The organism is Isoptericola sp. NPDC060185 (assembly GCF_042728595.1).
Lineage (GTDB): Bacteria > Actinomycetota > Actinomycetes > Actinomycetales > Cellulomonadaceae > Isoptericola.
Genome location: NZ_JBHWYY010000032.1, coordinates 1 through 46,001, shown reverse-complemented (window position 1 = coordinate 46,001; position 46,001 = coordinate 1). Strand labels below are relative to the sequence as shown.

Below are 46,001 nucleotides of genomic sequence, written 5' to 3'. Positions count from 1 at the left end.
CCACGTGCGGTCCGCCCCTCGAACTCTCTCGGCGATCCTCGAACTACCTCGGCGTCACCCCTGCGGCGTCACGACCAGCCCGGCGGCGTCCTCGGCACGGTCGACGACGACGCTGCTGCCGTCGGACACCGCGCCGGAGAGCAGCTCCTTGGCGAGCCGGTCGCCGATCTCGCGCTGCACGAGGCGGCGCAGCGGGCGGGCGCCGTACGCCGGATCGAAGCCCTCGAGCGCCAGCCACTCGCGCGCGGCGGGCGTGACGTCCACGGTGATGCGCCGGTCGGCGAGCCGCTTCGCGAACGCCGCGACCTGCAGGTCGACGATCTCGCCGAGCTCCTCGACGGTCAGCGCGTCGAAGACCACCACGTCGTCGAGCCGGTTGAGGAACTCCGGCTTGAACGACGCACGCACGGCCGCCATCACGGCCTCGCGCCGGGCGGCGTCGTCGAGGGCCGGGTCCACGAGGAACTGCGACCCCAGGTTCGACGTCAGCACCAGGATGACGTTGCGGAAGTCCACCGTGCGGCCCTGGCCGTCGGTGAGCCGTCCGTCGTCGAGCACCTGGAGCAGGATGTCGAAGACCTCGGGGTGCGCCTTCTCCACCTCGTCCAGCAGGACGACGGAGTACGGGCGCCGCCGCACGGCCTCGGTGAGCTGCCCGCCCTCCTCGTAGCCGACGTAGCCGGGAGGGGCGCCGACCAGCCGCGACACCGAGTGCTTCTCGGAGTACTCGGACATGTCGATGCGCACCATGGCGCGCTCGTCGTCGAAGAGGAAGTCCGCGAGCGACTTGGCCAGCTCCGTCTTGCCGACGCCGGTCGGGCCGAGGAACAGGAACGACCCGGTCGGCCGGTCGGGGTCGGCCACGCCCGCCCGCGAGCGCCGCACCGCGTCGGACACGGCGCGTACCGCGGCGGTCTGGCCGATGAGCCGCTCGCCGATGACGTCCTCCATGTGCAGGAGCTTCTCGGACTCACCCTGCAGCAGGCGCCCGGCGGGGATGCCCGTCCACGCGGCGACGACCTCGGCGATCTCGTCGGAGCCCACCTTGTCGGCGATCATCGGCGCCTCGTGCGCGGCGGCCTCGTCGGCCTCCTGCGACGCCTCCGCCCGCTCCGCGTCGGCGAGCTCGCGCTCGACCTGCGGGATCTCCCCGTACAGCAGCCGCGCGGCGGACTCGAGGTCGCCCTCGCGCTGCAGCCGGTCGGACTCGGTGCGCAGCTCGTCGATGCGGGCGCGCAGGTCGCCGACGCGGTTGTGGCCGGCCTTCTCCGACTCCCACCGCGCGGTGAGCGCGGCGAGCCGCTCGCGCGTGTCCGCGAGGTCGGCGCGCAGCCGCTCCAGGCGCTCCGTCGACGCCGCGTCGTCGGACTCCTTGAGCACGACCTCCTCCATCTCGAGGCGCGTGACGGCGCGCTGCAGCTCGTCGATCTCGACGGGCGAGGAGTCCATCTCCATGCGCAGGCGCGACGCCGCCTCGTCGACGAGGTCGATCGCCTTGTCGGGCAGCTGGCGGCCGGTGATGTACCGGTCGGACAGCGCGGCGGCGGCGACGAGCGCAGAGTCCGCGATCGTCACCTTGTGGTGCGCCTCGTACCGCTCCTTGAGCCCGCGCAGGATCGCGACCGTGTCCTCCACGGACGGCTCGCCGACGAACACCTGCTGGAAGCGCCGCTCGAGGGCCGGGTCCTTCTCGATGTGCTCGCGGTACTCGTCGAGGGTCGTGGCGCCGACCAGGCGCAGCTCGCCGCGGGCGAGCATGGGCTTGAGCATGTTGCCCGCGTCCATGGCGCCCTCGCCGCCGGCGCCCGCGCCGACGACGGTGTGCAGCTCGTCGATGAAGGTGACGACCTCGCCGTCCGACGCGGTGATCTCCTCGAGGACGGCCTTGAGCCGCTCCTCGAACTCGCCGCGGTACTTAGCGCCCGCGACCATGCCGGCCAGGTCGAGCGCGACGAGGCGCTTGCCCTGCAGCGACGTGGGGACGTCGCCCGCGACGATGCGCTGGGCCAGGCCCTCGACGACGGCGGTCTTCCCGACGCCGGGCTCGCCGATGAGCACGGGGTTGTTCTTGGTGCGGCGGCTCAGCACCTGCACGACGCGGCGGATCTCCGAGTCCCGACCGATGACCGGGTCGAGCTTGCCGTCGCGGGCGCGCTGCGTGAGGTCGCTGCCGTACTGCTCCAGCGCCTTGTAGGTGCCCTCGGGGTTGGGGCTGGTCACGCGGGACGAGCCGCGGACGGCGGGCAGGGCGGCGCGCAGCGCGTCGGCGGTGGCGCCCGCCTCGGTGAGCGCCTGGGCCGCGGCGGACTGACCGGCGGCGAGAGCGATGAGCAGGTGCTCGGTCGAGACGTACTCGTCGCCGAGCGCCTCGGCCTCCTTGCCCGCGTTCTCGAGCACGGCGCTCATGGCGCGCGACGGCGAGGGCTGGGCGACGGCGCTGCCGCTCACCTGCGGCAGGGCCACCAGGGCGGCACGGGCGCGCTGCCCGATCTGCTGCGCGCCTGCGCCGACGGCGTCGAGCAGGCCGACGGCGACACCGCCCGACTGCTGGAGCAGCGCCTGCAGCAGGTGCACCGGCTCGAGCTGGGGGTTGCCCGCGGCCGACGCCGACTGGACGGCGTCGCCGAGCGCCTGCTGCGACATGGTCGTGAGCTTGATGTCCATGGGACCTCCGGGATGACGAGGGAAAACGTCTTTCTGGGGAACGTCGCCAAAGTTGAGTCTATTCCGCTCAACTTTGCTCGCAAGCCGCTCGGCATGCCCGGTGGCTCACACCCCGGTGCTGCGGGATGCTGGGCCGGTGACCACTCCAGCCCGCGGCCCCGTGCGCCGCCTCCGCACAGCGATCGCGGCCCTGCTCGCCGCCGTCGGCCTCCTCGCCCTCGCCGGCTGCATGAAGGTCGACATGGACATGACGCTCTCGGAGGACGACACCGTCTCCGGCACCATGATCATGGCCGTCTCCAACAGCCTCGCCGAGACGATGGGGATGGAGCCCGGCGAGCTGTGGAAGCAGGCCGGCGGGGAGCTGTCGCAGAACCTGCCCGAGGGCGCGTCCCAGGAGCCGTGGTCCGACGACGACTACACCGGCACCAAGTACACCTTCACGGACGCGCCGATCGACCAGATCTCCGGCGAGGGCGGCGAGGACCTGAGCATCACGCGCGACGGCGACGACTACGTGGTCGACGGCACCCTGGACCTCGCCCAGGGCGCCGACCAGCTCAAGTCGCTGCCGCAGAAGGTGCAGGACGCCTTCGACGTACGCCTCGCGATCACCTTCCCCGGGGCGGTCAGCGACGCCACCGGCGCCATCGACGGCACCACCGTCACCTGGACGCCACAGGTCGGCGAGAAGACCGAGATCCACGCCGTCGGCTCGGCCGAGGCCGACAACGGGTTCCCGTGGTGGATCGTCGGGCTGGTCGTCGGGCTGGTCGTCATCGGGCTCGTCGTGTGGTTCGTCGTGCGGAACAACCGCCGGCCCGCCCCGGTCACCGGGACCGCGACCGGAGACGCCGCGTTCGCCGCGGAGACGACGCCCGGCGCCGTCCCCGCGGCCGGCCCCACGCCGGAGGAGCAGGTCTTCGGCGGCGCGACCACCGAGCCCCCGACCGAGCCCCCGACCGGACCCACGACCGGACCCGTCGCCGAGCCGCTGGAGCCGGAGGCGGCCCCCGAGCCCGCTCCCCCGGCCGGCCCGTCGACCGGACCCGTCGCCGAGCCGCTGGAGCCCGGCCGCCCCGGCGAGGAGGACGCCTACCGCCGGGAGCACGGCGCCGCCGAGCGCGGCACCGCGCCGTCGTCCGGCGAGCCCCGGCCCGACGAGCCCGAGACCGACGAGCCCGGCAGTGACGACCCCGGCACCGACGACCCCGGCACGACTCCGGGGCCGGCGCGCCCGACCGACCCGACGCCGGGTGCCTGACGCACCGTCCGCGCCGGGCCCCGCGGGGGCGTGGCGCGAGGACGTCCTCGGCCCGGAGTTCCAGGAGCGCACCCTCGCGCTGCCCGGCGGTGCGGAGGCGGTCCTGGTCCGCCACGTCCCGTCCACGCCCGACCCGGCCACGCCCGGGGCTCCGCCGGCCCGCACCGCGGTGCTGTACGTGCACGGCTTCGTCGACTACTTCTTCCACCCGCACGTCGCGCGCGCCGTCGCCGCGCGGGGGCACGCGTTCTACGCCGTCGACCTGCGCGGCCACGGGCGGGCGCTCGCCGCGCACGTCGCCGCCGGGCGCGACCCGAACCTCGTGGACGACCTCGCCCTGTACGCCCAGGATCTCGACGCCGCGGCCGCCGCCGTGCGCGCCGCGGGCCACGAGCGGCTGGTGGTGCTCGGGCACTCGACGGGGGGCCTGGTCGCGCCGCTGTGGGCGAACGCCCGCCCCGGCCGGGCGGACGCGCTGGTGCTCAACAGCCCGTGGCTCGAGCTCAACGAGACCTGGCTGATGCGTGGGCCGGCGACCTGGGCGATCGACGTCGTCGGACGGTTCGCGCCGCGGCTGCCGGTGGGCTCCCTCGGCGAGCACTACGGCGCGGCGCTGCACCGCGAGACCGGCGGCGAGTGGGACTACGACCTGGCCTGGAAGCCGCACGCCGGCTTCCCCGTCCGCGCCGGCTGGCTGCGCTCCGTGCGTCGCGCGCACCACCGGGTGGCCCGCGGGCTGGACCTCACGATCCCGGTGCTCGTGCTGGCGTCCGACCGGTCCGGCCCGGCGCGGTCGTGGCACGACGAGCTGGTGACCACGGACTCCGTGCTCGACGTCGTGCACATCCGCGAGCGCGCCGCCGTGTCCGATTCCCGCTAGCCGGACGTCGGGGGCGCGCGTGAGGATGGGGGCATGACGACGACAGCCCGGCCCGAGACCCCGACGCCGGCGGCCCCCACCGCGCAGGACTTCGCGGAGCGGTACCGGGCGATCGCGGCCCGCGACACCCGGTTCGACGGCCAGTTCTTCACGGCCGTGCGGACCACCGGGATCTACTGCCGGCCGTCGTGCCCCGCCCGCACGCCGAAGCCGGAGAACGTCACGTTCTACCTGACGTCGGCGGCGGCGCACGAGGCCGGGTACCGCGCCTGCAAGCGGTGCCTGCCCGAGGCGGCGCCCGGCACGCCGGCATGGGACCTGCGGCACGACCTCGCGGGGCGCGCGATGCGGCTCATCGCCGACGGCGTCGTCGACCGTGAGGGCACGGACGGGCTCGCCGCCCGGCTGGGGTACAGCGCGCGGCACGTGCACCGGATGCTGTCCGCCGAGCTCGGCGCCGGGCCGCTCGCCCTCGCCCGTGCGCAGCGGGCGCAGACCGCGCGCAGCCTGGTGGTCGGGACGGACCTGCCGCTCGCGGACGTCGCGTTCGCCGCCGGCTTCGGCTCGATCCGGCAGTTCAACGACACCGTGGCGGAGGTCTTCGACACGACGCCGAGCGACCTGCGCGCCCGCGCCCGCCGTCGCGCACGTCCCGACCCTGCCTTCCACCAAGCGATCTCCCGCGCCACGGGGCCCGATGCCGCGACAGATCGCTTGCTGGAAGGTGAGCGCGGCTGCGACGTCGCGCGGGTTCGCCTCGACCTCGAGCTGCCCGTCCGCGAGCCGTTCGACGGCCGCGGAGTCGTGGCGTTCCTCGCCGCCCGTGCCGTCGACGGCGTGGAGGTCGCCGACCTGTCCGGCGACGACGTGCGCTACGCCCGCACCCTCGCCCTGCCCCACGGGCCGGGCGCGGCGGAGGTCGTCGCGGGGCCGGGCGTCGGGCCGGGGCGGGTCGCGGTGCGGCTGGAGCTCTCGTCGGCCGCGGACGTCTCCGTGGCGGTGACGCGCCTGCGCCGCCTGCTCGACCTCGACTCGGACCCGGCCGCCGTCGACGCCACGCTCGCCGACGACGCGGCCCTCGCGCCCCTCGTCGCGCGCACCCCCGGGCTGCGCGTGCCGGGCACGGTGGACCCGCACGAGATCGTGGTGCGCGCCATCGTCGGGCAGCAGATCAGCGTCGCCGCCGCGCGCACGCACCTGAGCCGGCTGGCCGCGGGCGCCGGCACGACGTACGACTCGGCCGTGCCCGGCCTCACCCGCCTGTTCCCCACGCCCGCGCAGGTCGCGGCGTCGGCGGCCGACCACCTGCGGCTGCCCGCCCGGTCGCTGGCCACCGTGACGGACTCGGCCCGCGCGCTCGACGACGGCTCCCTGGCCGTGGGTGTGGGCGACGACGGCGACAGCCTGCGCGCCGCGCTCGTCGCCCGCCGCGGCATCGGCCCCTGGACCGCGGCGTACGTCGCGATGCGCGTGCTGCGCGACCCGGACGCCTGGCTCGACGGCGATGTCGCCCTCCTCGCGGGCGCGGCCGCCGCCGGGATCGTCCTGCCCGGCGCGGGTGACGACGCCCCGCGCGCCGCCCGGTCGCGCGCCCTCGCCGTCCGCGCGGAGCGGTGGGCGCCCTGGCGGTCGTACGCCGCCATGCACCTGTGGCGCGCCGCCCTCCCGCCGACCAGGCAGTAGGCACCGTATTCGGCCGCTCTCCGGCCCCTTTCCGACATCAGCTGCCTGTTCGGCACGACCTCACGGAGGAACCATGTCTACGAGCACCACCACGTCCGCCCGCACCACCACGCTGACCACCCCCGACGGGCCGTTCACCGTCGTCGTCGAGCCGGACGGCACGGTGCTGGCGTCCGGCTGGACCACCGACGCCGACGCGCTGATCGGCCTCACCCACCCCGACGTCCGCCCTTCCGAGACGGTCCCCGTGGCCGAGGACGACGCGGCCGTCGCGCCCGCCGTCGCGGCGGTGCGCGCGTACTACGCGGGCGACGTGCACGCGATCGACGACGTCGCCGTGCGCCAGGTTTCCGGGCCCTACCGCGCCCACGCGTGGGACGTGCTGCGCACGGTCGACGCCGGCGACCCGGTCACGTACACCCGCTACGCGGAGCTCTCCGGCCGGCCCGCCGCCGTGCGCGCCGCCGCCGGCGCGTGCGCGATGAACGCGGCCGCCCTGTTCGTGCCGTGCCACCGCGTGCTGCGCACGGACGGCACCCTCGGCGGCTTCCGCTACGGCCTCGACGTCAAGCGGAGCCTGCTGGCCCACGAGGCCCGGCACGCGGGCTGAGCCCGCAGCCCGGGCCCGCGCCGGAGGAGCCGTCACGCCAGCGACGGTTCCTCCGGCGTCGACACGGTGAACACGGCCCCGGCGATGACGGGCACCTGCGTCGCGGCGCGCTCGAGGTCGTCGAGCCGCCGCGCGACGGTCGACTCGGGCTCGTTGCCGGCCAGGTCCACGCTGGCCACGAGGTACAGCGACCGCGGCCCCACGTACTCCATCCGCAGGTACGTCACGCGCTCCACCTGCGGCAGGGTGACGAGGTGCGCCAGCACGGCGGAGCGGGTCTCGGGCCGCGCGGCCTCGCCGACGAGGAACCGGCGGTTGCGGTCCACGAGCACGAGGGACACGACGGCGAGGACGACGCCGACGACGATCGACCCGACGGCGTCCGGCACGGGCGACCCGGTGAGCTGGTGCGCGAGCACCCCCGCGAACGCGACGACCAGGCCGATCAGCGCGGCGGCGTCCTCGGCGAAGACGGCGCGCAGGGTCGGGTCGGACGTGACCAGCACGTGGTGCAGCACGTCGTGCTCCGCCTTCTTCGCCTCGGCGCGCGCCTGCCGGCTGGCCTGCAGGAACGACACGCCCTCGAGCACGAACGCGACGGCGAGGACGACGTAGGCGACGCCGAAGTCGCTCGCGGGCTCCGGGTGCACCAGCTCCTGGATGCCGTGCGTGATGGACACGCCGGCGCCGACGGCGAACAGGCCGATCGCGGCGAACATCGACCAGACGTACGCCTCCCGGCCGAACCCCAGCGGGTGGAGGGGGTCGGCGGGCCGGCGGGACCGCCGGTCGGCCACGAGCAGGAAGATCTCGTTGCCGGTGTCGGCCCAGGAGTGCACGGCCTCTGCCAGCATCGACGCGGACCCGGTGATCACGGCGGCGGCGGTCTTCGCCGCGGCGACGACGGCGTTCGCGAAGAACGCGATGACCACCGTGAGCGTGCTCTCGCCGCCGTGGGCGTCCTGCACGACGCGCGGGCTGACGCCCGGGTGCGGCGGCGCGGCGTCCGGCTCCGGGTCGGCCGGGTGCGAGAGCGCGTCGAACGGGTCGGATGCGCCGGGGTGCGTGAGCGCGTCGGGTGCGGCGGAGGGGTCCGGCTCGGGCGGGGTGTCGGACTCGGCGGGTGCCATGCGCCCGGTCTACCAGCCGAGCGTCAGTCGGGCTCGCCGAACTCGTTGGGCCGCAGGTCCTCCGGGTCGACCTTGCCGGTGCGGAAGCCGGCCCGGCCCACCATGTGTGCCGCGACGGGCGACGTGATGACCTGGAACGCCACGACCAGCACGAGCATCGCGACGGCCGACCAGCTGCGCACCCGCAGCGCGAGCGCCGTGAGCATGAGCATCAGCCCCAGCACCTGCGGCTTGGTCACGGTGTGCATGCGCGCCAGCAGGGACGGGAAGCGGGTCAGGCCCACGCCCGCGGCGAGGGTGAGGAACGCCCCCGCGAGCAGGCACACGACCGCGAGGGAGTCGGCGATCGTCGTCCACAGCCCGGGCTCGACCTGGGTCATCGCGCGCCACCTCCCTCGTCCTCGGCGTCCGGGTCGACGTCGCGCGCGCCGCCCCGCTGCTCGCCGCGGCGCTCACCACGGGGCACGTCGACGTCGCGCGCCTGGGCGGCGACCTCCTCCCGCGAGCGCACGCGGCCCTCGCCCTCCGGCTCTTTCGCGGCGAACCGCGCCATCGTCACCGAGCCGACGAAGCCGACCATGGACAGCGCGACGAGGATGGGGATGGTCTCCGTGCGGCGCGACCAGAACGCCTCGATGGCGATGGCGCCGACGAGCGTGATGGTGAGGGCGTCCAGCGCGACGGCACGGTCGAGCATCGAGGGCCCGCGCTCCACGCGGACCAGCGCGAGCAGCGCGGCGACGGCCACGAGCACGGCCGCCGCGATCACGGCTGCGAGGATCATGCGTCCCCCTCCCCTCGTCCGGGATCGCCGGCCCCCGCGGCCGGGGTCGGGGCGTCGGCATCGGAACCCAGCCCGCACCGGGTCAGGACGGTGCGGCTGGCGAAGGCGCGCAGCACGCGCTCCTCCAGCGCGAGCGTGTCACGACGCACCGTCTCGGGCCCGCCGGCCCCGTCGATGTCGAGCACGTGCAGGTAGACGACGCCCGTGCTGCGCCGCGCCTCGACGACGAGCGACCCCGGCACCAGCGACGACATCACGGCAGTGATCGTGAGGTACGCGTCCTCGGGGTTGCGCAGCCGGACGGCGACGATGGCTCCGTGCGGCGTCGGGCCGGGCTTGATCGCCGTCCACGCGACCTCGAAGGACGCGAGGAACAGGTCGGCCACGAACCGCCCCACGAGGACGGCGGTGGGCCACGGCCGCACGGTGCCCTGCATGGAGATGTTCGGCAGCGGGAACAGCGTGACCACGACGGCCGCGATCAGGGCGCCGGCGATGACGTTGGCCCAGGACAGGTCGCCCCACAGCAGCACCCAGATGAGGGTGAGGAGCGCGAGGGCGTGCCACTGCGAGCCCAGCCGGCGCAGCAGCCCGGGCCGGCGCGGCCGGGGGCTCATCTGCCGCCTCCCTCGCGGCCGCCGTTCCCGGCGACCGACTCGCCCTGGCCGCGGTCGGCGCCGCCGGGGAAGACGGCGTCGACGTACGTGTGGCCGTCCATCGACGCCGTCGCGGCGCGCTCCGCGTACCCGTACAGCGGGCCCGCCGCGACGGTGAGCAGCAGCCCGAACGCGACGAGCGCGCCCGTGGGCAGCACCATCCCGCGCGGCAGCGGCACGTCGGACTCGATCTCCTCCGACGGGGCCTGCCAGAACGCCTTGTTCCACGCCTTGACGACGGCGTAGAGCGTGAGCAGCGACGTCACGACGGACCCCACGACCAGCACCCACGCCAGGCCGGTGTCGACGCGCGCGCCCTCGGTGAGCAGCCCGACCTTGCCGAGGAACCCGGACAGCGGCGGGATGCCGGCCAGGTTGAGCGCGGGCACGAAGAACAGCACGGCCAGCCCGGGCGCGAGCTTGGCGAGGCCGCCGAGCCGGTCGAGCGACGTCGAGCCACCCCGCCACTCCACGAGGCCCACGACGAGGAACAGCGCCGTCTGGACGGAGATGTGGTGCACCACGTAGTAGATGGCCGCGGCCGTGCCCGCCTCGGTGGCGAGCGCGATGCCGAAGATCATGTAGCCGATGTGGCTGACCAGGGTGAACGACAGCAGGCGTTTGACGTCGTTCTGCGCCACGGCGCCCAGGATGCCGATGACCATCGTGAGCAGCGCCAGCACCATGAGCACCTGGTCCACGGTGGGGTTGTCCGGGAACAGCAGCGTCTGCGTGCGCAGGATGGAGTACACGCCCACCTTGGTGAGCAGCCCCGCGAACACGGCGGTGACGGGCGCGGGCGCCGTCGGGTAGGAGTCCGGCAGCCATGCGGACAGCGGGAAGATCGCGGCCTTGATCCCGAAGGCGAGCAGCAGCAGGAGCTGCAGAGCGGTGCGCACGGTCGGGTCGATCTCCGGCAGCCGCTCGGCGAGCTGCGCCATGTTCACCGTGCCGGTAGCGCCGTAGATCAGCGCGATGGCGGTGAGGAACAGCGTGGAGGACACCAGCGTCACGATCATGTAGACCGACCCCGCGCGGATGCGCTCGGCCGTGCCACCGAGGGTGAGCAGCACCGCCGACGACGCGAGCAGGATCTCGAAGCCGACGTACAGGTTGAACAGGTCGCCCGTGAGGAACGCGTTCGCGACGCCCGCCGCCAGGATGAGGAACGTCGGGTGGAAGATCGCGACGGGGATCCGGTCGCCGCGCGTGGTGCCCGGGTCGTCCTCCCCCTCGGGCACGCCCTGCCCCAGGGAGTACAGGAGCACGCACAGCAGCATCACGAACGAGACCGTGAGCATCACGGCCGAGATGCGGTCGGCCACCAGGTCGATCCCGACGGGCACCGCCCAGTTGCCGACCTCGACGACGATGGGGCCGGAGTCGGCCGCGAACAGCAGCCCGAGGGACGCGGCGAGCGCGGCGGACAGGGCCGTGACGCTGATGATGCGCTGCACGCGGGCGTACCGGTGCAGGGCGAGCGTCAGCCCCGCCGCGAAGAGCGGCAGCATGACGGGCAGCGGGACGAGCGTCTCGACGGACCAGGGCATCACGGGCGCTCCTCGTCCTTGTCGTCGACGTCGTCGTGCACGTCCGCCGCTTCCTCGTCGAGGGTCTGGTCGGGCTCGGTGTCGTCGGCGTCCTCGAACGCGGGGGCGTTGAGCGCGGCGTGCCGGGCGACGCGGCGGTCCTCGACGTCGTCCGCGACCTCGTCGTGGCCGTGCAGCTGCCACGACCGGTAGGCCATGGCCAGCACGAACGCGGTGAGGGCCAGCGTGATGACGATCGAGGTGAGCACCATGGCCTGCGCGAGCGGGTCGCTCATGCGCACGCCGTCCGGGGCGTTGCCGATGATCGGCGACGCCCCGGAGCGCCCGCCCATGACCAGCAGCATGAGGTTCACGCCGTTGCCGATGAGCACGAAGCCGAGCAGCACGCGCGTCAGGGGGCGCTCCAGCAGCAGGTAGACGCCGGTGGCGAAGAGGACGCCGATGGCCAGCACCAGGATGGCCGGCGGGGTGTTCTCGAGGACGATCATCGGGCGGCCTCCTCGTGCGGGGCGTCGCCGTTCGCGGGCGGCGCCTCGACCTCGCCGACGACCACCGTGCGCGCGGGCCGCGGGTCCTGCCGGTCGATCTCGGCCCCGAGCGTGCGCAGCAGGTCGAGGACCAGCCCGACGACCACGAGCATCACGCCGATGTCGAAGAACAGCGAGGTCACGAGGTGCACGTCCCCGAGCACCGGGAAATGCATGTTGACGATCGTGCTCTGCAGCACCTCCTGGCCTCCGACGAGCGTCGCGAGGCCCACGCCGGCGGACAGGAACAGGCCGGTGCCCAGCAGCACGCCGGGGTTCACGGGCGCGGCCTCGCCGAGCTCGTACCGGCCGCCCGCGAGGTAGCGCACCGCGAACGCGATGCCCACGACGAGCCCCGCGGCGAAGCCGCCGCCCGGTGCGTTGTGCCCGCTGAACAGCAGGAACAGGGCGAACACGATCATGGCGTGGAAGATGACGCGGGTGATGACCTCGAACATCACGGACCGGCGCTCGGGCTCCAGCGTGGAGCCGGCGGCGAGCCACACGCGGCGCGTGTGCGGGTCGGACTGACTGACCTCGTCCACGCGGGACAGGCGCAGCACCTCCCCGCTGCGCTGGCGCAGGAAGATGAGCGACGCGACGCCGGTGGCTGCGACGAGCAGCACGGAGATCTCGCCCACGGTGTCCCAGGCGCGGATGTCGACCAGGGTCACGTTGACGATGTTCTTGCCGCCGCCCCAGGTGTACGCCTCGTCGGGGAAGTGGGTGCTGATCGGCTCGGCCACCCGCACCAGCGGGGCCGCGACGGTCAGCGCCATCATCACGAGGCCGGTCACGACGCCCAGCACCAGGCGCACCCAGCGGCTGGCGGCGAGCGGCCGGTCGGTGAAGTACGGGGGCAGGCGCCGCAGCACCAGCATCATGACGACCAGGGTGATCGTCTCGGTGAGCACCTGGGTGAGCGCGAGGTCGGGGGCCCCGTGGAGCATGAACAGCGTCGCGTTGGCGTACCCGGCGACGCCCACGAGCACCACGGCCTTGAGCCGTCGGCGGGCGCGAGCCGCGAGCACGCAGGCGATGACGATGATCGCGACGACGGCGGCGTCCCCCGGGCGGTCCCAGAGCACGAGCTGCACCTGCGGCGTGCCGCGCACCAGGCCTGCCGCGATCACGGCGCCGGGGGCCACGGCGAGCACCACGAGGATCATGCCGAGGTAGACCGGCAGGGAGCCGCGCTGGGTGGCGGCGGTGACGTCGGCCGCCACGTCGTCGAGGCGCCGCATGGTGCGCCGGTAGACGACCTCGGCGCTGCGCGGCGACCAGAAGAAGTCCTGGGCGCGCTCCACCCGGGCGCGCTGCCAGAAGAGCACGAACCCGGCCACGAGCACGAGCACGGTCAGCGCGAGGACGGGCGTGAACCCGCTCCACAGCACCAGGTGGCCGGGCTGCCCCGTCGGGTAGAGGTCGGCGTACGGGGCGAGCAGCCGCTCCCCCGTGGCCGGCACGAGCGCGACGGCGAGACCGAGGACGGCGAGGACCAGCGGCGGCGTGACGAGCAGCCACGGCTGGCGCCGCACGGGCGTCGCGGGCGCGGGCTGCGCGGCGGCGTCGTGCGTCGAGGCGGTCGCCGCCCCCGCCCCCGCCGCGCCCGGGCGCCGCTTGGTGCCGAACGCGCCCCACGCGAACCGCAGGCCGTAGGCCACGGTGAGGGCCGAGCCGACGACCAGCGCGACGAGCGCGATCGTCTCGATCGCCCCGGCGCCGTGGGTGACGTCGTGCCACAGCCCCTCGAGCGCGGCCTCCTTGGCGACGTAGCCGGCGAACGGCGGGAAGCCGATCATCGACGCGGTGGCGAGCACGCCCGCCACGGTGGTGAACGGCATCGTGCGCCACAGCCCGGAGAGCTTGCGCAGGTCGCGCGTGCCGGTGGCGACGTCGACGGCGCCGACCACGAGGAACAGCGCGGCCTTGAACATGGCGTGCGCGCCCAGCATCGCGAGGCCGGCGAGCGCGAGGGACCTCGACCCGAGGCCGAGCAGCAGGACGATCAGGCCGAGCTGGGAGACGGTGCCGAACGCGAGCACGAGCTTGAGGTCGTGCTGGCGCAGCGCCTGGTAGCCGCCCAGCAGCAGCGTGCCGCCGCCGAGGACGAGCACCAGCCAGCGCCACACCGGCAGGTCGGAGAACGCCGGGGCGAAGCGGGCCACCAGATAGACGCCCGCCTTGACCATGGCCGCCGCGTGCAGGTAGGCGGACACCGGCGTCGGCGCGGCCATGGCCGCGGGGAGCCAGAAGTGGAACGGGATGAGCGCGGACTTGGTGGCGGCGCCGGCGAGCAGGCAGACGGCCGCGACGGTGACGACGGTGCCCGACGGCGGGTCCGCCACCAGCTCCGAGACCCGCCAGGTGTCGCCGACGACGCCCAGGATGATCAGACCGACCAGCATGGCGAGGCCGCCGGCCGTCGTGATGACGATCGCCTGCATGGCGGCGCGCCGCGACGCCTTGCGGTCGGCGTAGTGGCCGATGAGCAGGTAGGAGAAGACGGTGGTGAGCTCCCAGAACACGAACAGGAGCAGCAGGTCGTCGGCGACGACGAGGCCCACCATCGCGGCGGCGAACGCCGTGAGGACGGCCGCGAACCGGCCGAGGCCGAGGGCGTCGCGGGCGAAGTAGGCCGAGCAGTACAGGAGCACGAGCGCCCCGACGCCGCCCACCACGAGCAGCATGAACCACGCGAGGGTGTCGAGCTGCAGGGTGATCGACAGGTGCAGGCCGGGGACCCACGGGACCTGGGTGGTGGGGAAGTCTCCCGCCGTGACCCGCGGCGTCATGGCCAGCGCGTAGACCGCGGCCGACGCGGGCCCGAGGGCCAGCACCCAGAACGCTCTCCTGCCCAGCCATGCCACCAGAGCCGGCGCCGCGAGGGCCAGCAGGAAGGTGAAGAGCAGCACTGAGAGCACAGCACTCCGTCCGGTCGAGGGGCGGGGCGTCGGGCTTTACCTTACCGGCATCGACCGATGGTCCCGTGGCGATCGAGGTGACACGGGCCTGTGACCTGGGTCGCTCGCCCGCCCCGCACGGTCCGTGCGGGGCAGGCGACCAATCAGTCTCCCCCGGGCGACCCCAGCAGCTCGCGCACGCGGCCCGACACGCGCCCGAACTCAGGATCGCGCACCGTCTCGGCGTAGTCGCGCTCGGCGGGCAGGTCCACCGCGAGCTCCTCGACGATCGTGCCCGGCCGCGGCCCCATGACGACCACCCGGTTGGCGAGGTACACGGCCTCGGCCACCGAGTGCGTCACGAGGAGCACGGAGACGCCGGTCTCGCGCCAGATGCGGTGCAGCTCGACGTTCATCCGCTCGCGGGTGAGGGCGTCGAGGGCGCCGAACGGCTCGTCCATGAGCAGCACGTCCGGCTGGTGCAGCAGCGCCCGGCAGAGCGAGACGCGCTGCTGCATGCCGCCCGACAGCTCGTGCGGCATCGCCTTCTCGAAGCCCGTCAGGCCCGTCATCTCGACGAGCTCGTCGCACCGGCGGCGCGCGGTGGCGCCGTCCATGCCCCGCATCTCGGCCTGCAGCAGGATGTTCGCCCGGACGTCGCGCCACTCCAGCAGCGCCGCGCGCTGGAAGACGAAGCCGATGTCCTGGCGCGGGCCCCGCACCACCTCGCCGCGCAGCCGCACCTGGCCCGTCGTCGGGGCCGTCAGGCCGGCCACGACCTTGAGCAGCGTGGACTTGCCGCAGCCGGACGGGCCCGCGATCGTCACGAACTCGCCGCGGGCGAGCTGCAGGTCGACCGACCCGAGGGCCGGGGTGGACACGCGGCGGCTGCGGAACGTGACCGAGACGTCCTCGATGTCGACGACGGCGTCGGTGGCGACGCCCTGCGCGGGGAGCCCGCCCGTGGTCGTGGTGGTCATGGGGCCCCCGTTCAGTTCGCCGGGGCGAACGAGTCGTCGAAGTAGTCGTCGGCCGTCGTGCCCTCGGCGATGAGGCCGGAGCTCGACAGCACGTCCAGGGTGTTCGCCCAGTCGGCCGGGTCGTTCACGCCGGGCGCCTTGCCCTCGGTCGCGTCGGTGTGCAGCAGCTCGATGGTCTGCTTCCACTGCTCGGTGAGCACGTCGGCCGCGGGCATCTGCGGGTCCTTGCCCTCCATCGAGGCGACGGCGGCGTCCGGGTCCTCGGCGGCGGCGGCGAACGCCTCGGACGTCGCCGCGACCATCTCCTTCACGAGGTCGGGGTCGGAGGAGATCGTGTTCTCGGAGGCGACGAGCCCGTTGCTGTAGAAGCTCAGGCCGACGTCCGAGTAGCGCAGGTAGGTGACGTCGCGGCCGCTCTTGGAGGCGATCGTCGGGCCCTGGTCGTGCGCGAACCCGATGAGGCCGTCCACCTTGTCGGTGAGCATCGCGGAGATCTTGCCGGCCGGGTCGAGGTTCTGCTGGGTCACCGCGTCCTCGGGCACGCCCGCGGCCTCGAGGTAGAGCGGGAACGTCGTCGTCGGAGCGTCGCCCGCCGAGACGGCGATGGTCTTGCCCTTGAGGTCGGCCGGCTCCTTGATGCCCGAGTCGGAGAAGACCTGCACCGACGACGGCGTCGTCTGCAGGAAGACGCCGAGGCTGCGGATCTTGACGCCCTTGTCGATGTTGGCGAGCACGGCGGGGGTGTCGGCCCAGCCGAACTGGACCTGGTCGGCGCCGACGGCCTGCGCCGTCTTGGTGGAGCCCTGCCCGGCCTCGATCTTCAGGTTGATGCCGTGGTCGGCGAAGATCCCCTCCTCGAGCCCGTAGTAGAACGGGGCGTGCTCGCCGTAGGGGTACCAGTTGAGCATCAGCGTGACGTCGGTGGTGTCGGCGCCGGCCGGGGCCTCGGCCTGGGCGCCGCCGTCGTCGGTGGACGGGGCGCACGCGGCGAGCGTCAGGGCGGCGGCGGAGACGGCCGCGGCGGCGGCGAGGGCCTTCGATCGGAGGGTCGGTCGGAGAGACATCGGGGTGCTCCTTTGCACTGGTTCTGCGAGCTCTGGGGGTCCAGGGGGTTGCGCCGGCGGCGCGGTGCGGGCTGCGGTCAGGCGGCGACGGTGGTCGCGGCGGAGTCGATGCGGCGCGAGGCGTGCCAGCCGATGAGGAAGCGCTCGGCGATCTGGATGATCGCGAAGAGCACGATCCCGAGGGCGGACATGATGAACAGGGCGGCGAAGAGCATCGCGGTGTCGATGTTGCCGTTGGCCTGCAGGATCACGTAGCCGAGGCCGTCGTTGCCGCCGACGAACTCGCCGACGACGGCGCCCGTGACGGCGAGCGTCGCGGCCACCTTGAGCCCGGACAGCAGCTGCGGCAGCGACGCCGGGAACATCACCTTGGCGAACGTCTTGATGCGGCTCGCGCCCATGGTCGACGTGAGCTGCAGGATCTCGGGGTCCACCGAGCGCAGGCCGGCGAGGCCGGAGATCACCACGGGGAAGAACGCCATGAGGACCGCGACGGTGATCTTGGGCGCCAGGCCGAAGCCGAGCCACACCACGAAGAGCGGCGCGACGGCGATCTTCGGGATGACCTGCGCCACGAGGATGATCGGGTAGAGCGTCTTCTCGGTGCCGCGGGAGTACGCCATCAGCACCGCCACGAGCTCGCCGACCACGACGGCGATGGCGAAGCCGACCACCGTCTCGTAGGTCGTCACGTACGTGTGGTGGAGCAGGTAGTCGACGTTCTCCGTCGCGGCGGCCCACGTGTCCGCCGGCGAGGGCAGCACGTACGGCGCGACGAGGCCGCGCGCGGTGACGAACCACCACACCGCGAACAGCACCACCACGAACGCGATCGGCCGCCACTGGTCCAGCACCCAGCGCACGGGGGCGGGCAGCGCGCGCGGACGCCGTTCCTCGGCAGGGGCCTCACGGACCGCCCGGCTGCTCTGCCCGACCGCCGACCCCGGTGTCGTCGTCACCATGCTGCTCCTCACCCCAGTGTGATGAACCTCGCGGAATACGCTTTCCGAGGTGAACGCTAAGCGGCGCCCTCGGGGGGTGTCAAACAGGCAGGCCAGGCGTCACCGGGACGCGCGGGAGGGCGCCGTCCACCACCGTCGACGGGTGCCCGGGGCACTTCTCGGGCGACGCCGGTCAGAGATCCTCGGGCGCGAGCAGGAAGTCCGCCTCGTCGGCGATCTCGCCGCCCACGGCGGCATGGATCGCCACCGCCATCTTCCCCACCAGGTCGGCCGCGCGGCGGCGCGCGACGACGTGCGCCGCCTGCGGGAACTCCTGGTTCGCCTCGTACACGTCCGGGGCGTCCCAGCGCACGTGGTAGCAGATCGCGCCGGCCGCCGCCCACGGCAGCTCGCGCACCAGCAGCGGCAGCGTCTCGTCGCCGACCACCTCGACGGTGATCGACCCGTCCAGGCCCAGGTCGCTCGTCAGCCCGTAGCCGTCGAGCACCATCGGCGCCTGCAGGGCGTCGATGTCGACGTCGTCGGCGCGCTCGTGGATCGCCTTGCGCAGCTCGTCGTCCAGCGGCTCGCCCGGGTACAGGGGGCGGTCCGCGAGGCCGCGCGGCGGGCCCTGGTAGGGCCTGCCCTCGGTGGCGAGCACGACGCGCGGGTGCACGGCCTGCAGCACCCGGTGCGCGGCCTGCGGGTCCAGCCAGATGTCGGAGTAGACCGTGAGGTCCACGGCGCGGCCCGGGTCGGGGGTCAGGACGACGCCCGGGCCTGCGGCGCGACGGCCGCCGTCGGACTCGTCCCACGTGCCCGCGACGTCGAGCCGTACCGAGCCGCCCAGGCGGCGGGCCGCCTCGACCAGCCACTGCACGACGCGCTCCTCCTCGCGGTTCGGCAGGGCCGCCGGGAAGGCGCGCCCGATGCCGTCGCGGTCCCCGCCGAAGCGGGTGGCGTCGTCCCAGCGCTCGCGCGGGCACACGACGTCGAAGACCATCTCCGTGCCCGGCGGGAGGCCGGCGTCCACGCCCTTGCCGGCGGGCGCGTAGGGCCCCGAGACGGCGCTGTGCCGCGACAGCCGCAGCACGCCCGGCTCCCCCGGGTTAGCCATCCGGCCCACGGGGACGTCGGCGCCCGGCAGGTCCGCCGGGACGACGTCCCACCGCGTGCCGACGAAGCGCGACATCGCCAGCACCTCGATCTCGTCGACGACGACGTCCGACGGCACCCCGAGCAGGTGGCGGGCCTGGTGGCCCTGCGCCGAGACCGCCGGCAGCGGGGGCAGGGCGGGCGGGTTCTGAGCCATCCGACGACGTTCCTTCCGGGACCGGGGCGCGCCGGTCCCGGCGCGACGGGACCGAGCGTAGCGACGTCGCGCACCGTCGGGGGACGCCTCATCGGGCCCCGGGCCGGCGCCCGGGACGGACCTCGGCCCGAGCCCGGGGCGGCCGCCCCGCGCGCCGGTCAGACCGTGCTCCGGTGGAACGACTGCCAGGACCGGCTCGCCGTCGGCCCGCGCTGCCCCTGGTACCGCGACCCGTACGCATCGGACCCGTACGGGTGCTCCGCCGGGGACGACAGGCGGAAGAAGCACATCTGGCCGATCTTCATGCCCGGCCACAGCGTGATCGGCAACGTCGCGACGTTGCTCAGCTCCAGCGTCACGTGACCCGAGAACCCGGGGTCGATGAACCCGGCCGTGCTGTGCGTGAGCAGGCCGAGCCGCCCCAGCGACGACTTGCCCTCGAGGCGTGCGGCGACGTCGTCGGGCAGTGTCACGGCCTCGAACGTGGAGCCCAGCACGAACTCGCCCGGGTGCAGCACGAACGGCTCGTCCGGCGCCACCTCCACGAGCCGCGTCAGCTCCGGCTGCTCCTGCGACGGGTCGATGAACGGGTACTTGTGGTTGTCGAACAGCCGGAAGTACCGGTCGAGGCGGACGTCGATGCTGGAGGGCTGGAGCATGGACGCCTCGTACGGGTCGAGGACGACCCGCCCGGCGTCGAGCTCGGCCCGGATGTCGCGGTCGGAGAGCAGCACGGGGACACGGTAGTCGCCGACCCCGCCGGGCGCCCACGTACGCTCACGGACCGTGCGTGCCCTCGACATCGACGTCCCCGACGCCCTCGCCGCCCGCTGGTCGGGCTGGTTCGCCCCCGCCCGGCGCCCCCTGGTCGCACCGGCGGACCTCGCCGCCCGGCTCGGCCTGCCCGACGAGCGCGCCGGCCTCCTCGCCGAGGAGCGCGACGCCCTCGGGCTGTACGGCCTGGCCCCCGACGACGCCGTCGTGCGGCTCGACCGCGCGGCGTACCAGGCGCTCGCGCCCGCCCTGCGCGCGGAGCTCACCGCCCGCCAGCCCGAGCGGCCACGGTGGCCGGATGCCGGGACGGATGCTCGCTCCGGGTCGCGCGCCGAGGCCCGGCTCGTGCGCTGGGTCGAGGACGGCTGCCGCCCCAGCCGGCACGACGACGTGCCCGACACGGTGTGGGAGCGGGCCGCCACCGCCGGCCTTCCCCGTGCGAGGGCGCTCGCCGGACGGTTCCCCGAGCGCAGCGGTCCCAATTGCTTCGGCACGGTGATGGGCGCCGCCGGCGTCGCCGGCGCGGAGCACGAGTGGATGCAGCGCGCGCCGTTCGAGCGGTGGCTCGCCGAGCGCGCCCGCCCCCTGCCCCGCGGCCCGCGGCACGACGGCGACGCGGGCGTCGTCCTCGTGTGGCGGACGCCCGGCGGCCAGGTCGAGCACGCGGCCGTCACCCTCGGCGACGGGTGGGCGCTCCACAAGCGCTCGCAGTGCTGGTTCAGCCCCGTGAAGGCGCTCGCCGTCGACGGTGTGAAGGCGGGCGGCCGGGCCCCGGGGAGGCGGCTGGAGCGCTACCGGATCGTCGCGGGCTGACGGGTCCGGCGCCCGCCCGTGTATCCTGGGTGGCGCGCACGCCGGGGATCGACCCCACGGCACCCTTCGGTCCACCGCATCGAAGCATGGTCCCGCGCACGAGACAGCGCCGCTGTCCACCGACAGAAACACCGCCCGTCGAGCCGCACCGGCCGTCGCGCGGAGCGAGAGCAGAGAGCATCACTTCTTCCTTCATCACCACCCTGGACCGGCCCGCGCCCACGTTCGCGTCCGAGCTCACGGCTGAGTCCACCCCCCGATCGACGCCCGTGTGGCGCCGGGCCGACGACGACCTGTGGGTCGCGACGGTCGACGGCGAGTACGGCGGCATGATCACCCGACTCCCCGACGGCTTCCACGTCCACGACCGCTGGTCGCGGCCGGTCGCCGTCGTCCCCACCCTCGCCGAGGCGAAGGCGCTGCGCGCGCCCTCGCACCCCGGCGTCGTGCGTGCTCGCCGAGCCCGCACCCGAACGTCCGCGCCCGCCCGGGCGCGACGATGAGGACCTGTGTTCTCGGGTCCGTCGCATCAACGAGAGAAGACATCATGACCACCGGAACTGTGAAGTGGTTCAACGAGGAGAAGGGCTTCGGCTTCATCGCCCCCTCCGACGGCACCGCCGACGTGTTCGCGCACTACAGCGCGATCTCGGCCAGCGGCTTCCGCACCCTCAACGAGGGCCAGCAGGTCGAGTTCGAGGTCACCCAGGGCCCCAAGGGCCTGCAGGCCTCGGACATCCGTCCGCTCTGACGCCGTCGCCGGCACGCCGTCCCGCGGCGTGCCGGCCACCGGTTCGGAGCACCGTCCCCGGTTGGGTATGATCGGGGCGCGCACACCGTCAGGTGCTGCTGCGCGGGTGTAGTTCAATGGTAGAACTTCAGCTTCCCAAGCTGACAGCGCGGGTTCGATTCCCGTCACCCGCTCCACGGACCGTCCCTGCGAGCCCCTCCCGGCGGGCAGCGCGGGAGTCCCCTCCCCCGGCGGAACCCCTCGCCTGCCCGACCCCCTGGTCCTAGAGTGCTGAGGCATGGGGGATGCCGCCCGTCCGGACCCCGGCCAGGAGCACACGATCTCGGTCGTCGTCCCTGTCTACCGGGGTGAGCGGCACCTGCCCGGGCTCGTCGACGAGCTCGCCCCGCTGACCGCGCCGCAGCGCTCCCCCGCCGGTCACCCGTTCCGCGTGACCGAGGTGATCCTCGTCAACGACTGCGGGCCCGACGACTCCGCCCGGGTGCTGCGCGAGCTCGCCGCGGCGCTCCCGTGGGTCCGGCCGGTGTGGCTCAGCCGCAACTTCGGGCAGCACGCCGCGACCACCGCCGGGATCGCGAGCTCGTCGGGCGACTGGGTCGTGACGATGGACGAGGACGGGCAGCACGACCCGGCCGACATCGGCGACCTCCTCGACACCGCGATGCGCGAACGGTCCACGCTCGTCTACGCGTCGCCGAGGAACGAGGCGCCGCACACCGCGTTCCGCAACACCACCTCGCGGGTCGCCAAGCTGCTCATCAACATGCTGTCGGGCGGCGACGCCGACGCGACGAAGTTCCACAGCTTCCGCCTCATGCTGGGCGAGATCGGGCGCAGCGTGGCGGCCTACGCCGGCCAGGGCGTCTACCTCGACGTGGCGCTGAGCTGGGTCGCGGACCGGGTGACGACCTGCCCGGTGTCGATGCGCTCGGAGGGCGACCGCGTCTCCGGCTACTCCGTGCGCACCCTGATCTCCCACTTCTGGCGCATGGTGATGACGAGCGGCACCCGCGGCCTGCGGGTCGTCAGCCTGATCGGCGCCACCTTCGCCACCTTCGGCGTCGCCCTCGCCGTGGTCCTCGCCATCGAGCGGCTCGCGGGCGGCAACGTGCCCGAGGGGTGGACCTCGACCGTCGTCATCGTCCTGCTGTGCTCGGGCATCATCCTGTACGCCCTCGGGATCGTCGCCGAGTACATCGGCGTCGCGGTCAACATGGCGATGGGCAAGCCGCCGTACCTCATCATGAGCGACCCGCACGCGGGTCCCCTCGGCAGGGACGGCCGTGGCACGTGACGGCCGCGTGACCTGGGTGGTCGGCGGCGGCGGCCTGCTGGGCGGGCACCTCGTGGCCGGCGCGACGGCGGCCGGCCGGGCCGTCCACGTCAGCGCCGTGCCGTGGCACGACCCCGACGCCAGCGTGACGGCCCTCGCCCGCGACGCCGAGCACCTCCTCGGGAGCTTCCGGGACGTCGACCTCCTGTGGGCCGCCGGCGCGGGCGTCGTCGCGACCGGCCAGGACGCCCTCGACCGCGAGGTGACCGTGCTGGACGCCCTCGTCGACGAGCTGCTCGCCGCGGGCCGCCGCCACCCCCGGACCACGCTCCGCGTCTTCCTGTCCTCGTCGGCGGGCGGCGTCTACGCGGGGTCCGCGGACCCGCCCTTCACCGAGGCGACGCCGCCGTCGCCGCTGGCGCCGTACGGCAGGGCGAAGCTCGCCTCCGAGGCCGCGGTCGGCCGCCTGACGGACGCCGGCGTCGCCGTCCTGGTCGGGCGGATCGCCAACCTCTACGGTCCGGGCCAGAACCTGGCCAAGCCGCAGGGCCTGATCACCCAGCTCTGCCGCGCCGAGGTCCAGCGCTCCCCGCTGCTGATCTACGTGTCGCTCGACACCGCCCGGGACTACGTCTTCGTGCGCGACGCCGCGCGGATGATCCTCGCCGGGATGGACCGGCTCGCCGGGGCCGGGCCGGGCGCCGCGGTCGTCAAGATCCTCGCCTCGCAGAGCGCGGTGACCCTCGCGACGATCGTCGGGGAGCTCTCCCGCATCACCAAGCGGCGGGCGCCCATCGTGCTGGGCACGTCCTCGAGCACCCCCTTCCAGACGCGCGACCTCCGCTTCCGGTCGACCCTGTGGCCCGACGTCGACCGGCTCGCGACGACCACCCTGGCCAGCGGCATCGGGGCCACGTTCACGGACGTCGCCCGGACCCTGCGCCGCCCGGGAGCCCGTCGATGACGGCGCGCGAGCGCCCCCTGCGCCGCGCGTGCGCCGTGGCCGCCGTCGTGGCGGGGACCCTCGGCACGGCGGCGTGCGCCGACGTGTCGGCGGGGTACCAGGGCCCCGCGGCGCTGGTCCCCCCGCTCGCCGGCCCGTGCTGGCCGCTGCCCCGCGACGTCACCCTCGACGTCGGCTACCAGGTGATGCGGCAGTACGTCGTCGCCGACCGCTGGGTGCTGGTCGCCCAGTGGGACCGGCTGAGCCCGGAGGACTTCACGGCGAGCCTGCGCGCCAGCCTCGTCGACGGCGGCTTCGCCGCGCGGGGCGCCGAGGCCGGCTGGCACCGCTTCGAGGCGCCCGGGTACGGCGGCGTGGCGTTCGACGTCACGCCGCTGGAGGACGCCACGCCCGAGACCCTCGTGCAGGGCACGTTCCGGCTGGACCTCCCGCGGACCGCCGCCCGCCCTCGCGCGACGGCGGGCTGCACGCCGATCGACATGGTCGACCCGCCGCCCGAGGACGCCACGGTGCTGACCGGGACCTCCTCGTGACGAGCGCCGGACCCGACCCGGTGCCCGTCGCCGCGTCCGCACCGAGGACCACACCGCCCACCGCGCCCGGCCCCGGGGACGCCCCCGCGCCGACGCCCGCGGGGCGCAGGCGCCTGCCCACCCTGCCGCTGGTCGTGGTCGGCGGCCTGGTCCTCCTGAACCTGGTGCTGCGGCTCGTCCTCGCACACAAGGCGCTGCCCGCGCCCCTCGCGGGCGACGAGGTCGCCTACACCACCGGCGCGCGCGACCTCGCGGCCGCGGCCCAGGCCCTGCTGGAGGGCGGCGCGGTCCCGACCGCCGACCTGCAGGCGCACCTCGTCGGCAACGGCTGGTTCATGCCCGGGATGTCCCTGCTGATCGCCCCGCTCTTCCTCGCGGACCCGACGGCCGGCGACGAGGCCGTCCGCGTGTACCTGGGCGTCCTGTCGACGGTCGTCTTCCTCGGCGCGGTCGCCCTCGTCGCCCGGACCGTCGGGCTCCGGACGGCGGCCGTGCTGCTCGTGGTGCCGGGGCTCATCCCGATGTGGGTGCTGTTCGGGTTCAGCGCCTGGGGCGACGCCTGGGCCGGCCTCGTGCTCCTCGCCACGGTCCCCCTGCTCGTCGTCATGTGGCGCCGCCTCGACTCGGACGGCGCGGTCCGCGTCCGCGACGCGGTCCTGCTCGGGCTCGCCCTGGTCGTCGCCCTGTACCTGCGCTCCAGCACGCTCCCGCTGGTGGTGGCGGTCCTCGCGGTGCTGGTCGTCGTGACCCTGCTGCGGACGCGCGGCCGCGCCCTCGCCCGCTCGCTGGCCGCGTGCGCCGCGGCCGCGGCGGTTGTCGTCGTGCTGCTGGCGCCGTGGTCGGCGATCATGACCCGCACCTTCGGCGAGCGGGTCACCACGACCACCACGATGTCCCTGTCCCTCGCGTACGCGTTCGGCGACCGCGACGAGCTCTGCTTCGGCCCCTGCGTCGAAGGGAACATCTGGACGAACATGGCCCGGTACGCGCGGGCGGTGGGCGAGCAGACCGGCGAGAACCCGCTGGAGGTGCGGCGGCAGATGCGGGCCTACGCGATGCGGGACGTCACCCCGTCGGGGTACGCCGCCACCGTGCTCGACGACTTCTCGCGCTACGCCTTCTCCCCCGCCAGCTACGACCACGTCTTCCGGCCACCCGTGGAGGACGGCGACGCACCGCCGCCCCAGCAGGCCTCCGACACCGTGAGCATCGCCGTGACGCACGGGATGTACGACGCGGCCGTCGGTGCCGCGGCGGTCGCGATCCTGGTCGCCAGACGCGTGCGGCCGGACGCCCAGGTCATGGTCGTCGTGGCCTCCGGCATGCTCGCGCTGCTCATGTCCCAGCCGTTCGTCCACGTCTCCAGCGGGAGGTACTGGCCGGTCTTCGCCCCGCTGCTCGGGATCGCGATCGCCGGCCTGCTCGCCCCCGCCGACCCCGCCACGTGGAGCCCCGCGCTCCGCCGCACCCAGCGCGTCCTCGCCGTCGGCTGGGTCGTGGCGGTCGGCGCCCTGTTCCTCGTGGCCGGCTTCGCGGCCGGCTGACACCCGAGAGCCACGACGATGACCGAGCCCGTGACCGGACCCCCGCGGCGGGGATGGATCCTGGCCCTGCTGCGCCGCCGGGAGTCCGCGTACCTCGTCGTCGGCGCGATCAACACCCTCGTCGGCCTGGCGGCGTTCGCCGTCCTCGAGCGGACCCTCGGCGACGTGATCGGATACCTCGGCGCGCTGGTGCTGGCCTACGCCGTGGGGATCGTGGTCGGCTTCACGCTGCACCGCCGCTTCGTGTTCAAGGTGCGCGGCGGCGTCTGGCTCGACCTGGCCCGGTTCGTGAGCGTGCAGCTCGGCGCGCTCGCGCTGAACGCCGCTCTCCTGCCGGCGTTCGTCGAGCTCGCGCACCTCCCCGTGCTCCCGGCCCAGGTGCTGGCGCTGGCCCTGACGGTGGTCGCGAGCTACTTCGCGCACCTGTACTTCTCGTTCCGGCGCCCGGCCGGGACGGCGCGCCCGCCGGAGCAGGGGCCGGGTTCAGGCCACGGGCCGGCGGGCGGCGACGACGACCGATGACCCGAACGGCAGGTCGCGGCGCGCGAGCACCCGGTCGTCGACGGTCCCGAGCGCCGTGAGCACACGGTCGACGGCCGGGGACGTCCGCGGGAGCCGGACCACGTCGGCGGGCCGCCCGTCGCCGCGGCGCACCAGGCCGCGGGCGCGCCGCGCGAGCCGCTCGACGACGAAGGCCGGGAACGTCGAGGCGAACGCGTACGTCGCCCGGAGCACCTCGAACCCGCTGTCCTCGAGCGCCGCCACCGCCCGCCCCCGCGTGTAGCGCCGGACGTGCCCGTTCTGGACGTCGAAGTCGCTCCAGAGCCACTGGTAGGCGGGCACGGTCATGAGGAAGTGGCCGCCCGGCCGCAGGACCCGCCGGACCTCGGCGAGCACGACGTCCTCGGCCGCGCAGTGCTCGAGGACGTCGAACGCTCCGACCAGGTCGAAGACGGCGTCCGCGAACGGGAGCGTCGTCGCCGACCCGCACACCCCCGAGCCGGGCGTGAGGCCCCGCGGGTCGATGTCGAGGGTGACGTGGTGGCGCCGTCCCCGCAGCCACGCCACGCTGGGGCCGTCCGCGCTCCCCACGTCCAGGACGTCGTCCGAGCCGTCGGCGTACCCGCCCAGCACCGTCCGCAGCAGGCGGCCGCGCGTGCGGTACCACCAGTAGTCGGAGCGGTCGAGGGACGCCGACCCTCCGTTCGCCGACGGACTCACAGGCACGAACGTACCCGCGTGCCGCGCGACCGGCCGGGCGACCCCCCGTTCCCGGTGCTCCGACCCGCGGGCGTCCCCGGGGGCCCGTGGGTACCGTCCAGGGCATGAGCCTCGCCTCCCGCGCCCTGCACACCCGCTGGTTCGTCCGCGCCCCGATCGGGATGTTCCGGGCGGGGCTCGGCGTCCTCTTCGGCGGGCGGCTGCTCATGATGCAGCACCGCGGCCGCAGCAGCGGCGAGCGACGGTACGTGGTGCTCGAGGTGGTCGCGCGCCCCGCGCCGGACCGCGCGGTCGTCGTCGCGGGCCTGGGGCCGCGGTCCCAGTGGTTCCGCAACGTGCAGGCCGACCCCCGGGTGCTCGTGTCGATCGGCGCCCGGAGGGACGTGCGGGCCCGCGCGGTGGTCCTGTCGCCCGACGACGGCGCCGCGATCCTGCGCGCGTACACCGGCGCCCACCCCGGGCCGTGGGCACAGCTGAGCCCGGTGCTCGCGGAGTGGGCGGAGCCGCTGGCCCGCGAGCGCGGCGAGGACGACTGGTTGCGCGTGGTGCCGGTGGTCGAGCTCCGGCTGCTCTGACGCCGGGCGGCCGACGGCCCCGGCCGCGCCCCGGGCGACGATTTCACCCCCCGCGAGAGGCACGTCACCCCGGGCAGGGCGGGCGACGGCCGCGGGCCCGTGCCTACGCTTCTGGGACCGCCCGCGCCGCCCGGCCGCGGCACGCCGGAGCCCCAGGGGGAATCATGCAGGCTCGCGCGGTCACCGTCGCCGCTCTCGTCACCGCGGCACTGCTCGCGGAGCCGCTCGCCGCCGCGGGCACGCCGCCCGCCGCGGCCGCCGTCGCACCGTCGAGCGTCCAGGCCGCCGCCGCGGCCCGCGGCGTCGACCCCGTCGTCACCCCCGGAGCGGTCGACGACGCCGCCGTCGACGACACCGTGCGCTGGCAGTCCGCCGCGACGGGCGCCTCCCCGGACCTCGCGCGCTCGACCGTGCGCGCCCAGACGGACCGCCGCGTGCACCGGGTGGACGTCGCCGTCGCCACGCCGCGCTGGATGACGAAGGACCGGGCGGCGCAGCTGATCCGCGACCAGGACGTGGACGCGCTGCTGGCGAAGGTCTCGACGTACTGGTCGACGCAGTCCGGCGACCGGATCCGGTTCGTGCGGAGCTCGGCGATCGAGCGGGTCGAGACCGGCGACGGCTCCTGCTCGACGACCGGCCGCATCATCAAGCAGGTGCAGGCGGGCGGCCGCGCGCACTACGGCTCCGGGTGGTGGGACTCGAGCACGCGGGGACCGGGGCGGCGCGAGCACCTCGTGGTGCTGTTCCCGTACGTCCGCGGCGACTTCCCCGGCGGTGCGCGCGAGGGCGACACGTGCCTCGGCACGCTGGGCCTCGGCTCCCTGCCGCGCACCGCGGGCCGCGACAACCCGGGCGGCTGGTCGTTCTCGCTGTTCGGCGGGGCCGACGGCGAGGCGCGCTCCGCCCGCTTCGGTCACGCCCAGTACGCGACGGCGGTCTCGACCCTCGCGCACGAGCTGGGCCACAACATGGGCCTCGAGCACTCCGGCGTCGGCTGGTGCCGGGGCGCCGCCGACGGCGGCTTCACCTCGGCGCGCTGCGGCGCGGTCGAGGGGCTCGACCCGATGGACCTCATGGGCGCCGACTTCGCCGCCGTCGGCACGGCGCCCCTGTCACGGGCGCAGGCCAAGCGGCTGGGCGTGCTGTCGGCGTCCGACGTCGTCACGGTCACGAAGAAGGGCGGCGCGCGCACCGTGACCATCGACGCACGGCACCTGAGCACCAAGCGGCCCACGCTGCTGCGCGCCGTCGACCCGAAGACCGGGCAGTACTACTCCGTCGAGCTCCGCCGGAAGTCCGGGGCGCGCTACCCGTACCTCGGCGGGATGCCGTGGCGGGCGGCGAGCAACTACACGGTGTCCTACGGCGTGACCGTGAGCCGGTTCGGCAAGAAGGGGTCGACGTGGGCGATCCCCGGCGAGCACCTCATCGTGCCGATGGGCAAGGAGTCGGCGCGGAAGTCGTACCTGCTCCGGGGGTCGTCGTTCACCACCCGCTCCGGCGCGCTGCGCCTCACCGTGCGGTCCACGACGACCGGGACCGCGACGCTGCGGGTGACGTTCCCCCGCACCTGAGGCCGGTCGGGAGGGCGGTCAGGAGGCCGGTCAGGAGGCCGGTCAGGAGGAGGGGCGGGTGCGCGGGCGCAGCCGCACGTCGGGCAGCGCGGGCGCGCGCAGCGGCCCGCTCGCGTACCCGTGCACCTGCCCGAAGCGTCGCCCGGCGGCGCCGTCTGCGTACCGGGTGGGCGTGCCCGCGCCGTCGTCGGCGATCTGCGCCATCCAGTCGGCGCGCGCCCGCGCGACGTCGTCGTGGGTGCGGCCCACGAAGTTCCACCACATGACGACGTCCTCGGTGAACGGCTCGCCCCCGATGAGGACGGCGCGCACGGGCGTGGCGCCCGCCGTCACGACGAGCCGGTCGCGCCCCGGGGCGACGTAGCCCAGCTCGGCCGGCGGCACGGTCTGGCCCTCGAGGGCGGCGTCGCCGGCGTCCACCAGCAGGGCGTGCTCGAACGACGGGTCCGTCCCGAGCGTGAGCGTGGCGCCCGCCGGCAGGTCCAGCTGCGCGCCGACGAGCGGCGTGTACGTGCGGGCAGGCGAGGCCAGCCGCTCCCCCGCGACGCCGAGCGCGCCCATGAACACCTGCACGCGCGCGCCGCCGACGGTCGCGACGGGCAGGTCGCCGTGGTGCTCGAAGTGGGGCTCTCCGCCGCGGTCCGCCTCCGGCAGCACCGTCCACAGCTGGACGCCGTGCAGCGTGGGCGGACGACCCTCGGCGGGGGACTCCTCGGAGTGCGAGATGCCGACTCCCGCCGTCATGAGGTTGAGCTCCCCCGGCCGCACCGCCTGCAGCGAGCCCACCGAGTCGCGGTGCAGGATCTCGCCGGCGAACAGCCACGACACCGTCTGCAGCCCGATGTGCGGGTGCGGCGGCACCTGCATGCCCGCCGAGGCCGACACGTCGTCCGGGCCGTAGTGGTCGCAGAAGCACCAGGCGCCCACCAGCGAGCGCTGCCGCTGCGGGATGGTGCGGCGCACGGTCATCGCGCGCGGCCCACCGAGCGGCACCTCCCGCGCGGTGAGGAGCTCGACGCCGGCGGGCTGGTCGCCGGCGGTGCAGGTCCGTTCCGCGGGGCGGGTCTCGAGGTTGCTCATGGGCCGAGCCTAGGACGCGGGCGGCGGCCGAGAGGGCTGGGAGATGCCCGGAGATGCCGAGGCCCCCCGGGGCGGCCGGGGGGCCTCGGAGATGACCGCGGACCCCTGATCGACGGTCCCGGGGACCAGGGGTGCCGTGGCGACGGCACGACCCCGACCGCTCGTCGCGTCCCGTCGAGGCCTGGTGCGTCGTCGCCTCTCAGGAACCCGTTCTCCACGAACAGCCGGGCGCGGGTGGTCTTCCGGCCCCGTACGGACACCTGTGTCGTCACCCACAACCCGCACCGCGGTACGGGACGGCCCGTCGTTCTCCGGTCGACCGAGTCCCGTGGAGAGGGCAGGCGACCGCCCTGAGGGGGAGGTGCGTCGACCCGATCTCCGCAAGACCGGTACGCACGTTTCTAGACCTGCTGGGGGTGCGGTGCAAGGGGTCCGGGAGGGTTTTCTGGGCCGGTTCTTCGACCACAGGCTTGTCCACAAGCTGACCGGCGGAATCCCCACACCGCCCACAGCCCTGTGGAAGAAATTTGTGGACGACGCGCCGGGCGCGACACGCGCTGCCGACTTCGCGGCTCGCCGGCGGCGTGGTAAGCGCCGATTCGCGGCGGGCGCCGGACGGGCCGGAAACCGCGGGATCTCGCGGCTCCTGGCCGGAAGCCGGAGGCCCTCCCCCGCCCTCCCGCGCCGCCGGCGGGCAGCCGGCGCACCGTTCCGGCGTGGAACTCCGCAGGTGAGGGGCACGGTGCGGGTCGACGGCCCGCCAGCGGGGTTGTGGACAGGTGCCTGTGGACAGCGCCTGTGGACGACGCCTCAGGCCCGCACGTCGTGCAGGTGGTGCACCACGTCATGCAGGAAGTACTGGCCCAGCGTGCGCACCGTGAACACCGACCCGTTCGACCGGCGCCCGGTGCGCCCCTCCTGGCCCGGCTCGACGGCGTCGAACGCCGCCGCGACGACATGCCCGGCGACGTCGATCTCGTCGGCCACGGCCGCCGGGACCTGGTGGGCGTAGTCGCTCTCGACGGCGGTGACGTCCTGGTCCCAGTTCTCGAACGCGGGGTCGTCCTGCGTCAGCATGAGCGCGAGGCGCTCGTCGAAGATGCGGAACACGTCGCGCACGTGCGCGGCGTACTCGAGCGGCGACCACACGTCCGGGCGGGGCCGGGTCGCCGCGTCGGTCCGCTCGAGGGCGGCGCGCCACCGCGGCAGGGAGTCGCGGACGGCCGGGCCGACGTCGGCCGGCGAGACCTCGGCGGCCTCGAACCCGCACTCGGGGCACGGGCGCGCCAGCACCCAGGTCCAGTCCTTGGTGTCGGGCACGATGGCGTCCCGGCGGGCGGCGCGGGCGGGCTCGGACGACGCGGTGGGCTCGGTCACACCGGCACCCTAGCGTCCCGAGGTGCTGACAACGGCTGCCTATGATGTCAGCATGCCCAAGATCATCGGGAAGAGCCTGCACGAGCACCGCCAGATGACCCGGCACAAGCTGTTCACCGCGCTGTCGACGCTGATGTCGGAGCGCGGGTTCGACTCCGTGACGCTCGCCGACATCGCGACGGCCGCCGGCGTCGGACGGACCGCGGTGTACAACCACTTCCCCGACAAGGAAGCGCTGCTGCTGGGCTTCATCACCCACGAGACCGAGCAGTACGCGCAGACCCTGGAGCGGGCGCTGGCCGAGGTGGACGACCCCGTCGAGCAGCTCCGGACGTACATCCGCCAGCAGGCCCAGCTCACCCGCGTCTTCCACCTCGCCCCCGGCCCGGACCTCCGCACCGTGCTCTCCCGCACCACGCAGGCGCGCCTGCGCGAGCACGCGGAGATCGTGGAGTCCATCCTCAAGCGCATCCTGCGCGCGGGGATCGCGGAGGGCGAGTTCCCCGAGCAGGACATCGAGCCCACGGTGCAGCTCGTCAACGCCTGCCTCTCCGGCCGGCTCGTTCCGGACGAGCCCGAGGCCCGCGAGCGCGCCGTGCGCGCCACCGAGGCGTTCGTGCTGCGGGCCGTCGGCGCCCCCGTCCCCGTCGCCTGAGTCGCGCCGCCTACCAGGCGTCGGCGGGCAGGTGGTGGTGCTCGGCCGGGGGCGGCTGGTACGGCTCGGGGACGGGCGCGAGGTGCGCCCGCGCGAACTTCAGCGCCGCCTGGAGGTCGGCGTGCCGCTCGCTCGCGGTGCGCGCCTTGCGCGTGGAGATCTCGACGACGACGTCGCCGCCGTAGTCGCGCCGCACCAGCTCCTCGAGGACCTTGTCGCAGGCCATGTCGCCGCGGCCGGGCACCATGTGCTCGTCGCGGCCGGACGCCGTCCCGTCGGCGAGGTGCACGTGCCGCAGCTTGTCGCCGAACCCGTGCACCAGCGACAGCCCGTCCTGGTGGGCGATGGCGGCGTGCGAGAGGTCGAGGGTGACGGCGTCGTAGTCGTGGTCGGCCGGGTCCCAGCCGGGCAGGTAGGCCTTCAGCTCGCGGTCGCCGCGGGAGCGCGGCTTCCACGGGTACATGTTCTCGACGGCGACGGTGACGCCGCCGGCCCGGTCCGCGCCGGCCTCGTTCAGCTCGTGCACCAGCTCCTGGAACTGCTTCGCGTACTTGTACTGCCAGCGGAACGGCGGGTGCACGACGACCGTCGGCGCGCCCAGCTCGCCCGCCATGTCGACCGCTCGCCGCAGCTTGTCCGCCGGGGACCGGCCCCACACGCGCTGGCTGACCAGCAGCGTGGGCGCGTGCACCGACCGGATCGGCACGCCGTGCTCGTCGGAGAGCCGGTGCAGCGCCGCCGGGTCCTGCGTGGCCGGGTCCGACCAGACCATGACCTCGACGCCGTCGTAGCCGAGCTCGGCCGCGACCTCGAACGCGAACGCCGCGCGGCGCGGATAGACCGACGCGGTCGACAGCGTCACGGGAACGGTCACGTCGTGGGCGGCACCAGCCATGCTCCGCACGATAGCCGCCGCGCCTGGACGGACGCTGACAACGGGCTGTCCTCCGGCAGCGCGCCGGGTGCCGGGGACGCGCCCGATAGGGTCGCGGGCATGGTGCGCGCGGTGGTGTTCGACGTCGGCGAGACCCTGATCGACGAGACCCGGATCTGGACCCGGTGGGCCGACCGGCTGGGCGTCCCGGCCCTGACGTTCCTCGGGATCCTGGGCGGCTGCGCCGCCCTCGACCTGTCGCACCGCCGGGCGTTCGAGATGGTGCGGCCCGACGTCGACGTCCCCGCCGAGATCGCGCGCTGGGCGCTCGACGACCCGGACGGGCTGCGGGAGAACTTCGACGCCGACGACCTCTACCCGGACGTCCGCGAGGCGCTCGCCGCGCTGCGCGCCGCCGGCCTCGCCGTCGTCGTCGCCGGGAACCAGCCGCCCCAGGCCCGCGCCGCGCTGGAGGCGATGGACCTGCCTGTCGACGCGATCCGCACCTCCGACGAGTGGGGCGTGCAGAAGCCGGACCCGGAGTTCTTCGCCAGGGTCGCGAAGCTCAGCGGGCTGCCGGCCGGCGAGATCGCGTACGTCGGCGACCGCCTCGACAACGACGTCCTGCCCGCGGCCGACGCCGGGATGATGCCGGTGCTGATCCGCCGCGGCCCGTGGGGGTACCTGCACGCGGAGCGGCCCGAGGCCGCGCGCGCGACCGTCGTCGACTCGCTGCTCGAGCTGCCCGCCCTCCTCGCGGGCTGACGGGCCGCTACGCTCGCGCGCGTGCTCACCAAGACCGCTGTCACCGACGACCAGGTCGTCGCCCTCGTCGCGCCGGTCGGCGAGGTGCGGTCCGTCGCCCCGCTGAGCGGCGGCATGTTCGCGAGCGTGCTCCGCGCCGACCTCGCCGACGGCCGCACGGTGGTGGTCAAGGTGACCGGCGCGGACACGTCCCGCCTGCTGCGCTACGAGCACGGCGTGCTCGGCACGGAGGCGCAGGTGGACCGCCTCGGGCACGCGGCGGGGCTGCCGGTGCCGCGCGCGCTGCACGTGGACACGACCCGCGCGCACGTGGACGGCGACGCCCTCGTCACGACGTTCCTCGACGGCGACCTGTGGGGCGCGACCGACCTCGGCGCGGCCGACGCCGCCCGGGCGCGCCGCTCGCTCGGCGGGTTCATGGCGCGGCTGCACGGCCTCACGGGCGACCGGTTCGGCTACCCCGCCCCGGAGTCCGGCCTCGCCGCCCCGACGTGGCCCGAGGCGTTCGACGCCATGGTCCGCGCGGTGCTCGACGACGCCGAGCGGTGGGGCGTCGACCTGCCCGTCGAGCGGATCGTCGGCGCCGTCGCGCGGCACCGCGACCTGCTCGCGACGGTCGTCACGCCTCGCCTGGTGCACGCGGACCTGTGGGCGGGCAACGTGCTGCTCGACCCGGCCGAGCGCACGGTCGTGGGCGTCCTCGACGGCGAGCGCGCGCTGTGGGGCGACCCGGTGTTCGAGCTCGTCGGGGCGGACCAGCTCGGCGTCGGCGCCGTGGACCCGGACCTCCTCGCCGGCTACCGCGACGCGGGCGGCGACCTGGGTGTCGGCGACGGCACGCCCGGCGCGGGCGACCCCGACGCCTGGACCCGGCTGCGCCTGTACCGGGCGTACTTCGCCTGCCTGCTGGTGGTGGAGCTGCTGCCGCGCGCGTACACCGGCGACTGGGTGGCCGGGCACGAGCGCACCGCGCGCGCCAACCTGCGCACGGTGCTCGACGAGCTCGGCGGCTGAGTCACTGGATCTGAGTCACTGGATCTGAGTCACTGGATCCGCACGCCGGTCCAGCCGAGCGACCCGATGGCGTTGAGCGCGAGCAGCACGCCGAGGACGCCCAGCACCCAGCCGGTCATCTCCGCGGCGTTCTTGGACAGCCACTTCTCCAGCCGGGCCAGGAGGGGATCGACGACGCGCCGCGCCAGCAGGCGGCCGCCGAGCAGCAGCAGCGCCGGGAGCACCATGACCACGCAGTAGGCGGCCAGGACGCCGACGCTCGCCGTCGTCGTCAGGCCCGACGTCGTGATGAGGCCGATCGCCGCCAGGTACGGCAGCATCGTGCCGACCTCGAGCGCCACGGCCCCGAGGGCGAGGCCCAGCAGGGGCAGCAACGACGCCTGCGGGCGCGCGACGGTCGCCGTCGGGAGCATGCCCGGGACGACGTCCGCCTCGGCGCCCGCCTCGATGCCCATCGCGCGGGCGCGCCAGCGCGCGAGCCGGCCCGGCTTCGCGCCCTCGCGCTCGGCGCGGGCGGCGGCCTTCTTGCCGTCGAAGCGGAAGCTCAGCACGAACAGGGCGATGCCGAGGAGGAGCTGCAGGATCATCGCCGGCCGGGACTCGAGCGCGGCGCCGTACCGGTCGAGCACGGCGCCCGCGCCGAGCATCACCGCGATCCCCACGGCGAGGTAGAAGGCCGCCACCGTGCCGAGGTACGCGAGCAGGCGCGCCGGTTGCGGGCGGCCGGGCGACATCAGCAGCCACACGGGGATGAGCAGGGTGCCGAAGCTGGTCGAGTCGATCAGCGCCAGGACGACGAGCACGCCGGCCATCGCGGCGAGCCCGGCGCCCGCGCCGCCGAGATCGAGGCCGCCGAGGTCGAGGGGAAGGTCCATACCTGGATCCTGGCGAGCGGGGCGGGCCGCGGTCGTCGGCCGAACGAGTGATCCTGTGGCCGCCACGCGGGGCGCCGGCGGCGCGTCCGGCGCGGCGGATACACCGTTCGGGCGATTCCTCGTGCGGCTCCCTGTGCTGGGATGGGGCCGTGACGTCCGACCGCCCCGCACCGACCCTCGTGGGCAGGGTCGTGCGGGTGTGGGGCGGCGACGACCGGCGTGGCGACGTCGCCACCGCGCTGACGCTGTTCGCCGTGGGCTGGCTCCTGCTCGAGGTGGGGCTCGTCGACCTGTTCCGGGGCGGCCCCCTCGGCGCGACGACGGCGGAGCCGTGGTGGCGGGTCGCGCTCCTCGCCGCCGGGTGCGCCCTCACGCTCGCCAAGCGTCACCACCCGATGCTGGCGCTCGCCGGCGGCCTCGTCGTCACGGCGGTCGACCTGGCGTGGGGCGGCAGCCTCGCGATCCTGCTCGTGCTGTGGGACCTGCTGTTCGCGGCAGCGATGTGGTCGGGCCCGACGGCGCGCCGCTGGCTGTGGGGAACGGCTGCCGTCGTGACCGTCGCGGGGGCGGTCGCCGCGGGCGAGGCGACCCGTGACGCGCGCGCCTTCGTCGGCATAGGCCTGAACCTGAGCGCGATCCTGCTGGTGCCCATGTGGTGGGCGGACAACGTGCGGCAGAAGTCCGAGCTGGCCGCCGTGGAACGGTCCCGCGCGGACGAGGCGCGGCGGACCGCGGAGCTGGAGCGCGTGCGCGCGGCCGACCTCGCGCGCATCGGCGAGCTCGACCGGCACGAGGCCGTCCGCGCGGAGCGCGCCGCCATGGCGCGCGACCTGCACGACGTCATCGCGTCGCACCTGTCGACCATCGCGATCCACTCGGGCGCGGCGCTCAGCGCCCCGCCGGACACCGACCGGGACCGCGGCGCCCTCGAGCAGGTGCGGGCCAGCGCGGTGGAGTCGCTCACCGAGATGCGGTCGATGATCGAGCTGCTGCGCGCCGACGCCCCCCGCGACCCGCTCGCCGCCCCCGGCCGGCTCGACCGGCTGGACGAGCTGCTCGCCGCCGCCCGCGCGGACGGCACCGTCGTGACCGTGGACGACCCGGACGGGCTCGCGGACGCGGACCGCCCCGCCGCCGTCGGGCACGCGCTCTACCGGATCGCGCAGGAGGCGCTGACCAACGCCCGCAAGCACGCGCCCGGGGCCGCCGTCGCCGTGCGCCTGTCCTGCGAGCCGCCCGGCGACGCCGTCACGCTCGAGGTCTCGAACGCCGCGCCGCCCGCCGGCCGCCCCGGCGGTGTGGGGGGTGTGGGCGGCGCAGCCGCGGTGGCGGCCCCCCTCAGCGCGGGCACGGGGATGCTCACGATGCGCGAGCGCGCCGAGGCCCTGGGCGGCTCCTTCGAGGCGGCGCCGACCGCCGGCGGCGGCTGGGTGGTGCGGGCCCGCGTCCCGTCCGGCGCGGGGGACGGGGGCGGGGCCCGATGACGACGCCACCGGCCCCGGGCGCGATCCGCGTGCTGCTCGCCGACGACCATGCCGCCATCCGCGCGGGCCTGCGCCTGCTGCTGGACGCCGCCGACGGCCTGGAGGTGGTGGGCGAGGCTGCCGACGGCACGGCTGCCGTGACGAACGCCCGCGCGCTGCGCCCCGACGTCGTGCTCATGGACCTGCGCATGCCGGGGACGGACGGCATCGCCGCCACCCGGGCGATCGTCGCCGAGGGTCTGTCCGACGTCCTCGTGCTCACCACCTTCGACCTGGACGAGTACGTGGACGGCGCCCTGCGGGCGGGTGCCGCCGGGTTCCTCCTCAAGACGGCGGAGCCCGCCGCCCTCGTGGACGCCGTGCGGCGCGTCGCCGCCGGGGACGGCGTGCTCGCGCCCGAGGTGACGCGGCGGGTGCTTGCGCAGCTCACCGGCGCGCCGTCCCCCGCGCCCGCGGCGGAGGAACCCGGCCGCCCCGACCCGCGGCTGGCGGACCTCACGCCGCGAGAGGTGGACGTGCTCGGCGCGCTGGGGCGCGGGCTGTCCAACCAGGGCATCGCCGACGAGCTCGTCATCACCGAGGCCACCGCCAAGACGCACGTGTCGCGGGTGCTGGCCAAGCTGGGCGTCGTCTCGCGGATGCAGGCGGCGATCGTCGCGCGGGACGCCGGGCTCGCCTGAGCCTCGTCAGCCGACGGGCGCGAGGTCCGGGCTGCGCACCACCCGCGCGGCGTGCGCGGCGGCCGCGGCCAGCGCCTCGGCGACGTCCGCGCCGCGCAGGTGCGCGTCGAGGAACCCCGCGAAGAACCCGTCGCCCGCGCCGTTGGTGTCCACGACGTCGTCCACCCGCTCGGCGGGGACGTCGAGGAAGCCGTCCGCCGTGAGCGCCGTGGCGCCGCGCGCGCCGTGCGTGCACACGACGAGCCGCGCCCCGGCGGCGAGGCGCCCGGCCATGAAGGCCCGGTGGTCGGGCAGGCGGTCGGAGCTGAGGAACACGTGCGTGCCCGCGTCCGCCCACGGGCGGTGGAACGCGGCGTTGCCGTCGTAGTCGTGCAGGTCGACCCACACGTCGCGGCCGCGCTCGGTCGCCGCGGCGAGCACGGGCAGCGAGTGTGCGGCGAGGTCCACGACGACGGCGGCCGCGCCGTCCACGGCCGCGAGCGCCTCGTCCCAGGCGGGCCCGCCGGGCGGGACGTCGCCGGGCGCGCGCAGGTACACCGACAGGCGGCCGCCGGCGGGGTCCATGAGGTTGAGGTGGCTCTCCGTGCGCCCGTCCGGGGCGGGCTCGACCAGGAGGCGGACACCCGCGTCCTCGAGCACGGCGCGCACGCGGGCGCCCTCGTCGTCGTCGCCGAGGACGGTGCGCAGCGCGACGTCCCGCCCCAGGCTCGCGAGGTTGAGGGCCTTGCCGGCGGACGTGCCGCCCACCGTGTCGTAGGCGCCGCGCGCGAAGACGGTGTGCGGCGTGGGGTCGGGCAGCGCGTCCAGGTGGACGATGCGGTTCCAGGACGCGGGGCCGGCGACGAGGACGTGGGGAGTGGTCACGCCGGAACCCTACGGCCGAGGTCGCGGCACCGCGTGCGCGGCGCCGCGACCCTGGCCGTGCCGGTGCGAGTCTCAGTCGTCGACGCCGTACCGGGCCTCCCACCGGTCCTCGTCGCGGTCGGAGGCGCTGCCCTGGCGCACCATGTCGGTGCTCGGGCCGCCGCTGAGGCGGTCGCTCCCGCGCTCGCCCTCGAGGAGGTCGTGCCCGGACCCGCCCCAGAGACGGTCGTTGCCGCTGCCGCCCTCGAGGTGGTCGTTGCCGGTGGACCCGGCGATCCGGTCGGCGCCGCTGTCGCCGTCGACCTCGTCGTGACCCGAGCCGGCGTAGATGCGGTCGGCGCCGCGCCCGCCCTCGACCTCGTCGTTGCCGCTGCCCGCGCAGATGACGTCGTCGCCGCCGCGGCCGTCGATCTCGTCGGCGCCGCCGCGCGCGACGATGACGTCACGTCCCGCGGTGCCCTCGATGTCGTCGGCCCGGTCGGTGCCCACGATCGTGGCGCGCAGGCCCGCGCAGGTGGGCGTCGCCGCCTGCGCGGAGGACGCGAGGGCCGCGGTGGACAGTCCCGCCGCGGTCAGGGTGGCGAGCGACAGCGCCGCCAGACGTCGCGCGGGGGTGGGGTGTGCCGTGTGCGTGCTCATCGGAGAACCTCCATGTCGTTCCGGTGCGGACACGACGACGGTCCCCCGCGGCCATGAGTCGTTCATGGGCTCCGGATGAGGCCCTTCTCATCCAGGGTCCGGTGTCAGGGAGGGCCCGGTGTCACGGAAGACCCGCCGTCAGAGCCCGACGTGCTCTCCCGCGCCGACCGCGTACGCCTCGCGCAACCACCCGTCGAAGACGTCGTCGAGCTGGTCGAGGTCTGTGAGGTGGAAGTAGTGCACGAACAGGCGCTTGGTGTAGGGCGTGGAGCTGGTGATGCGCGGGTCCTCGACCACGCGCTGCAGGTCCAGGTACCCGCGCAGCATGTCGGGGCGCGGCACGAGGCCTGCGAACCCGCGGCGGGTGCCCTTGAGCGTGATCGCCGACTTCGAGACCGAGAGCGTGAACGGGCCGATCGCCTCGGCCCGCTCCATGACCGCCTGGTAGAGCTCCAGCGTCGACTCGGGCCTGCCCTCCAGGTGCCGCTCGACGGTCCACGGGGCCTGCGCGTCGTCCTCGGTGATGGGTGTCATGCCTGGCGACGCTACGGCGAGCCCCCGACAGGCGCCGCTCCGGCAGGTCAGCCCCGCAGCGGCAGGAGGAGCGTCGCGTCGCCGTCGGCGGTGACGCGCACCGGCACGCCCCAGTCCTGCTGCGCCAGGTGGCAGGCCGGGAAGACGTCCGGGTCGGGCTCGCCGTCCGGGCCGAGCGGCACGACGTCGCACGACGCCGCCTTCGCCGTCACGTGCAGCACACCCTCGGGCACGTCGGGGTTCACCACGAGCACGCGGTCGAGGTCGGTGCCGTCGCCCGCGCCGTCGAGCAGCAGCTCCGGCGGCGTGGCGCTGACCCGCAGCTCCGTGGACGGGCCCCACCGGTCGTCGAGCTTCTGCCCGGGCGCGGGCACGAACGGCACCTCCAGGCGCAGCTCGCCGGCCGTGACCTCGGTCGCCGGGCGCGCCATGCGCTGCGCCCCGCCGTCGAGCACCTCCCCCGCGACGTCCGCCGGCAGCGCCACCCGCGTGAGGCGGTGCGCCGCGGACTCCACGACCAGCAGGCGTACGCCGTCGTCGGCGACCTCGACCAGCACGTCGCTGGGCTCCGCCAGGCCCGTGGCGAGCGTCGTCACCACGTCCGAGGCCGCGTCGTACCGCCGCAGCGCGCCGTTGTACGTGTCCGCGACGACGACGCTGCCGTCCGGCAGGGCCGCCACGCCCAGCGGGTGCTGCAGCAGCGCCTCGGCCGCCTCGCCGTCCCGGTGGCCGAAGTCGAACAGTCCCTGCCCGACTGCGGTCGTGACCGTCACCGACCCGTCGTCGGCCGGCACGACCCGCCGCAACGCGGACGTCTCGGCGTCGGCCAGCCACAGGGCGTCGCCGGCGTGCGGGCCGGTCGCCGCCGCCAGCCCGGAGGGCTGCGCGAACCACGCCAGGTCGCCCGGGCCGTCCTCGAGCCCCTCGTTCATCGTCCCCGCGAGCAGCCGGACGGTGCCCTCCAGCGGCTCGAACGCCCACAGCGTGTGGTGGCCGGCCATCGCGACCACGAACACCCCGAGCCGGGGCGACCACGCGACGTCCCACGGCGAGCTGAGGTTGACCGCCTTCGCCGGATGGGGCGCGGCCGCGTCGAACGGCCCCGCCGGCCCGACGACGTTCTCCTGCCCGCCCACCATGAACTGCTCACCGGTGCCCGCGACGGTGATCACGCGGCCGGTCGTCAGGTCCACCCCGCGCAGCGCGTGGTTGACGGTGTCCGCGACGAGGACGTCGTACCCGAGCGCGGGCCGCAGCTCGTCCGGCACCAGGCAGAGACCGTTCGGCCCGCTGAACCGCGCCTCGTCGGACCCGCCGTCGACCAGCCCGCGCTCGCCGGAGCCGACGCGCCGCACCAGGGTCTCGCCGTCGGGCGCGAGCTCCGCCAGCGCGTGGTGGCCGGCGTCCGCCACGAGCAGATTCCCGGACGGCAGGGCGACCGCCTTCGCGGGGAAGCGCAGCGTGCCCGACGCCGGCACCGGCGACACGTACGGCCCGTCGCCGCGGTACAGGGTGCCCTTCGCGTCGTGCTCGGCGACCAGCTCCTCGACGATCGCCTCGATCGCCGACGCGTGACCCTCCCCCGCCATCTGCGCCACGACGTACCCCTCGGGGTCGACGACGACCAGCGTGGGCCACGCGCGCGCCGTGTACGCGCCCCACGTGACCAGCTCCGGGTCGTCGAGCACCGGGTGGTGCACCTCGTACCGCTCGACCGCGGCAGCCAGCGCCACCGGGTCCGCCTCGTGCGCGAACTTGGGCGAGTGCACGCCCACGATCACCAGCTCGTCGCGGTGCCGCTCCTCCAGCTCGCGCAGCTCGTCCAGCACGTGCAGGCAGTTGATGCAGCAGAAGGTCCAGAAGTCGAGGATCACGACCTTGCCGCGCAGGTCCGCGAGGGCGACGTCGCGGCCGCCGGTGTTGAGCCAGCCGCGGCCGACCAGCTCGGAGGCGCGGACGCGGGGCAGGCGGGAGGAGGAGCTCACCCGAGCATTCTCCACCGGCCCCGGCCGGCCCTCGTCAGCGCACCAGCTCGGGCAGCGCGACGGCGTGGGCCGCCTTGTGGATGGGCGCCGTCATCGCGGCGAGCATGCGCTCCTTGCCGGGCAGCTTGTCCATCACGCGCAGCATGGTGAGGGAGGCACGGACCTGGCCCTTCGTGCCGACGACCATCCGCTTGATGTTGGCCGGCCCGAGGGCCTGGTTCGCGTCCACGAACGGGCGCATGGTGGCCTCGTAGTCGGCGAAGGCGGCGGCATGGTCGTCGTGCGCGGCGAGCGACGCGGCCAGCACGTACGCCCCCACGAGCGCCATGCTCGTGCCCTGCCCGGACGCCGGGGACGCGCAGTGCGCGGCGTCGCCCAGCAGCACGACGCGCCCCGTGGACCAGCGGTCCATGCGCACCTGGCTGAGGGAGTCGAACAGCAGGTCGGGCGAGGCAGGGACGTCGGCGAGCATCGCCGGCACCTCCCACCCCTCGGCGGCATAGGCCTCGGCGAGGAGGCGCTCGCGGTCGGCGCGGTCGAGGCCCTGCTCCCCCAGCGGCCCGGAGGACCACAGGAACATCGCGCGGGCACCCTCCTCGCGCGCCGTGGCGTACATCAGCGCGGTGCGGCCGGGGCCCACGTAGGTGACCTCCTCGCGGTCGAGGCCGAGGCGGTTGGGGACGGTCGCGACGGCGACGTAGTACCCGAGGTCGACGAGGTACCGCTCGTCCGGGCCGAAGGCGAGGTTGCGGGTGGCGGACCGGAGCCCGTCCGCGCCGACGACGAGGTCGTAGCGGCCCGTGCGCCCGGAGGTGAAGACGACGTCCACGCCGTCGCCCGTGTCCTCGAGCGTCGCGATCGCGTCGCCGTAGACGTGCTCGGCGCCGGCGGCGCCCTCGCGCAGCAGGCGGTGCAGGTCGCCGCGCAGCAGCTCGACGTCCTCGTGCACCCGGCCACCGAAGGTGTCGCCGTCCATGCTCGCGGCCCGGCGCCCGCGGGCGTCGACGACGGTGCCGGCGCGGACCTCGGTGCGCAGGGTGCGGGCCTCCTCCAGGAGGCCCATGCGGTCCAGGACCTCGAGCGCGGCGCCGCGCACGTCCACCTTGTAGCCGCCGGCGCGGGGCTCGGGCGCCCGCTCGACGACGGTGACCGTGTCGCCGCCCGCGGCCAGACGGTGGGCGAGCGCGAGACCGGCGACGCCGCCGCCGGAGACGAGGATCGTGCGGTTCATGGGAGGACCTCCTGCCGAGGGAACGTGACGCGCACCACCCTAGCCACGGTTTGGACGTTTGTGCAAGACGTTCGTATCAGACGTTTGAGTTAGCATCGAGGCATGACGTCTTCGAGCACGCGCCGCACCACCCCGCCGGCCGGCACACCGAAGCCCACCCAGGCCACCCGCACCAAGGCAGCCGGGAACCGGGCGGCACTCCTCGCCTCCGCGCGCGACTGCCTCCGCGACCGCGGGTACGCGCGCACCACCGCGCGCGACATCGCCACCGGGGCGGGCGTCAGCCTGGCCGCGATCGGCTACCACTTCGGGAGCAAGGAGGCGCTGCTCGACGCGGCGCTCGTCGAGGCGCTGCGCGACTGGGGCGACGCGCTGGAGGCCATCGGCACCGAGGACCTGGGGACGTCCCCGGCCGAGCGGTTCCGGGCAGTGTGGGGGCGCGTCATCGCGTCGGCGGCGCAGGACCGGTCGTTGTGGGCGGTGCAGCTCGAGCTCCTCGCGGACGCGTCGCGCGACCCGGAGCGGGCGGCCTCCCTGGCCGACGCCAACGCGCAGGCGCGCGCGGAGCTCGCCGACCTCTTCGGACTCCCCGCCGAGCACGGCACGCTGCTGCAGATGCTGCTCCTCGGCGCCGTCTCGCACCTGCTGCTCGACCCGGCCGACGCCCTCGCCGCGGACGACCTGCTGGCGCAGGCCGCGGCGCTCGTCTCGCTGACCTCCTGAACGAAGGCCCGGGGGCGGCCCGTCAGAGCGCGGTGACCGCGCCCACGACCGTGACCTGGACGGGGACGCCGTCCACCTGGGGCGGCACGTCCTTGCGCGCGCTGAGGGAGACGACGTTCACCTGGAGCACCCAGTCCGCCTCGTCACCGCGTCGGGCGAGCCCGACGCCGCACACCCCCTCGACACTCTCGAGCGCCTCGCGCAGGGCGGGCTTGGCGGCGCGCGCCTCGTCGATCGTGACCATGGAACACCTCCGACCCCTCCATTGTGCGCCACCCGCCGACGGGACCACAGCCCGGAGGCCGTGACCTGCGCCCCCGCGGGCCGCGGCTACCGCACGGTCGGGCCCGCGACGTCCACGGGCCCCTGCGGCGACCGGTGCTGGACGCGCAGGTCGAGGGTGCTCCGCGACGTCGGGGACACCGAGATCTGCGCCTCGCCCTCGCCGTCGTCGATGGCGCGCACATGCAGGTGGCCGTCCTTGAGGCGGATGGCGAACTGGGTCGAGCCCGCGACGAACCGCACGTCGCGGTCGTCGTCGATCACCGTGGGGCCCAGGGGAAGACTCTTCATGGGTCCAGCATGCCCGCCCCGCGAACCATCCACGCCCCTGGCCGACGGTACAGGGTTCCGTGTACCGTCGAGCGCGTGACAACCGTGCCGCTCCGCCCGCTCCCTCCCGAGCGCCGCGCCCGGCTCGAGCTGCGGGTGCGCTGGATCGTCGCCGCGACGATCGCGTACAACGTCGTCGAGGCAGCGGTGGCGATCGCCGCCGGGCGGGCCGCATCGTCGGCCGCCCTCGTCGGGTTCGGCCTCGACTCCGTGGTCGAGGTGCTGTCCGCCGCCGCGGTGGCGTGGCAGTTCGCCGCCCCCGACCCGCACCGCCGCGAGCGCGCCGCCCTGCGCCTCATCGCGGTGTCCTTCTTCGGGCTGGCGCTGTTCGTCACGGTCGACGCCGCCCACACCCTGCTCGGCGCTGCCGAGCCCGACCACTCCCCTGTTGGCGTCGTCCTCGCGGCGGTCAGCGTCGCCGTGATGCCCTTCCTCTCCTGGTTCGAGCGCCGCACCGGCCGCGAGCTGGGCTCGGCGTCGGCGGTCGCGGACTCGAAGCAGACCCTGATCTGCACCTACCTGTCCGCCGTGCTGCTGCTGGGACTCGTCCTCAACGCCGCCCTCGGCTGGTCGTGGGCCGACCCCCTCGCCGCCCTGGTCATCGCCGGGTTCGCCGTGAAGGAGGGCGTCGAGGCCTGGCGCGGCGACGGCTGCTGCACACCGCAGGGCGACGGCGCGCCCTGACCTGCGCGGACGCCGCCTCGGTGCGACACCGTCCGGGGCGCGACAGGATGGGTGACATGAGCATCGAGATCCCGTCCCTGCCCCTGAACAACGGCACGTCGATCCCGCAGCTCGGCTACGGCGTCTTCAAGGTCCCGCCGGCGCAGACGCGCGAGCTGGTGCTGACCGCCCTCGAGGCGGGCTACCGGCACATCGACACCGCGCAGATGTACCGCAACGAGCGCGGCGTCGGCGAGGCCGTCGCCGCGGCCGGCCTGCCGCGCGACGAGCTCTTCATCACCACGAAGCTGAACAACGCGTTCCACGAGCACGACGCCGCCCTGGAGGCTTTCGACCGCTCCCTGGAGGAGCTCGGCCTCGACCACGTGGACCTGTTCCTCATCCACTGGCCGCTGCCCGCCGTCGGCCGGTTCGTCGAGGCGTGGGGGGCGCTCGAGGAGCTCTACCGCTCGGGCCGCGCGCGCGCCATCGGCACGTCGAACTTCCAGCCGCACCACCTGCGCCGCGTCCTCGAGGAGGGCACCGTGGTGCCCGCCGTGAACCAGGTGGAGATCCACCCGTGGTTCGGCAACGAGGACGTGCGCGCCTTCGACGCCGAGCACGGCATCGTCACCGAGGCGTGGTCCCCGCTGGGCCGCGGCCGCGTGCTGGACGACCCGACCCTCGCCCGCATCGCCGCCGAGCACGAGCGCACGCCGGCCCAGGTGGTGCTGCGTTGGCACGTGCAGCGCGGCGACGTCGTGTTCCCCAAGTCGGCCACGCCGTCGCGCATCCGCGAGAACCTGGAGATCTTCGACTTCGAGCTGTCCGGCGAGGACATGGCCGCCATCACCGGGCTCGACCGCGACGAGCGCATCGGCTCCCACCCGGACCAGATGAACGACACCGGCCGCTGAGGAAAGCGTTGTGGGTGCGATCGTGGCCCCGTTTCTCAGCGAAACGGGGCCACGAT

47 protein-coding genes and 1 tRNA gene are annotated in these 46,001 nt (G+C 74.8%); 23 read left to right on the top strand and 25 right to left on the bottom strand.

The window, feature by feature from the left end; all coding sequences use genetic code 11:
• Positions 1 to 54 precede the first annotated feature (54 nt).
• A complete protein-coding gene (gene clpB, locus ACFWDO_RS12265) occupies positions 55 to 2,664 on the bottom strand; it encodes an ATP-dependent chaperone ClpB (RefSeq protein WP_380326662.1) in 2,610 nt (869 codons plus the stop codon).
• 136 nt (positions 2,665 to 2,800) lie between these two features.
• Between clpB and ACFWDO_RS12260 the strand changes: the two genes are divergently transcribed.
• From ACFWDO_RS12260 to ACFWDO_RS12245, 4 genes are all read left to right on the top strand, one after another.
• Entirely contained in the window at positions 2,801 to 3,928 is a 1,128-nt protein-coding gene (locus ACFWDO_RS12260; RefSeq protein WP_380326659.1) for an LppM family (lipo)protein, read from the top strand.
• Positions 3,921 to 4,808 carry an alpha/beta hydrolase gene (locus ACFWDO_RS12255; protein ID WP_380346964.1) on the top strand — a complete coding sequence of 296 codons (888 nt, stop codon included), beginning with the start codon at positions 3,921 to 3,923 and terminating at the stop codon, positions 4,806 to 4,808. Before ACFWDO_RS12260 ends, ACFWDO_RS12255 begins: the two co-directional genes overlap by 8 nt.
• Before the next feature lie 33 nt (positions 4,809 to 4,841).
• Positions 4,842 to 6,491, top strand: coding sequence for an AlkA N-terminal domain-containing protein (locus ACFWDO_RS12250; RefSeq protein ID WP_380323107.1), 1,650 nt, complete (start codon positions 4,842 to 4,844; stop codon positions 6,489 to 6,491).
• 73 nt (positions 6,492 to 6,564) lie between these two features.
• Complete coding sequence (locus ACFWDO_RS12245; RefSeq protein ID WP_380323110.1) at positions 6,565 to 7,101, top strand: methylated-DNA--[protein]-cysteine S-methyltransferase; 537 nt, start codon at positions 6,565 to 6,567, stop codon at positions 7,099 to 7,101.
• A 32-nt stretch (positions 7,102 to 7,133) separates the two neighbouring features.
• Here ACFWDO_RS12245 and ACFWDO_RS12240 read toward each other — a convergent pair whose 3' ends face one another.
• The 12 genes from ACFWDO_RS12240 to dcd all read right to left on the bottom strand — a co-directional run bounded on the left by ACFWDO_RS12240 (position 7,134) and on the right by dcd (position 19,682).
• Entirely contained in the window at positions 7,134 to 8,231 is a 1,098-nt protein-coding gene (locus ACFWDO_RS12240) for a cation diffusion facilitator family transporter (protein WP_380323113.1), read from the bottom strand.
• 23 nt (positions 8,232 to 8,254) lie between these two features.
• Complete coding sequence (gene mnhG, locus ACFWDO_RS12235; RefSeq protein WP_380323116.1) at positions 8,255 to 8,611, bottom strand: monovalent cation/H(+) antiporter subunit G; 357 nt, start codon at positions 8,609 to 8,611, stop codon at positions 8,255 to 8,257.
• Entirely contained in the window at positions 8,608 to 9,015 is a 408-nt protein-coding gene (locus ACFWDO_RS12230; RefSeq protein ID WP_380323118.1) for a monovalent cation/H+ antiporter complex subunit F, read from the bottom strand. The genes mnhG and ACFWDO_RS12230 overlap by 4 nt, the downstream gene beginning before the upstream one ends.
• Positions 9,012 to 9,632, bottom strand: a complete 621-nt coding sequence (locus ACFWDO_RS12225) for a Na+/H+ antiporter subunit E (protein WP_380323120.1) — start codon at positions 9,630 to 9,632, stop codon at positions 9,012 to 9,014. The genes ACFWDO_RS12230 and ACFWDO_RS12225 overlap by 4 nt, the downstream gene beginning before the upstream one ends.
• Positions 9,629 to 11,221: a Na+/H+ antiporter subunit D gene (locus ACFWDO_RS12220; protein WP_380323122.1), complete on the bottom strand. Its 1,593-nt coding sequence runs from the start codon at positions 11,219 to 11,221 to the stop codon at positions 9,629 to 9,631. The genes ACFWDO_RS12225 and ACFWDO_RS12220 overlap by 4 nt, the downstream gene beginning before the upstream one ends.
• Positions 11,221 to 11,709, bottom strand: coding sequence for a Na(+)/H(+) antiporter subunit C (locus tag ACFWDO_RS12215; RefSeq protein ID WP_380323125.1), 489 nt, complete (start codon positions 11,707 to 11,709; stop codon positions 11,221 to 11,223). Before ACFWDO_RS12215 ends, ACFWDO_RS12220 begins: the two co-directional genes overlap by 1 nt.
• On the bottom strand, positions 11,706 to 14,672 hold the full coding sequence (locus ACFWDO_RS12210) for a Na+/H+ antiporter subunit A (RefSeq protein WP_380323128.1): 2,967 nt from the start codon (positions 14,670 to 14,672) through the stop codon (positions 11,706 to 11,708). Before ACFWDO_RS12210 ends, ACFWDO_RS12215 begins: the two co-directional genes overlap by 4 nt.
• 143 nt (positions 14,673 to 14,815) lie before the next feature.
• Positions 14,816 to 15,631: an ABC transporter ATP-binding protein gene (locus ACFWDO_RS12205; protein WP_380323131.1), complete on the bottom strand. Its 816-nt coding sequence runs from the start codon at positions 15,629 to 15,631 to the stop codon at positions 14,816 to 14,818.
• Between the two features lie 11 nt (positions 15,632 to 15,642).
• Entirely contained in the window at positions 15,643 to 16,695 is a 1,053-nt protein-coding gene (locus tag ACFWDO_RS12200) for an ABC transporter substrate-binding protein (RefSeq protein WP_380323134.1), read from the bottom strand.
• Positions 16,696 to 16,772: 77 nt separating this feature from the next.
• Complete coding sequence (locus ACFWDO_RS12195) at positions 16,773 to 17,657, bottom strand: ABC transporter permease (RefSeq protein ID WP_380323137.1); 885 nt, start codon at positions 17,655 to 17,657, stop codon at positions 16,773 to 16,775.
• A 172-nt stretch (positions 17,658 to 17,829) separates the two neighbouring features.
• Positions 17,830 to 18,948 carry a hypothetical protein gene (locus ACFWDO_RS12190; RefSeq protein ID WP_380323140.1) on the bottom strand — a complete coding sequence of 373 codons (1,119 nt, stop codon included), beginning with the start codon at positions 18,946 to 18,948 and terminating at the stop codon, positions 17,830 to 17,832.
• 158 nt (positions 18,949 to 19,106) lie between these two features.
• Positions 19,107 to 19,682, bottom strand: coding sequence for a dCTP deaminase (gene dcd / locus ACFWDO_RS12185; RefSeq protein ID WP_380323143.1), 576 nt, complete (start codon positions 19,680 to 19,682; stop codon positions 19,107 to 19,109).
• 52 nt (positions 19,683 to 19,734) lie between these two features.
• Here dcd and ACFWDO_RS12180 point away from each other — a divergent pair, with 52 nt between their 5' ends.
• The 9 genes from ACFWDO_RS12180 (at position 19,735) to ACFWDO_RS12140 (ending at position 26,122) form a co-directional block, all read left to right on the top strand.
• The gene (locus ACFWDO_RS12180) at positions 19,735 to 20,535 is read left to right on the top strand and encodes a hypothetical protein (protein WP_380323146.1); all 801 of its coding nucleotides are present in this window, start codon (positions 19,735 to 19,737) and stop codon (positions 20,533 to 20,535) included.
• A 269-nt stretch (positions 20,536 to 20,804) separates the two neighbouring features.
• Entirely contained in the window at positions 20,805 to 21,038 is a 234-nt protein-coding gene (locus ACFWDO_RS12175; protein WP_380323149.1) for a hypothetical protein, read from the top strand.
• Positions 21,039 to 21,082: 44 nt separating this feature from the next.
• Positions 21,083 to 21,286: a cold-shock protein gene (locus tag ACFWDO_RS12170; protein WP_380244697.1), complete on the top strand. Its 204-nt coding sequence runs from the start codon at positions 21,083 to 21,085 to the stop codon at positions 21,284 to 21,286.
• Positions 21,287 to 21,388: 102 nt separating this feature from the next.
• A tRNA-Gly gene (locus tag ACFWDO_RS12165) sits at positions 21,389 to 21,462 on the top strand.
• 101 nt (positions 21,463 to 21,563) lie between these two features.
• Entirely contained in the window at positions 21,564 to 22,580 is a 1,017-nt protein-coding gene (locus tag ACFWDO_RS12160; protein WP_380320286.1) for a glycosyltransferase family 2 protein, read from the top strand.
• The gene (locus ACFWDO_RS12155; RefSeq protein ID WP_380320283.1) at positions 22,570 to 23,523 is read left to right on the top strand and encodes an NAD-dependent epimerase/dehydratase family protein; all 954 of its coding nucleotides are present in this window, start codon (positions 22,570 to 22,572) and stop codon (positions 23,521 to 23,523) included. Before ACFWDO_RS12160 ends, ACFWDO_RS12155 begins: the two co-directional genes overlap by 11 nt.
• The gene (locus tag ACFWDO_RS12150) at positions 23,520 to 24,056 is read left to right on the top strand and encodes a hypothetical protein (protein WP_380320280.1); all 537 of its coding nucleotides are present in this window, start codon (positions 23,520 to 23,522) and stop codon (positions 24,054 to 24,056) included. Before ACFWDO_RS12155 ends, ACFWDO_RS12150 begins: the two co-directional genes overlap by 4 nt.
• Positions 24,053 to 25,600, top strand: coding sequence for a hypothetical protein (locus ACFWDO_RS12145; RefSeq protein ID WP_380320277.1), 1,548 nt, complete (start codon positions 24,053 to 24,055; stop codon positions 25,598 to 25,600). Before ACFWDO_RS12150 ends, ACFWDO_RS12145 begins: the two co-directional genes overlap by 4 nt.
• Before the next feature lie 18 nt (positions 25,601 to 25,618).
• Positions 25,619 to 26,122 (top strand): GtrA family protein, encoded by a 504-nt coding sequence (locus tag ACFWDO_RS12140; protein ID WP_380320274.1) that lies wholly within the window; start codon positions 25,619 to 25,621, stop codon positions 26,120 to 26,122.
• On the opposite strand, the gene ACFWDO_RS12135 is transcribed toward ACFWDO_RS12140, so the two are convergent.
• Entirely contained in the window at positions 26,084 to 26,821 is a 738-nt protein-coding gene (locus ACFWDO_RS12135; RefSeq protein ID WP_380320271.1) for a class I SAM-dependent methyltransferase, read from the bottom strand. The two genes, ACFWDO_RS12140 and ACFWDO_RS12135, sit on opposite strands and share 39 nt — an antisense overlap.
• Before the next feature lie 104 nt (positions 26,822 to 26,925).
• Here ACFWDO_RS12135 and ACFWDO_RS12130 point away from each other — a divergent pair, with 104 nt between their 5' ends.
• Together ACFWDO_RS12130 and ACFWDO_RS12125 are read left to right on the top strand one after the other, a co-directional pair.
• The gene (locus ACFWDO_RS12130; RefSeq protein WP_380320268.1) at positions 26,926 to 27,396 is read left to right on the top strand and encodes a nitroreductase family deazaflavin-dependent oxidoreductase; all 471 of its coding nucleotides are present in this window, start codon (positions 26,926 to 26,928) and stop codon (positions 27,394 to 27,396) included.
• A 164-nt stretch (positions 27,397 to 27,560) separates the two neighbouring features.
• Positions 27,561 to 28,973 carry a hypothetical protein gene (locus ACFWDO_RS12125; RefSeq protein ID WP_380320265.1) on the top strand — a complete coding sequence of 471 codons (1,413 nt, stop codon included), beginning with the start codon at positions 27,561 to 27,563 and terminating at the stop codon, positions 28,971 to 28,973.
• Between the two features lie 42 nt (positions 28,974 to 29,015).
• On the opposite strand, the gene ACFWDO_RS12120 is transcribed toward ACFWDO_RS12125, so the two are convergent.
• Together ACFWDO_RS12120 and ACFWDO_RS12115 are read right to left on the bottom strand one after the other, a co-directional pair.
• The gene (locus ACFWDO_RS12120; RefSeq protein ID WP_380320262.1) at positions 29,016 to 30,053 is read right to left on the bottom strand and encodes a pirin family protein; all 1,038 of its coding nucleotides are present in this window, start codon (positions 30,051 to 30,053) and stop codon (positions 29,016 to 29,018) included.
• Between the two features lie 810 nt (positions 30,054 to 30,863).
• Entirely contained in the window at positions 30,864 to 31,430 is a 567-nt protein-coding gene (locus tag ACFWDO_RS12115; protein WP_380320259.1) for a DinB family protein, read from the bottom strand.
• A gap of 52 nt (positions 31,431 to 31,482) precedes the next feature.
• Between ACFWDO_RS12115 and ACFWDO_RS12110 the strand changes: the two genes are divergently transcribed.
• On the top strand, positions 31,483 to 32,085 hold the full coding sequence (locus tag ACFWDO_RS12110) for a TetR/AcrR family transcriptional regulator (protein ID WP_380320256.1): 603 nt from the start codon (positions 31,483 to 31,485) through the stop codon (positions 32,083 to 32,085).
• A 10-nt stretch (positions 32,086 to 32,095) separates the two neighbouring features.
• Here the strand turns inward: ACFWDO_RS12110 and ACFWDO_RS12105 are convergent, their stop codons facing one another.
• Positions 32,096 to 32,980 carry a sugar phosphate isomerase/epimerase family protein gene (locus tag ACFWDO_RS12105; protein WP_380320254.1) on the bottom strand — a complete coding sequence of 295 codons (885 nt, stop codon included), beginning with the start codon at positions 32,978 to 32,980 and terminating at the stop codon, positions 32,096 to 32,098.
• Positions 32,981 to 33,079: 99 nt separating this feature from the next.
• Between ACFWDO_RS12105 and ACFWDO_RS12100 the strand changes: the two genes are divergently transcribed.
• Positions 33,080 to 33,724, top strand: a complete 645-nt coding sequence (locus ACFWDO_RS12100) for an HAD family hydrolase (protein ID WP_380320251.1) — start codon at positions 33,080 to 33,082, stop codon at positions 33,722 to 33,724.
• 21 nt (positions 33,725 to 33,745) lie between these two features.
• A complete protein-coding gene (locus ACFWDO_RS12095) occupies positions 33,746 to 34,738 on the top strand; it encodes a phosphotransferase family protein (protein ID WP_380320248.1) in 993 nt (330 codons plus the stop codon).
• Positions 34,739 to 34,767: 29 nt separating this feature from the next.
• On the opposite strand, the gene ACFWDO_RS12090 is transcribed toward ACFWDO_RS12095, so the two are convergent.
• A complete protein-coding gene (locus tag ACFWDO_RS12090) occupies positions 34,768 to 35,613 on the bottom strand; it encodes a GAP family protein (protein WP_380320245.1) in 846 nt (281 codons plus the stop codon).
• A 149-nt stretch (positions 35,614 to 35,762) separates the two neighbouring features.
• Between ACFWDO_RS12090 and ACFWDO_RS12085 the strand changes: the two genes are divergently transcribed.
• Both ACFWDO_RS12085 and ACFWDO_RS12080 read left to right on the top strand, forming a co-directional pair.
• A complete protein-coding gene (locus tag ACFWDO_RS12085; protein ID WP_380320242.1) occupies positions 35,763 to 37,097 on the top strand; it encodes a sensor histidine kinase in 1,335 nt (444 codons plus the stop codon).
• The gene (locus ACFWDO_RS12080) at positions 37,094 to 37,777 is read left to right on the top strand and encodes a response regulator (RefSeq protein ID WP_380320239.1); all 684 of its coding nucleotides are present in this window, start codon (positions 37,094 to 37,096) and stop codon (positions 37,775 to 37,777) included. Before ACFWDO_RS12085 ends, ACFWDO_RS12080 begins: the two co-directional genes overlap by 4 nt.
• 6 nt (positions 37,778 to 37,783) lie before the next feature.
• On the opposite strand, the gene ACFWDO_RS12075 is transcribed toward ACFWDO_RS12080, so the two are convergent.
• The 5 genes from ACFWDO_RS12075 to ACFWDO_RS12055 form a co-directional block, all read right to left on the bottom strand.
• On the bottom strand, positions 37,784 to 38,641 hold the full coding sequence (locus ACFWDO_RS12075; RefSeq protein WP_380320236.1) for a carbohydrate kinase family protein: 858 nt from the start codon (positions 38,639 to 38,641) through the stop codon (positions 37,784 to 37,786).
• Positions 38,642 to 38,713: 72 nt separating this feature from the next.
• Positions 38,714 to 39,280, bottom strand: coding sequence for a calcium-binding protein (locus ACFWDO_RS12070; protein ID WP_380320233.1), 567 nt, complete (start codon positions 39,278 to 39,280; stop codon positions 38,714 to 38,716).
• Between the two features lie 138 nt (positions 39,281 to 39,418).
• A complete protein-coding gene (locus ACFWDO_RS12065) occupies positions 39,419 to 39,814 on the bottom strand; it encodes a DUF5655 domain-containing protein (protein WP_380320230.1) in 396 nt (131 codons plus the stop codon).
• Positions 39,815 to 39,861: 47 nt separating this feature from the next.
• Complete coding sequence (locus ACFWDO_RS12060; protein WP_380320227.1) at positions 39,862 to 41,799, bottom strand: NHL domain-containing thioredoxin family protein; 1,938 nt, start codon at positions 41,797 to 41,799, stop codon at positions 39,862 to 39,864.
• Positions 41,800 to 41,833: 34 nt separating this feature from the next.
• Entirely contained in the window at positions 41,834 to 43,030 is a 1,197-nt protein-coding gene (locus ACFWDO_RS12055) for an FAD-dependent monooxygenase (protein WP_380320224.1), read from the bottom strand.
• A gap of 102 nt (positions 43,031 to 43,132) precedes the next feature.
• Here ACFWDO_RS12055 and ACFWDO_RS12050 point away from each other — a divergent pair, with 102 nt between their 5' ends.
• Positions 43,133 to 43,753, top strand: coding sequence for a TetR/AcrR family transcriptional regulator (locus ACFWDO_RS12050; protein ID WP_380320222.1), 621 nt, complete (start codon positions 43,133 to 43,135; stop codon positions 43,751 to 43,753).
• 22 nt (positions 43,754 to 43,775) lie between these two features.
• On the opposite strand, the gene ACFWDO_RS12045 is transcribed toward ACFWDO_RS12050, so the two are convergent.
• Both ACFWDO_RS12045 and ACFWDO_RS12040 read right to left on the bottom strand, forming a co-directional pair.
• On the bottom strand, positions 43,776 to 43,997 hold the full coding sequence (locus ACFWDO_RS12045; protein ID WP_380320220.1) for a hypothetical protein: 222 nt from the start codon (positions 43,995 to 43,997) through the stop codon (positions 43,776 to 43,778).
• An 86-nt stretch (positions 43,998 to 44,083) separates the two neighbouring features.
• Positions 44,084 to 44,326, bottom strand: coding sequence for a hypothetical protein (locus ACFWDO_RS12040; protein WP_380320217.1), 243 nt, complete (start codon positions 44,324 to 44,326; stop codon positions 44,084 to 44,086).
• Positions 44,327 to 44,401: 75 nt separating this feature from the next.
• Here ACFWDO_RS12040 and ACFWDO_RS12035 point away from each other — a divergent pair, with 75 nt between their 5' ends.
• Both ACFWDO_RS12035 and ACFWDO_RS12030 read left to right on the top strand, forming a co-directional pair.
• On the top strand, positions 44,402 to 45,049 hold the full coding sequence (locus ACFWDO_RS12035) for a cation transporter (RefSeq protein WP_380320214.1): 648 nt from the start codon (positions 44,402 to 44,404) through the stop codon (positions 45,047 to 45,049).
• Between the two features lie 56 nt (positions 45,050 to 45,105).
• Positions 45,106 to 45,945 carry an aldo/keto reductase gene (locus ACFWDO_RS12030; RefSeq protein WP_380320210.1) on the top strand — a complete coding sequence of 280 codons (840 nt, stop codon included), beginning with the start codon at positions 45,106 to 45,108 and terminating at the stop codon, positions 45,943 to 45,945.
• Positions 45,946 to 46,001: the final 56 nt, after the last annotated feature.

What these genes read in the sequence shown, in the direction of transcription:
- ACFWDO_RS12050 (WP_380320222.1), top strand. Translation starts at nt 43,133, where the DNA reads ATGACGTCTTCGAGCACGCGCCGCACCACCCCGCCGGCCGGCACACCG.
- ACFWDO_RS12225 (WP_380323120.1), bottom strand. Translation starts at nt 9,632, where the DNA reads ATGAGCCCCCGGCCGCGCCGGCCCGGGCTGCTGCGCCGGCTGGGCTCG.
- ACFWDO_RS12130 (WP_380320268.1), top strand. Translation starts at nt 26,926, where the DNA reads ATGAGCCTCGCCTCCCGCGCCCTGCACACCCGCTGGTTCGTCCGCGCC.
- ACFWDO_RS12090 (WP_380320245.1), bottom strand. Translation starts at nt 35,613, where the DNA reads ATGGACCTTCCCCTCGACCTCGGCGGCCTCGATCTCGGCGGCGCGGGC.
- ACFWDO_RS12110 (WP_380320256.1), top strand. Translation starts at nt 31,483, where the DNA reads ATGCCCAAGATCATCGGGAAGAGCCTGCACGAGCACCGCCAGATGACC.
- ACFWDO_RS12105 (WP_380320254.1), bottom strand. Translation starts at nt 32,980, where the DNA reads ATGGCTGGTGCCGCCCACGACGTGACCGTTCCCGTGACGCTGTCGACC.
- ACFWDO_RS12125 (WP_380320265.1), top strand. Translation starts at nt 27,561, where the DNA reads ATGCAGGCTCGCGCGGTCACCGTCGCCGCTCTCGTCACCGCGGCACTG.
- ACFWDO_RS12070 (WP_380320233.1), bottom strand. Translation starts at nt 39,280, where the DNA reads ATGAGCACGCACACGGCACACCCCACCCCCGCGCGACGTCTGGCGGCG.
- ACFWDO_RS12245 (WP_380323110.1), top strand. Translation starts at nt 6,565, where the DNA reads ATGTCTACGAGCACCACCACGTCCGCCCGCACCACCACGCTGACCACC.
- ACFWDO_RS12250 (WP_380323107.1), top strand. Translation starts at nt 4,842, where the DNA reads ATGACGACGACAGCCCGGCCCGAGACCCCGACGCCGGCGGCCCCCACC.
- ACFWDO_RS12200 (WP_380323134.1), bottom strand. Translation starts at nt 16,695, where the DNA reads ATGTCTCTCCGACCGACCCTCCGATCGAAGGCCCTCGCCGCCGCCGCG.
- ACFWDO_RS12065 (WP_380320230.1), bottom strand. Translation starts at nt 39,814, where the DNA reads ATGACACCCATCACCGAGGACGACGCGCAGGCCCCGTGGACCGTCGAG.
- clpB (WP_380326662.1), bottom strand. Translation starts at nt 2,664, where the DNA reads ATGGACATCAAGCTCACGACCATGTCGCAGCAGGCGCTCGGCGACGCC.
- ACFWDO_RS12045 (WP_380320220.1), bottom strand. Translation starts at nt 43,997, where the DNA reads ATGGTCACGATCGACGAGGCGCGCGCCGCCAAGCCCGCCCTGCGCGAG.
- ACFWDO_RS12100 (WP_380320251.1), top strand. Translation starts at nt 33,080, where the DNA reads ATGGTGCGCGCGGTGGTGTTCGACGTCGGCGAGACCCTGATCGACGAG.
- ACFWDO_RS12230 (WP_380323118.1), bottom strand. Translation starts at nt 9,015, where the DNA reads ATGATCCTCGCAGCCGTGATCGCGGCGGCCGTGCTCGTGGCCGTCGCC.
- ACFWDO_RS12160 (WP_380320286.1), top strand. Translation starts at nt 21,564, where the DNA reads ATGGGGGATGCCGCCCGTCCGGACCCCGGCCAGGAGCACACGATCTCG.
- mnhG (WP_380323116.1), bottom strand. Translation starts at nt 8,611, where the DNA reads ATGACCCAGGTCGAGCCCGGGCTGTGGACGACGATCGCCGACTCCCTC.
- ACFWDO_RS12140 (WP_380320274.1), top strand. Translation starts at nt 25,619, where the DNA reads ATGACCGAGCCCGTGACCGGACCCCCGCGGCGGGGATGGATCCTGGCC.
- ACFWDO_RS12055 (WP_380320224.1), bottom strand. Translation starts at nt 43,030, where the DNA reads ATGAACCGCACGATCCTCGTCTCCGGCGGCGGCGTCGCCGGTCTCGCG.
- ACFWDO_RS12030 (WP_380320210.1), top strand. Translation starts at nt 45,106, where the DNA reads ATGAGCATCGAGATCCCGTCCCTGCCCCTGAACAACGGCACGTCGATC.
- ACFWDO_RS12120 (WP_380320262.1), bottom strand. Translation starts at nt 30,053, where the DNA reads ATGAGCAACCTCGAGACCCGCCCCGCGGAACGGACCTGCACCGCCGGC.
- ACFWDO_RS12080 (WP_380320239.1), top strand. Translation starts at nt 37,094, where the DNA reads ATGACGACGCCACCGGCCCCGGGCGCGATCCGCGTGCTGCTCGCCGAC.
- ACFWDO_RS12190 (WP_380323140.1), bottom strand. Translation starts at nt 18,948, where the DNA reads ATGGCTCAGAACCCGCCCGCCCTGCCCCCGCTGCCGGCGGTCTCGGCG.
- ACFWDO_RS12240 (WP_380323113.1), bottom strand. Translation starts at nt 8,231, where the DNA reads ATGGCACCCGCCGAGTCCGACACCCCGCCCGAGCCGGACCCCTCCGCC.
- ACFWDO_RS12215 (WP_380323125.1), bottom strand. Translation starts at nt 11,709, where the DNA reads ATGATCGTCCTCGAGAACACCCCGCCGGCCATCCTGGTGCTGGCCATC.
- ACFWDO_RS12150 (WP_380320280.1), top strand. Translation starts at nt 23,520, where the DNA reads ATGACGGCGCGCGAGCGCCCCCTGCGCCGCGCGTGCGCCGTGGCCGCC.
- ACFWDO_RS12195 (WP_380323137.1), bottom strand. Translation starts at nt 17,657, where the DNA reads ATGGTGACGACGACACCGGGGTCGGCGGTCGGGCAGAGCAGCCGGGCG.
- ACFWDO_RS12220 (WP_380323122.1), bottom strand. Translation starts at nt 11,221, where the DNA reads ATGCCCTGGTCCGTCGAGACGCTCGTCCCGCTGCCCGTCATGCTGCCG.
- ACFWDO_RS12040 (WP_380320217.1), bottom strand. Translation starts at nt 44,326, where the DNA reads ATGAAGAGTCTTCCCCTGGGCCCCACGGTGATCGACGACGACCGCGAC.
- ACFWDO_RS12205 (WP_380323131.1), bottom strand. Translation starts at nt 15,631, where the DNA reads ATGACCACCACGACCACGGGCGGGCTCCCCGCGCAGGGCGTCGCCACC.
- ACFWDO_RS12170 (WP_380244697.1), top strand. Translation starts at nt 21,083, where the DNA reads ATGACCACCGGAACTGTGAAGTGGTTCAACGAGGAGAAGGGCTTCGGC.